Consider the following 57,347-nt stretch of genomic DNA (forward strand, 5'->3'; position numbering starts at 1 on the left):
CCTGAAGCGCCGGGAAAGTCAGACCCGCGGCAAAGTCGATCACCGTCTATTGGATCGCCACCTGGCCGCGAGTAGTGTTCCCCGCGGGGAACACAGTCGTGCACGACGTTTTGCGCGACGGCGAATGAAGCCTCGGCAAGACCGTGAGAGAACGCCAAGTGAACCGTCGAGTTCCACCGCGGCGGTCGAGCAGGGCGGTAGTGCCGCGGCGACCGGCTTAAAAGAAGTTCCTATCGCAAGACATCGTCAGCCGCTCGACACGATAGTCCGTCCAAAGGATACCGACACTCGTGCAACCAGCGTGTCCTTTAATGCGGCCGCACTTTCCCGCCTCAACAGGAAGTTTGCCTTTCACCGAAGCAACCGGGCCCGACATTTCGTCCTCTAGCGGCATCTCACACCCGCCGTAGATGATCGCATCAACGGAGCTACGGTTGGCACGCCGCCAAGTTCCCCGCGGGGAACGCTTGGCTTCACTCTTGTCTGAGGCAATCGTCTGGACGAAATCATATTACGGGAACAGGTCCTGCCGATTGCGAAATCTACGCAACCTTCACCGCTACTCTAGTCTCGAGGCGCGGCCTATGCATTGTGTATCTCCGGCAACCTGTTCGCGCCAGAACGCCGCCGGCTTTCCGGCGGAGAATCATCCGATGCAGTCGTTGCTCGGTCATGGCCCACGAGATTGAGGCAGGCCGGAGCGCAGGCGAGCACCGAGATGCCGAGCTGTTCCCAATACGGCACATATGTCTCGCCTTGGCGAGCAGTCGGTACTGCGCGCCAGCGTCCGTCGCTTCGAGAGTTCCCCGCGGGGAACTCTGCGAAGAGTTCGGCAGATCTCCATTCAAAGCAACGGCCAACCATTTCCGCAGTGAACCACTATTGCGTCTCGGCCCAGCGACGTCTGCGCACATCTTCGTCCAAAAAGACGCGGGGAGGGTCGAGGACCGGCATGCACTGGCGCCTTCCCACCGGCTCCGTGCGTCATCCACAGCGCGCATTGATGGCCATAGCCGAATCGGAGTACGTCTTAGTTGCGGAAATTTTTCGAATTTGCGTGTTTTCGAGTAGTTACGTGGCGATTAGCAAGCGGTTAACCACTTCACTGCTTAAGTGACGGAAACGATCACAGGGATTCTTTCGATGACGCGACACCTAAGCAGCCTCGCTTTCATGGAGAATTTTTCCAGTAAGCTCGAAATGGCACTGAACAACTTGAGCATGGCGCAGTTCCCCCCGAACGCGCGTCGCACAATGCGCAAGTTCACCTCTACCGAAGTTGCCACCCTGCTGGGCGTAACCGAGGCCTATATCCGCCAGGTTGCCGCCAAGGAACAGGGCCCTGAGCCCGAAATCGCCAACGGCCGGCGCTTCTACACGCTCGAGCAGGTTCTTGAACTACGTATGGCTCTTGCGGCAAACGGCCGGAAGAAATGGATGAATCCCCGCCGGACAGGCGATGAGCAATGCCAGATCGTTGCGGTCACCAACTTCAAGGGCGGCTCCAGCAAGACCTCTACCACAATCCATCTCGGTCACTATCTGGCACTCAAGGGCTATCGCGTGCTGGCGGTCGATCTCGACCCCCAAGCATCTCTCACCGCGCTCCATGGTAGCCTGCCGGAATTCGATTACCGTGGCGGTGATACACTTTTCTCAGCCATTCGTTTCGACGATCCCGTCCCGACGAAATCCATCATCCACAAGACCCACATCGTTGGTTTCGACGTCATCTGTGCCGGCCTCGAACTGACCGAGTTCGAGACGGCCGTCGCACTCGAGATGCGGCGGTCAGCAGGAACCGGTTTCTTGCTTCGCGTTTCTCAAGCTCTGGAGCAGGTCGCCGATGACTACGACTTCGTCCTTATGGACTCGGCTCCGTCGCTGAACTTCCTGACACTTTCGTCGCTGACCGCCGCGACTGGGGTCATCATCCCGGTTCCGGCACATATGCTGGATGTGGACTCGACCGCAAAGTTTTTGGAGCTTGCCGGGTCGTACATGCAGATCCTGAATGAGGTGGGGACCGCCGCTCAATGGGACTTCGCCAAGTTCCTGATCACAAAGTTCGAGCCGAACGATCATCCGCAAGCGAATATGTCCGCGCTGATGAGACAGGTGTTCGGCGAGGATCTGCTCCTCAACTCCGTCATCAAGTCGACCGCGGTGGCCGATGCTCTGACGTGGAAGCAGAGCCTTTACGAGGTTCAGAGGTCCCGATTTTCGGCGCCGAAAACCTACGACCGCGCCATCGAGTCGATCAATGCTGCCAATGCTGAACTCGAGGGCCTCTTCTGGAAGGCATGGGGGAGAGAATGAGCCGCAAGGATTCCAAGGGCCTTTTTGCCAATGTCCTGGGACAGCTGGAAAATTCTGCAGAGAAGGGCGGGATGCAGCGGTCGACATCGCCACATCTTCTCAAAGTTGCAGCCGGCGTCCGTCAGATGCAGGAACGCAGCGAACTTGCCGAACGCCTTCTCAAGGATGGTGGCCAGATCGTCGAGATCGATCCAGACGAGATCATGGAATCGGCCATCCGGGATCGCTTTGATTCCGGCTACAGCGAAGCCGGTATTGCGGATTTGCTCGAGTCGATGCGCGAGCATGGACAGAGTACTCCTGGCTTGGTCCGCCCGGTTCGAGGGGCCGCAAGGCCGTTTCAGATCGTATTTGGCCGGCGCCGGCTTGCCGCTGCCAAACTCCTCGGCATCAAGTTCAAGGCAATCGCCCGGGAACTTAGCGACGAAGATGCGATCGTTCTCCAAGGGGAAGAGAACAGCAACCGCAAGGACCTGTCCTTCATCGAACGATGCCTTTTTGCGCAATCGCAGGAGGCTGCCGGCTATCGCCGCGACGTGATCTGCAAGTCCCTGAGCACCGGCAGGTCGCATATCTCCGAAATGATCCGGATAGCGGCAGCATTGCCGCGCGAGATCCTGATGCAGATTGGTCCGGCTCCTGAAATCGGACGGCGCAGGTGGATCGAGTTCGAAGTGCGCTGGGCGGCTCACCGGGAGCCCGCGAAGGTGGCGCAGTTGGTTCTGGAGCAAGACCAGATTCAAGCCTCTTCCAGCGAGCTACGCTTCGCTGCGGTTTTTGAAGCGCTTACCAAGGCGGATGTAAAGGCTGCAGCGTCTTCCACAACCGATCTGATCTCTCATGGCCTCGTGCTTGGCCAGATCCAACACGGCAAGTCGGCTGCGAAGCTGACATTCAACAAGTCTGTGCCTTCAGGCTTTGTCGATTTCATTGCAGGTCAGATCGAAAGCCTGCACGACCAGTTCATGCAAAAGCAGAATTCGAAACAAGGAGACTAACCCGCAAAAGAAAAAGGCCCCCAACGAACAAGCCGTGGAAGCCTTCCTCAGATTTGTAGCAAGATCGAGAATCGCATTTCCACGAATCACAGTCAAGAGTCCTTGGCACCGTTTTTGGTGAGCTGCTTTCTTTTGCCTAATCGAAGGTGAAGGAAATGGAAAGTGGAAGTGTGACGACGCCCTTTGGGCGGCGGTCGATGACGCTTGCCTTGTTGGCAGGCCAGTTCATCTCCCGCGACATCGAACCTGGAAAGTCGGTCGACAAGTGGAAACTGTTTCGCTCGCTTTGTGCGGCCAAACGCCGGCTCGGCATCAGCGATCGGACGCTGGCCGTTCTGAACGCGCTGTTGAGCTTCTATCCGGAGAACACGCTAAGCGGAGAGACCAGTCTGGTCGTCTTTCCCTCGAACGTTCAGCTGTCACTGAGAGCTCATGGGATGGCCGAGGCTACGCTCAGAAGGCATCTGGCCGCCCTCGTCGATGCAGGCCTGGTCGCTCGCAAGGACAGTCCGAACGGCAAGCGCTATGCACGCAAGACTCGCGATGGAGCGATCGGCACAGCATTCGGCTTTTCGCTCGCACCGCTTTTGGCCCGCTCCGGCGAAATAGAGCGACTCGCGGCCGAAGCCGAGGCTGATCGGATCGAGCTGCAGCGGCTACGCGAGCGACTGACGCTCTGCCGCAGAGACATCGCCAAGTTGATAGACGTGGTGCTCGAAGAACTGCCCGGCGACTGGACGTCTCTGCAGGAAGATTTCCGAAGCCTCGTCCAGGCTATACCGAGGACGCCCGATATCGCTGATCTCACCGCTTTGGTAGAGGCGTTCGAAACGCTGCGCGAACAGGTGGCTAACCAATTGCAAACGCGCATAAAACTCCAAGAGATGAGCGGCAATCCCGATCAAACTGAGCGGCACAAACAGGAATCAAAACCCGAATCTATTATTGAACTTGAACGTTGCCCTCGGAATGAGCGGTCAGACGGCCAGGCCGGTGAACCGGCTCACGAGGCAAAAAGGGCCTTTCCGCTGGGAATGGTACTGAAAGCCTGCCCGGAAATCATGAACTACGGTCCTGACGGTGCGGTGAGAAGTTGGCGCGACCTTATGATCGCTGCGGTTACGGTACGATCTATGCTTGGCGTTTACCCCTCGGCCTATCAGGAGGCCTGCGAGGTCATGGGACCAGAAAACGCCGGGGTCGCCGTTGCCTGCATCCTGGAGAGGGCAGGGCATATCAACTCTGCTGGCGGGTATCTGCGCGATCTGACCGGCAAAGCGCGGCAAGGGAAATTCTCGCTCGGCCCGATGCTGATGGCGTTGCTCAGGGCGAATGGCTTCGACAGGCGGGGGGTGTTGTGATCCCGGCCTTCTAGGGGAGTAACGCTGGGGACGCAATGGCACGAGCATATTGCCGACCCGCGGGTGCCGAGCGACTCCACTCAGGCGAAATCGTCAGCGGCAACCCGTGAGCGTCTGAGCGTGCTCCAATTTCGTCGGTGGCCTTGCTTTGAGATCAGCGCGGCCTCCTTGGCTACCTTCCAGTGAGATGCCTACATCCGGGTACAATTTCGGCGGTTTCGCAAACATCCCGGATACGCCGCCCAGGCACAACACACGTCGTCAAATGTCGCGATCGTGCGACGCAACGAACGGAGTGTCTGATGACAACACAGAAAAAGGTTCTCTACACCGGCAAGACTCACACGACCGGTGGCCGTGAAGGGTTCGCCCGCAGCGACGATGCCCAACTGGAGGTCAGGCTTTCGCCGCCGGGCAGCGGCAAAGCCGGAACCAATCCCGAGCAGCTCTTCGCCGCCGGCTGGTCAGCCTGTTTTATCGGCGCACTAGGTCTAGCCGCGGCGAAGCACAAGTTGTCGCTCCCGGCCGAAACGGCAGTCGATGCTGAAGTCGATCTCGCCAAATCGGAAGGCGGCTTTTTTCTTCAAGCCCGGCTTGCCGTCAGCCTCCCCGGCATCGACGCGGACCTTGCGCGATCGCTCATCGCCGAAGCGCATCAGACCTGCCCCTATTCAAAGGCAACGCGGGGGAACATCGAGGTCGATCTGACTCTCGCCTGACCGCGTTCTTGATCCAAGGAGGTTTCTATGAAGCGCCTCATAGTCGGCATACTGACATTCGCCGTTGTTGCAGCGCCTTGCGTCTATGACATATTTTCCGCGGAACCATCGGCGCTGGCCGGCCTCCTCGCGGCGTCTGTGCTGCCACTTTAAGGCAGGGGAAGGCCGCCAATTCGATGAGGGATCGGCTGCGAGACCAGCGGATCCTTCACACGTCCAGCGGTCGATTGGATCCGGGCCTCATTGCAGTCTGGAAGATGGCCCAGCGGCTTTCGAACAGGCGAAGACTGTCGGCGGCGTCCGGACTTTCGGACAGGCCGAGACGGACACGGTTATTTGCGCCTTCCAGCAAATCGATGAGGACGTGGCAAATCTCTATGGCAGGTCCCGGCACGACCAGGCCGGCGGCCTGAGCCGATATGATCGCCTGCACAATGGGTTCCAGTGCAGCACTCGACCATACCGCCAACCTTTCCCGCAATGGCAGCGAAAACACGGCCTCGGCGGTAACCGACAGATAGAAAGCGGAATAATCACGGTCCGTGCCGAAGCGGAAATACCTGAAAGCCACATCGCGCAACGCTGCGAGAGGTGCATCACCTTGTCCCGCTGCTTCGGCAAGCGTCTTGCGGAAGCGCACGAGGTCACGTTCGACCACGGCTTCCAGAAGCGCCTGCCTGTTGGGATATCGCCGATAAAGCGTGTGTTTCGAGATTCCGAGCTCCGCGGCAATCTCTTCCATGGAGGCGTTCGCAATCCCCTTGCGGGCAAAGGTCGAGCGGGCGCTATCCAGAAGACGACTGGTCAGAGCCTCGGCCTCTTCCCGAGTGGGACGTCCGCCGCCACGTCTGCGAACTCTAATCATGGATGTCCGACGCCGGCCGATGGGCGGGATGGACAACGCCATTGCCCGCACCGCTGATTGCTGATAACAGCACGATACCGTGCTGTTATTAACATTGCAACAGGTTCGCCATGCCCTCCATCACTCTCTCCGCTCTCTCCTGGTCGAAACCCGACGGGGGGCATGTTTTTACCGATCTCGACCTGGCGTTTGGTCCGGAGCGGACGGGGCTGGTTGGAAGAAACGGCATAGGAAAAACGAGCGTGCTCAACATTCTTGCCGGTACATTAAGGCCTTCCTCCGGCACGGTTGCCATCCAGGGACGTGTCGCGCTGGCGAGGCAGATACTTCGGGCCGGCGCCGATGAAACCATCGCCGATGTGTTCGGTGTGACGCAGGCGGTTGCGGTGTTACGGCGCGCCGAAAAAGGCGAAGCGAGTCTTGAAGAACTCGAAACTGCGGATTGGACAGTGGAAGAGCGGATAGTTTCCGCCCTTGTCCGGCTTGGACTGGAGGCGCGGGCGGATACGCTCCTGAAGCAGCTCTCCGGGGGCCAGCGCACGCGGGCGGTGCTCGCGGCGGCAATATTCTCCGAGCCGGACTTCCTCCTTCTCGACGAGCCGACCAACAATCTGGATCGTGACGGCAGACGGGCGGTTATCGACCTTCTTTCCGGCTGGCGCAGCGGGGCAATTGTCGTTAGCCACGATCGTGAACTGCTCGAAGAAATGGACGCGATTATCGAACTGAGCTCGGTCGGGACAAAGCGCTACGGCGGGGGCTGGAGTTCCTATCAGGCGGCGAGGGCGGTTGAGCTGGAAGCGGCGCAACAAAGCCTCGCACATGCACAGAAGACCGCCGACGAAATCGACCGCAAGGCACGTGCCTTGGCAGAGCGGCTGGACAAGCGTGGCGCGTCTGGTACCCGAAAAGCGGCAAAGGGCGACATGCCGCGGATTCTAATGGGCCGGCGCAAGAGCAATGCGGAAGAAAGCCGGGGCAAGGGTGTGGAACTCGCCGAGCGACAGCGCGCAGCCGCGCTCGACGCCGTCACAGCGGCCAAAGCGCGGATCGAGGTGCTGCAGCCGTTCTCTATCCGTCTTCCGCGAACCGATCTTCCCGCCGGCCGGCAAGTCCTCGCGTTTGACCGCGTTACGGCGGGCTACGATCCCGCCCGTCCGGTCATTCGGGATCTATCCTTCTCGCTTGTCGGCCCGCGGCGCCTTTCGGTCACCGGCCCCAACGGGGCGGGCAAAACGAGTCTTCTGAAGGTAGTCACCGGAGAATTGCGACCCTTTAACGGAACCGTTTCCGTAAATGTTCCCTTCTCTCTGCTGGACCAGAGCGTCAGTATTCTGGAGCGCGGCGAGACGATCCTCGATAATTTCAAGCGGCTCAATCCCGGTGCCAGCGACAACGCCTGCCGGGCGGCCTTGGCCAGCTTTCGCTTCCGCGCGGATGCGGCCTTGCAAAGGGTGGAGACGTTGAGCGGCGGGCAGGTGCTGCGCGCCGGCCTTGCCTGCGCACTCGGCGGTTCCGATCCCCCATCGCTGCTCATTCTCGACGAGCCGACCAACCATCTGGATATCGACTCCATCGAGGCGGTCGAAGCTGGGCTGCTCGCCTATGACGGCGCACTCGTCGTCGTCAGCCACGACGAGACATTCCTTGCAAACATCGGGATAGGCACGCGTCTGGAGCTTTCGACCTCCTGGGGCTGATGCCGATCGAGATAATCGATGGGCACCCAATTCAGGGCACACTCAAAGCACAGCGCCTCGTCTGTGATGGGGCTGGCGCCGGCCATGAACCCCGCGGTCGAGTGCGGCAATTCCACCGGCTAACCGACCCTCTTCAGAGGCATTCCATCACGTTAAACGACCATGGCTGCGGTCATGCCCGTGTCGGTTGGCGCTCCGAGATATAGTTCATGCGTTGCTCCTTACGGGATCAAAAGCAGTTTTCCGGTGGTTGCACGGCTTGCCATCGCGGCATGGGCGCCGGCGGCGTCGGCAAGGCGATAGGTTTCGCCGATCGTCACCGTGATCGATCCGTCCTCGATCCAGTCGAAAAGCTGCTTGGTGCGATCGAGAAGGAGTTCGTGCGTGTGGATGTGGTCCATGAACGTTGCGTAGCCGATCTTGATGCTCTTCGGCGGTTCATGATCTCGAGCGGTCCAGGCCCGCCGAGCACTGGTCCGTACCAGCAGAAGGTACCGGACCGGCGAAGCGCTTCGATCGACCCCTTGAAGGTCTTGGGACCGGAGCCATCGTAAACGACGTTCACGCCCTCGCCGCCAGTCAAGCGCAGGACTTCGTCGGCAAACCTTCCGTCGGTATCGACGATGACGTGCTCGGCGCCAGCCTTTCTGGCGATCGCGACTTTGTCTTCGGACGATACGCGTCCGATTACTCGGCCACCCCTTAGCCTTATAATCTGTGTCAGCAGCAGGCCGACCCCGCCGGCCGCCGCATGAACAAGGGCGATGTCGCCCGGCTGCACTGGATAAAAATCCGTCGCGAAGTGACTGGCTGTGAGCCCCTGCATCATAATGGATGCGGCCGTTCGGTCGTCCAGGGTATCGGGAATTTTCACGAGGGAGGCTGCCGGTATCGACTGGCGCTGAGCATAACTTCCGGGAGCATAGACCCAGGCGACGCGATCGCCGATTGCAAACTCGCCCGCTCCGTCGCCGACGGCGAGCACTCGACCAGCGCCTTCGACACCCAGAACCTTCGGGTTAGGGATGTCGGTCCAGGCCATACCTTGGCGCACGCCGATATCCATGAAGTTCACGCCGGCCACGGCGACCTCGACCACGACATGTCCCGGCCTTGCGACGGGCTCAGGGCGATCGACGAACTCCATCACGCCGGTACCACCAACGTCTTTCATCACAACGGCTTTCATGCATATATCCTTTTTTGACTACTCATTCCAGAAAGGGGCACGGTTTTTTGCCTGCTAGGTGACTGCGCGAAGCGCCAACCGGCTGAGGGACTGCAGATGTTCCCGACCGGCTCCACCACGTGCGGCTATCCTGATACCGGCGATATTGGCAACGAGGAAATCGGCCACCGCCTCAGCGGGCAATGAAACGGCTAAGTCACCTGCAGCCTGAGCTTCTCTGATGCGTTCAACGACGACGGTCTTGAGCCGACGATCGGCGGCGTGATGCAGTGCCGCCAGGTCCGGCCGGCTTTGACCGAACTCGCAGATCGAGTTCACGCCGAGACAAGCTTGGCTTGCATTGTCCACAACGCGCTCCATCACCAAGCGGATACCCTCCAGTGCACGCGGTTTGCCGCGCAGCAAGGCGATATGAGCACTCGTCTCACTCGCCGAATAGCGTTCCACCGCGAGGCAGTAGAGCTTCCACTTGTCACCGAAGGTGTCGTACAGGCTCTGGCGGCCAATTTTCATCGCCCGTACCAGCATCTCCGTCGAGGTGCCCTCAAAACCATGTTCGCGAAACACACCGATCGCAGCGTCCAATGCCTCGTCCCTGTCAAATTCCTTGATCCGCGCCATAAAGCCTATTTAAGAATAATGGAACGATCTGTCAAGAATGAACTGCCGGTTATTCCTCAGGAGATTACCGCACGGGGCTCGAGGAAGGCTTCCAGGCCGAAGACGCCGAACTCGCGGCCGAAGCCGGATTGCTTGAAGCCCCCAAAGGGTGCAAGCGGCTCGTGCGGTGCGCCATTGATGATTACGCGACCTGCCTCGATGCGATCAGCAGCGCGCTTTGCCCGTTCGAGGTCGGAAGAGAAGACATTGGCCTGCAGGCCGTAGTCGGTATCGTTGGCGATCGCGATCGCTTCTTCCTCGTCGCGATAAGAAAGGACGCAGAGCACCGGGCCGAAGATCTCCTCGCGGGCGATGCGCATGTCGTTGCGGACGCCGGAGAAGATAGTTGGACGAACGAACCAACCTCGTTCGAGGCCTTCGGGACGCCCTTCGCCTCCGATCAGGAGAGTTGCACCCTCTTCCTGTCCGAGACGCAGGTAGCCTTGCACGCGGTCCCATTGCTTCTGGCTCACCATCGGCCCGATCCGCACCTCGCTATCACCGGGATCACCGAGCGTGAACACCTTTACCTCCTCTTTCAGGCGTGCCTCGATCTCGTCGCGACGATATTCAGGAACAAGGCTGCGGCTCCCGGCAATGCAGGCCTGTCCGCTATTGAGGAAGCCGGCAGCCAGAACCTGAGGAACCGCAACTTGGAGATCGGCATCGTCCAGGATGATGCTGGGACTCTTGCCGCCAAGCTCCATGGTGACCCGCTTCATTGTCGTCGCCGCCATCTGGGCGATGGCGCGGCCCGTGACGGTAGAGCCCGTGAATGTGATCTTTGAAACATCCCGGTTTGCGGTGAGCGCTGCACCCACGACATTGCCGTAGCCAGTGACGATGTTGAACACCCCCTTTGAGAGATCCGCTTCATGCAGGCATTCCGTGATGACCTGCGTTTGGATGGCGCTCATCTCGGAAGGTTTGATGACCATCGTGCTGCCCGACGCGATCGCTGCCGACAGCTTTCCGCAGATGAAGCTATAATTGCTATTCCATGGTGTGATCGCCACCGCCACCCCCGAAGGACGCATCTCCACGTCGGCACGGCCGATGCGTCGCCGGAAATCGTAGCTCTCCAATATTTCCGCCATATCGAGGAACACGTTTCCGGCTCGCCGCGCTGCAAAGTCGATGAAACTCGGCGGCGCTGCGTATTCCACCCGCATGGCCTCTACGAGATCGCCCGCGCGCTCAGAGACGGCCGCATGCAAGCGCTTCAGCATGGTGATCCGCTCTTCCTTCGACGTATTGGAGAATGCGGGAAATGCACGCCTGGCCGCTGCAACGGCGCGGTTTGCGTCTTCCTCATCCGCTAGGCGCACCTTTCCAATCTGTTCCTCGGTCGCCGGATTGAAGAGCGGAGCCCATTGCTCGCCGTGCGGTTCGACGAAGCTGCCGTCGATGTAGACTCTGTCGATTATACGCATCGACTCTCTCCTGTTATGGCTTCACCACAAAGATGGAATGCATTATCTGTTGCGGCTAGTCGGACAAAATCGGACACGCTGATGAGCTACATCGCGCAATGAGGGCAAGCTTGAGCGAATTGGAAGCGGTTGCCGCGGTTGCCCGGCATGGCGGCTTTCGCGCTGCCGCCCGCCAGCTCGGCATGTCATCATCGGCATTGAGCCATGCAATAGTAGCGCTAGAAGAGCGCTTGGCGGTCAGGCTCTTCAACCGCACCACGCGCAGCGTCGTGCTCTCTGCTGCGGGAGAACAATTCCTCTCTGAGATCGCACCGGACTTGCAACAATCGAGAATGCGATCGAGCATATCGGCGAGCATTCGAGTCGGCCTCGGGAAGGCTTCGGCTCAACATGGCGCCGGGAGTTGCACGCATGCTGCTGGAGCCGCTGCTACTCGAATACGTCCGCCGCTATCCGGAGGTCGAGCTTGAGGTCGTGTCGGAGAAGGGCCTCGATGCCGGGGTACGACTTCCTGAGCGATTTCGCCCGATATGGTGGCCATTCCGATCACCCGACCCCGTTCCCTGGTTGTCGGATCGCCTGAATATTTCAAGGGGCGTTCCAAGCCAATCGTCCCGCTCGATCTGGTGCAGCATCGCTGTATCGAGATGCGCATGGCGAACGGCAGAATGTATCGCTGGGAGTTCGAGCGCCGGGGTGAAGCGCACGTGTTCAAGTTGCCGGCAATCTGACGCTGACGCGACGGGCCTTATCCTGGCGGCCGCGCATTCGGGCGCCGCACTCGCTTATATCGGCGAGTATTCGCTCGCTGCGCATATGGCTGCCGGGCGCCTTAATCCGGTGGTGGAAGAGTGGTGCCCTGCTTATCCCGGGCTCAGCCTTTTTTTCGCAACGCCGCCACATGCCCGCCAAATTGCGCGCCTTCATCGGCCCGATCAGGGAACAAGCTGTTTGACCAATAGGGTAAAATTGCGCCAAATCATGGGGAGCATGCGCCGGCCCAATTGATGCAGCTCAATCGACTTAGCGGGCAGGCTGCTTTAGACGCGCCCAATCGAGGAAGAGGAGATTATCATGGATCAGAAGAGCGATAGTGCGGGCAAGTGTCCCGTCGCACATACGGCACCGAGAGGCAGATCGAACCGCGACTGGTGGCCGGATCAGTTGGACGTCCAGGTTCTGCACCGGCATTCCGGCCTTTCCGATCCGTTGGGCAATACGTTCAACTACGCCGAGGAGTTCAAGAAGCTCGACCTCGATGCGCTGAAGCGGGATCTGCATGCACTGATGACGGATTCGCAGGACTGGTGGCCGGCCGACTTCGGCCACTATGGCGGGCTCTTCATCCGCATGGCCTGGCACAGCGCTGGCACCTACCGCATTACGGACGGCCGTGGCGGCGCCGGCCAGGGTCAGCAGCGTTTCGCGCCGCTCAACAGCTGGCCGGACAACGCCAATCTCGACAAGGCCCGACGTTTGCTGTGGCCGATCAAACAGAAATACGGCAACCGGATTTCCTGGGCGGATCTATTGATTCTGACCGGCAATGTCGCGCTCGAATCCATGGGCTTCAAGACCTTCGGTTTTGCCGGGGGCCGGGTGGACGTATGGGAACCCGAGGAACTGTTCTGGGGACCGGAAGGCACCTGGCTGGGCGACGAGCGCTACAGCGGCGAACGGCAACTGAGCGAGCCGCTTGCCGCCGTGCAGATGGGCCTCATCTATGTTAACCCGGAAGGCCCGAACGGCAATCCCGACCCGGTTGCCGCTGCCCACGATATCCGCGAGACCTTCGCGCGCATGGCTATGAACGACGAAGAGACGGTGGCGCTGATCGCCGGCGGCCACACTTTCGGCAAGACGCATGGCGCCGGCGATCCCTCGTTCATCGGTGCAGACCCGGAAGGCGGCGCGATCGAAGATCAGGGTCTTGGCTGGAAGAGCACCTTCGGCACGGGCGTCGGCAAGGATGCAATCACGGGCGGGCCGGAAGTGACCTGGTCGCAGACGCCGACCCGTTGGAGCAACCACTTCTTCGAAAACCTGTTCAACCACGAGTGGGAACTGACCAAGAGCCCCGCCGGCGCGCATCAATGGAAGGCGAAGAACGCCGAGGCCACCATCCCGGATGCCTATGATGCCTCCAGGAAGCATGTTCCGACCATGCTGACCACGGATCTGTCGCTGCGCTTCGATCCCGCTTACGAGAAGATTTCGCGCCGCTTCCTCGAAAATCCGGATCAGTTCGCCGACGCCTTCGCCCGCGCCTGGTTCAAGCTGACCCACCGCGACATGGGGCCGAAGGTTCGCTATCTCGGCCCTGAAGTCCCGGCCGAGGACCTGATCTGGCAAGACGTGATCCCGGCTGTCGACCACAGGCTGGTCGACGAGACGGACATCGCCGGCCTCAAGGCGAAGATCCTCGCTTCCGGCCTGTCGGTGCAGGAACTTGTCTCGACCGCTTGGGCTTCCGCCTCGACCTTCCGCGGCTCCGACAAGCGCGGCGGCGCCAATGGTGCGCGCATCCGTCTGGCGCCGCAGAAAGACTGGGAGGTCAACCAGCCGACTCAGCTCGCCAGGGTTCTCTCTGTGCTTGAAGGCATCCAGAGGGACTTCAACGCCGCCCAGACCGGCGGCAAGAAGATCTCGCTTGCCGACCTTATCGTGCTTGCAGGTGGCGCCGCTGTCGAGAAGGCGGCCAAGGCCGGCGGCCACGACATTTCCGTGCCGTTCACACCGGGTCGCATGGATGCCACGGAGGCACAGACCGACGCCGCATCTTTCGCGGCGCTGGAACCTCGTGCCGACGGTTTCCGCAACTATGTGAGCACCACCCGTCAGCAATTCATGAAGCCGGAAGAGGCTTTGGTGGATAGGGCTCAGCTGCTGACGCTGACCGCACCGGAAATGACCGTTCTCGTCGGCGGCCTGCGCGTGCTGAAGGCGGGCGAGCCCAAGCATGGCGTGTTCACGTCCCGCCCTGAGGCGCTGACGAACGACTTCTTCGCCAACCTGCTCGATATGGGCACGCAATGGTCACCTATCGAAGGCGAAGAAGGCGTATACGAAGGCCGCGACCGCAAGACGGGCGCTGCCAGGTGGACCGGCACCCGAGTCGACCTGATCTTCGGCTCGCATTCGCAGCTGCGCGCCTTTGCGGAGGTGTACGCGCAGTCCGATGCCAGGGAGAAGTTCGTGAAGGACTTCGTTGCGGCCTGGACCAAGGTCATGAACGCCGACCGCTTCGATCTGGTGTGATTGGCGAGGCCAGGACGTGGCTTGAGCCATGTCCTGGCCTCCCCCGGATGGTCGTGAAGCGCTCTAACAGTCTTCAGCTTCCTCCGCCGTGCTGCCGATCAGCGTAAGACACAGCAAAGCCAGTAGCGCAGCGAGGCTACTCGCCAAGGCTAGCGGCCACCAGCCTATGTTGATGAAAGGCGCCGCGGCGGCCGTACCTCCGGCAGTGATCCCAAGTATAGCGGCAACGACCAATGCGGCGCCGCGTGAATGATCGCCTCTTGAGGCAAGGATTGCCTGGTGGAAACCGATTGGTCCCCGGATGCCGAACGCGCCGTTGGCGGTCATCCACAGGGGCACGAGCACGGACAAACTGCGTCCGCCAAGGGATGTGTAGAGAAGAATCAGGAAGAAGCCGAGAACCAGACCTCCTGTACCAATCATGATCATACGTTCGGTACCAAATCTTCGGGCAAGTCCATTGGACGCGTTCGACGCAAGAATAAAGAGGGCAATGCCGAAAACTTGAAGGAGAATGAAGTCTCCGATGGTCATGCCCAATGCCCCTGTCATCACTGCGGGGGCGCCGAATACAAAGATGAGAATACTGCCGAGGGAAAGCGCCTGGCTTAAGCCGTGCCGAAGAAAATCGCCATTGCGGATGATCGACATATAGCTTTGATGGACCTCAAGAGCCTCGAGCCGGTCTGGAAGTGATTGACGGTAAGCCCAGCTGCCGACGGCGCAGAGAATTGCAAGTCCGGCCAGCATGAGGAAAGAAGTCTGCCAGCCGCCCAACGTCATAAGATAGGCTCCGGCGATGGGGGCAAGAGCCGGCGTCAAGGACTCGATGGAGCCCAGCCTGCCGAACATGGAAGGCGCTTTGTCCCCAGGGTAAAGCCCGTGAATAAAGCCCGGCGCGAAAACCGCCGGGCCCGAGCCGAACGCGGCTTGCGCGAAACGCAAGATGACGAGCCATTCCAACGTCGGCGCGTAGGCAGACAGAAGAGACGTGACGGCAAACAGGCCCAGCGACCAGACCAACAGCTTGGGGCGAGAGTACCTCGCCCCAAGTTCGCCGAAGGTAAGCAATCCCACGAGCGTGCCTCCGGCATAGGCTGCGAGGACCATCTGCGCCAATGCCGCAGTCCCGCCGAGTGCGGTGGGCATCGCCGGAATTGCAGGCAGCACCAAGTCAGTCCCCGCGATTCCGAGGATGGTGCCGAATGAGATCAGCAGGAACATGACGGTCGGCGAAACATTCACGGTCATAGCTGCCCATAACATGCAGACTTCGCTCAACCAATTGCACTTTGCTTATCGGTTTCACCAAAAATCTTGATGGAACACTGCGGGTGCTCGACGAACAGCAACGGCGGCCCGCGCTCTACAGCGCCGCGCGTCTTATCAGACGCGCTAAGAGGGAAACCGTGCAGCGCTTTTCCGTCCGGCCCTGCCTAGCGTTCAGGGTAGCTGCAGTACGTCGGGATGCTGCAGCGGTGCATCCTTGATCCAGATCTCAGCGCCTTCGGGTCCGGTGATCGCTTCGAGCGCCTCTCCTGCGGGCAACCTGCCCCAACTCTGCGGCTCCAGTTGCTCGCCCCCGACTGCGAGGCCGCCGGAGAGGACGAAGAACTCGAGCCCACGGCGATTCTCGACGCTGACGGCTGAACCCGGCAGCCAGTTTTCTACCGACACGCGCTCTTTCCCGTCGTCAAACAGGGCCCGCGCTGCCTCGACCCCCTCGCGCAACGGCGCTGGTTCACCCTCTCCAGGGTGGCGAACGATTTGCGTGCCGTCGCCCTCACGATATTGCCAGAGCCGCACAAAAATCGTGCACCCATTCTTCGAGGCAGGTACATGCGAGGTGCCGGGCGGATTGCGAAAATAGCTGCCCGCAGGATAGTCGCCGTGCTCGTCCTCAAACGTCCCCTCGAGCACGAGGATCTCCTCGCCGCCGCTATGGACGTGGCGTGGGAAGGCGCTGCCCGGCGCATAGCGTACGATCGAAGTTGCGCGCGCAACTTCGCCGCCGACACGGTAGAGCATGCGGCGATCCACCCCTGCGGCGGGGCTCGGAACCCAGTCGAGTTTAGCCGAATGGACGATTACGGGTTTCGTCAGGTCTTCATTGATGCGCATCTGACTGGTCTCCCATTGTCACGACTATATGGAACTTCGCGTCACCGGACCCCTTTTTCTCAACAGTTCTGTGGTCCGCTCCAGCGGTTTGGGATCAGCGCTGCAACACCGGGGGAACGTAGTCGCGTCCCATGTCGATCGAGGCAGGACGCCCGGAGAGGAAAAGCTCGCCGACGCGCGGCGCGGTTCTGGCGATAACCTTGCCCGCCTTGATGACGAACAGCCGGTTCGGCTTCAGCCGCAATGCCTCGGTGACATCCGCCGCCTGCAGCACGACGAGATCTGCCTTGCAGCCAATGTCGAGGCCGTAGCCCTGAAGCCCCATGGTCTTTGCCGAATTGACGGTGATCGCGTCGAAGATCTTGCACTTGTCCTCGATGCCGGCCATTTGCGCGACGTGGATCGCCATATGGGCGACCTCCAGCATGTCGCCCGAGCCCATCGAGTACCAGGGGTCCATGACGCAGTCATGCCCGAAGGAGACGTTCAGGTCGGCCGCCATCAGCTCCCGCACCCGCGTCATGCCGCGCCGTTTGGGATAGGTGTCGTGGCGGCCCTGCAGCATGATGTTGATCAGTGGATTGGGGATCACGTTGATCTCCGCCTCGGCCATCAGCGGGATGAGCTTCGAGACGTAGTAGTTGTCCATCGAATGCATCGAGGTGAGATGCGAACCAGCCACGCGCCCCTTGAGGCCGAAGCGCACCGTCTCGGCCGCCAGCGTCTCGATGTGGCGCGACATCGGATCGTCGGTTTCATCACAATGCATGTCGACCGGGAGGCCGCGGTCGGCGGCGAGCCGGCACAGTGCCTCGACGGAGCGGGCGCCGTCTTCCATCGTCCGCTCGAAATGAGGAATGCCGCCAACGATGCCGATGCCCATGTCAAGCGCACGCTCGAGGGAGGCGACGCCGCCGGGCGCGCGGAAATATCCGTCCTGCGGGAAGGCGACGAGCTGCAATTCGATATAGGGTGCGACCTGTTCCTTGACCTCGAGCAGCGCTTCTGCCGTCACGAGGCGCGGATCGGACGTGTCCACATGGCTGCGAATGTAGAGAAGGCCCTGGGTGACGGCGAGGTCGCAATAACGAAGCGCTCGTTCGACGAGGGCTTCCTTCGTCAGCAGCGGCCGCAACTCGCCCCAGAGCGAGATGCCCTCGAGCAGCGTGCCGGAGATGTTCATGCGCGGCAAACCGAGCGACAGCGTCGCATCCATGTGGAAATGCGGATCGCAGAAGGGCGGGCTGACCAGGCGGCCGGCCGCGTCGATCTCCTCGCCGGGGGTCGCAGTTATCGACTTCTCGATGGCGGCGATCTTGCCGCCGGCAAGGCCGATATCAAAGCCCTGCCGGCCGTCCGGCAGGTTCGCATTGCGGATGATCAGGTCGAACATGGGTCAGTCCTCGGGTTTTCTTTAGCGCTCGCCGCGCCGGTATGGTTGCATCAGGGCCTGCGGAACGCGGGCGCGACGGGCCATGAGCGCCAGCGCTGCGATCGACAGCAGATAGGGGATCATCAGGAAGATCTGATAGGGGACGACGCCGCTCAGCCGCGTCTGCAGGCGCAGCTGGAAGCCGTCGAACAGTGCAAACAGGAGCGCTCCGACGAGGGCGCGGCCCGGCCGCCAGGAGGCGAAGACGACGAGCGCTATGCAGATCCAGCCCCGCCCCTGCACCATGGTAGGAAAGAAGCTGTTGAAGGCGGAGAGCGTCAGGAAGGCGCCGCCGATGCCCATCAGCGCGCTCCCGACGATGACGGAACCAAAGCGGATCGCCATCGGGTTGATGCCCTGCGCCTCGGCGGCGTGCGGATTTTCGCCAGTCATGCGGATCGCCAGGCCGAGCGGCGTTCGGAAAAGCACGTAGCCGAGTACCAGCGCCAGCAGGATCGCCACATAGGTCGGCGGCGTCTGTGTGAAGAGCGCCGGGCCTAGAAAGGGGAGGGATGAAAGCGCCGGGACGTCGATCGGCTGGAACGGCTCGATCGTCGGCGGTGTGCCCGCGACCGGTACCAGCAGACGGAAGACGTAGTAGCTGAAGCTCGAGGCGAAAAGCGTCACCCCGAGACCGGACACGTGCTGGGACAACCCGAGCGTCACCGTCAGGCCCGCATGCAAGAGGCCGAAGATCCCGCCAGAGAGGCCCGCGACGAGAATGCCCGTCCACAGGTCAGCGCCGTTATAGACCGTAAGCCAGCCGATCATCGCGCCGAAGGTCATGATGCCTTCGATGCCGAGATTCAGGACGCCCGAGCGCTCGCACAGGAGCGCGCCGAGCGTGCCGAGGATCAGCGGCGTGGCGATGCGCAGGACGGCCGCCCAGAGGCCTGCGGAAGCGAAAATGTCAGTGACGGCGTTCATCGGCGAATCCTGTACTGGGTGAAGAAGACACCGGTCAGCATGCTGATCAGCGACAGGGCGACTGTGACATCGGCTATGTAAGAGGGAATACCCATGCTGCGGCTCATCCCGTCGGCCCCGACGAACATGACGGCCGTGAACAGGGCGGCAAGCACCACGCCCAGCGGATGAAGATTGGCGAGCATGGCGACGACGATGCCGGAATAGCCGTAACCCGGCGACAGGTCCGTCGTCACATAGCCCTGCACGCCCATGACTTCGATAGCCCCCGCAAGGCCGGCGAGCCCGCCTGAAATGCAGGCCACCGTCACCAGGGTGCGGCCGAGCGGCACGCCTGCGAACACCGCCCCGGCCGGATTGAGGCCGGCTGCGCGCGACTGCATGCCGAACACCGTGCGCGACTGAACGAGATGGACTGCAACGGCCAGGACGAGTGCGATCATCAGTCCGATATGGAGGCGGGATCGGGCGAAAAGCTTTGGCAGGACCGCTGCGTCGGCAACCGGTTGGGACTGCGGCCATCCGAAGCCCATCGGGTCCTTGAGTGGTCCGTCGATCAGCATGGAGACGAAGAGCACGGCGACGAAATTGAGGAGAAGCGTGGTGACGACCTCGTCGACCGAAAAGCGCAGCCTCAGCCAAAGCGGCACGAGCAGCAGGACGATGCCGGCTGCCGCGCCGACGACGAGAAGCAGCGGAATCTGGAGGGGCGAGGGGAGGCCGCCGAAAAGGTGCGAACTGGCGGCGGCGACGGCAATCGCTCCGAGATAGAACTGACCCTCGGCGCCGATGTTCCAGAGCCTCGCGCGAAACGCGACCGCCGCGGCAAGGCCCGTCAGGATGAGCGGGCTGGCGCGGGTCAAGGTTTCGGTCGCCGAAAGCCGCGAGCCGAAGGCGCCGACGAGAATGCGCCAATAGGCTTCCATGACCGGGGCACCGGCGATAGCGATGAGCAGGCCGGCGAGCGCCAGCGCGCAGAGGATCGCAAGCACGGGTGTCGCGATCACCAGGGCGAGCGAACGATGTTCGCGTCGTTCAAAACGCATGCGGAACCTCGTGCTCTTCATTCCATTCGCCGGCCATCATCAGGCCGAGTTTCGTGGCACTGGCGCTGTCGGCGGCGATCGGAGGCGAAAGCCGCCCGTTGACGATGGCCTGAATGCGGTCGGCGAGCGCCATGACTTCTTCCAGATCCTCGGAGATGAGGAGCACCGCGGTTCCCGCACGCCGCGCTTCGAGCAGCCGCTCGTGCACCGCGGCGACAGCCCCTTCGTCGAGCCCCCGCGCCGGCTGCGCCGCGAGCAGGATGCGCGGTCGGTCGATCAGATTGCGCCCGAGGATGAGTTTCTGCATGTTGCCGCCCGAGAGCAGCCGCGTGCGCGTCGTCGGCCGTCCGCCGCGCACGTCGAAGGCATCGATGATCTGGCCGGCGAATGCCTGGCCGGACGGCCGATCGACGAGGCCGTAGCGCGAAAATCGCGGCAGGCGCTCGAGAACGGCGTTTTCCCAAATGGCCATTTCGCCGATAGCGCCTTCCTTGTTGCGATCTTCCGGAATGCGGCCGATCCCCGCTCGGACGGCGCCATCAACCGTGAGGTCGCCGATCGGCTCCCCGAACAGCAGGAGTTCGCCCTTGTCGCGCCGCGCCGTACCCGACAGGAGATGCGCCAGCGTCGTCTGGCCGTTGCCGGAAACTCCGATAATGCCGAGAATCTCGCCCGCGCGGAGGCTGAAATCGATGGACTTCAGCCGTTCGACGCCGTCGATGCTGACGCTCACATCCGCGACATCAAGCACCACCTCGCCGGGCGTCGAGGGATCGCGCACCGGCCGGGCAACCTTGCGGCCGACCATCAGTTCGGCAAGCTCGGCCTTGTTCGTCTCTTTCGCAAGACGCTCGGCCACCTTGCGGCCGCCGCGCAGCACGACGATCCTGTCGGCCGCGGCCATGACCTCGTCCAGCTTGTGTGAAATGAAGATCAGCGAAAGCCCCTCGCGCGCCATGTCCTTCAGTGTCGAGAACAGCCGCTCGGCCTCCAGATTCGTCAGCACCGCCGTCGGCTCGTCGAGCACCAGGATATGTGCGTCGTTGTAGAGCGCCTTCAGGATCTCGACGCGCTGCTGCTCGCCGACCGAGAGGTCGCCGACGCGCGCGTCCGGCTCCACCGTCAGGCCGAACCGCTGGCAAATGTGGTGCAGCTTCCGCCGTGCCGCGCTGGTGCCGGATCGGAGGTGCCAGAGGCGTTCGGTGCCGGCCATAACGTTTTCCAGCACCGTAAGGTTGGGGGCGAGCGAGAAATGCTGATGCACCATGCCGATGCCGGCGCGGATCGCCGCGCGTGGCTTGCCCGGAGGCAGTTCCCGTCCCTCGACCAGTACCTTGCCGCTGTCCGGCACATAATGGCCGAACAGGATGCTCATCAGCGTGGTCTTGCCGGCGCCGTTTTCGCCGAGGAGGGCGACGACCTCGCCCTTTCCGAGGCTCAGCGAGATGTCGTCATTGGCGAGATTGTCACCGAAGCGCTTGCTGACGCTGCAAATGTCGAGAATGGCTTCGCTCATTCCGGAATTCCCGCGACCGCGAAACGGTGCTGCCAGCGGCCCTCTCTTTCCAGGCGTGCCGCAAGCTCGATGAGGAGGCGGTCGCCGCCCATGGGCGCCAGAATCTGCACCGGCAGCGGCAATCCGGCGTCATCCGCGCCGAAGGGGAGCGTGAGGGCCGGAAAACCGGTCGCATTGGCGAGTGTGGCGAGTGGCGCAAACGCGGTCATGCGGCGAATCTGAAGGTCGATATCGTCGTGGTCGAAAGGAAAGGATCCGATCGGAAGGGGTGCCGACGCAAGCATGGGCGTCAGGATACAGTCTACCCGGTCGAAAAGCGACCAGACCGCGTGGCTCGCATGGACGGCGTCGTCAAGTGTCGCCCAGAGCGCGGTCGCCTCGAGTTGCGATCCATGGTTGATGAAAGCCTGCGTCAGCCGTTCGGCGCGCCCGGCATCGAGACCGGCGGAAACGACGAAATTGGCAAGGTTGACGGCAATGATGTCGCGCAGAGCCCGGCCGCTCGTCGCAACGCATGCGGCAAACGCATCCCAATACATCTTAACGACGCTGTGGCCATCCGCCTCCAGTGCGCGCGCGGCCTCTTCGACAGCCTCGCTGCGCGCCGGTTCGGTCGGGTATTGGTCGCCGGTCTCGAGAAGAAGGCCGACACGTAAGGGGCCGGACGGGGAGGGGGCGAACCACGGATCGGCAAACGGCCCTCTGGCGCGTCCGGCTGCCGCGTTGAAGATCGCCGCCAGGTCGCGGACGGAGCGGCACAGCGCCAGTTCACTGGCGATGCCGCCGAGATGATTGCCGAAGGATGGTCCAGCCGCCATCGCACCCCGGCTCGCCTTGAGGCCGAGGAGACCGCAACATGCCGCGGGGACGCGAATCGACCCGCCGGCGTCGGTTGCATGGGCGATCGCCACGATGCCCGCGGCAACGGCAGCCGCCGCCCCGCCGGAGGAGCCGCCGGGCGTCCGGCTCTTATCGAGGGGGTTGCGGCAGATGGGGCCGGCCGCCGGTTCGCTTGCGAGCGAAAGGCCCATTTCCGGCACGGTAGTCAGTCCGAAGAAGCAAAGGCCTGCTCCGCGCAGCCGCTCTGCCAGATCGCTGTCTTCCGCGACGGCGGCACGGCGCCCGAGCATGTTCGATCCGGCCGCAACCGGCAGGCCGGCGAAGGGGCCGCCCAGGTCCTTGGCAAGGCTCGGGACGCCGAGAAATGGTGGAATCCCCCCGCCGCCCGGCTGGTGGCGCAAGCGGGCGTCCGCATTCCCGGCCGCCGTTCGTCCGAGCGTAGGGTCGAGATGGACGATCGCACCGATTTCTGCCCATCGGCCAGTCGCCGCAAGGGATGCTTCCATCGCTTCGGAAGCGGTGAGGCGGCCCATTCGGATCGCCTCACCGAGAGAAGTTGCATCACCTGCCATAGACAAGCCGGTTACTTAGGCTCGTCAGTGATGCGTGGAACCTCGAAGGCGCCGGACTTGATCTCGGCACGCTTGGCTTCCATGGCCGCTTCGGCATCCGCCGGGGCGACGCCCTTGACATAGGCAACGTCGCTGCCGCCCTCCTTGAGCAGGCCGAAGGCGGTGTAGTCCTTGCCGACCGGCTTGCCGGCGGACACGTCGGCAATCGCGGCATTGAGGATCGGGCGGAAGCCCCAGAGCGCGTTGGCAAAGACCGTGTCGGGATAGCGCGGCGTGTAGTCGATCAGCGAACCCACGGATTTGAGCCCGCGTTCCTTCGCTGCGTCCGCGGTGCCGATGCGCTCGCCGAAGAGGATGTCGGCACCGGCGTCGATCTGAGCGAGGCCGGCTTCGCGCGCCTTCGGCGGGTCGAAGAAGGTACCGATGAAGGTGACGAGGTGCTTGGCATCGGGATTGACGGCCTTCACGCCCGCAGCGAAGGCATTGATCAGCATGTTGACTTCCGGGATCGGCATGGCGCCGACGGAGCCGACGACGTTCGACTTCGTCATCTTGCCGGCGAGCATGCCGGCGAGATAGGCGCCGTCGTGGTTCCAGGTGCCGAAAACGCCGAAGTTGTCGCCCGATTCCTTGCCGCTCGAGCCGAGAACGAAGGCGGTCTCCGGATAGTCGGCGGCGACTTCGCGGGCCTGTTTTTCAACGGCATAGGCTTCGCCGATGATGAGCTTTGCACCCTGCTCGGCATATTCGCGCATCGCGCGGGGATAGTCCGTGCCCGAAATGCCTTCGGAGAAGACATACTCGATCACGCCTTCGGCGGCCGCATCCTGCAGCGCCTTGTGCAGGACCGAGTTCCAGGCGTTCTCGACCGGGGAGGCGTGGACACCAGCAACCTTGATCGGCGCGCTGGCGCGGACGGCCGGCGCCAGGGCGCTCACGCCAAGCACCAGGCCCGACGCAAGCACATTGCGCCGGCTCATCATCAAATCTCTTGTCATGGATGGTGTTCCCCTTTTTACCGATTGGTAGAATCTTTATTTTGTACAAAGTTTTGTCAAGCAGCGCGAATGAGTAGAAAAGCGGCAACGGAACACATGCTGGGTTATCTCGCAGAAGTTTCATATCTGCCGGGTGAGCGCGACAGGTGTCGTATTGCCTTCGCGGAACAAGCCCGACGTGCGTTCGTTTCCAACTTGCGAAGGAGCATCAAGACAGAAGTGCCCAAGGAAGCCTCCGTGTGCCAAGGCACATGTGAGGCTTCCTTGTGCGGGGTGGTCGAGCCGTCAACCCGGAGCTGTTCATGGAAGAATTTATCCTGTTCGCGTTGGTCGGCTTTCTCGCTCAGGTGATCGATGGTGCTCTAGGCATGGCCTACGGCGTCATCTGCTCGACGGTGCTTCTTGCCTTCGGCGTGCCGCCTGCCCAGGCGTCGGCGTCAGCCCATGCGGCGGAATTGTTCACCACTGCCGCTTCCGGATCGGCCCATCTCTATCACCGCAACATCGATTGGAAGCTGTTCTGGCGGCTCATTCCCTTTGGCATCGCCGGTGGCATGCTGGGTGCCTTCGTGGTGACCTCGTTTGACGGAGATCAGGTCAAGCCTTTCGTCACGGCCTATCTTGCAGTGATTGGAGCCTGGCTGCTTTACCGCTCCTTTCATCGCATTCCCACAAACCCGGTCAAGCTGAGGATCGTGGCACCGCTCGGCGCAACCGCGGGGTTCCTGGATGCCGCTGGTGGCGGCGGATGGGGACCCGTTGCGACCACCGGTCTGCTCGGCGCCGGTGGACAGCCGCGCTTCGTCATCGGGACCGTCAATGCGAGCGAGTTTCTGATCGCACTTTCAGTGTCTCTGAGCTTCCTGGCCACGGTTCTAACCGGTCACTGGGAACAGGCTGGCGATTTCCGCGATCATCTTACATCCATAGGCGGGCTGATTACGGGCGGCGTGCTGGCGGCGCCTTTTGCAGGATGGGTGGTCAAGGCACTGCAAGAGAAAACGCTTCTGCGGCTCGTCGGATCTTTGATCACGCTTTTGGCAGGCTATCAGACGCTCGAACTTACCGGGTTTCTCTGAACACCGGTTTCTCAGATGGCATAAAGCTCAATCGGCTTCTCAAAGCCCTTGAGGCGGTATTCTCGGCCCTCGCTTGCCGCCGTTTGGCTCTGCGCGCGCTCGCAAACGGCCCTGGTCACGAGGATTCGCCCCGCCTCGGCGGCGGATTGGGCCCGAGCGGCAGTATTCACAACCGTACCGATAGCAGTCAGGTCGCGGTGCGATCGGCCGAACTCTCCGAAGCTGGCCTCACCGGTGTCGATGCCGATGCCAACCCCGAGCTCACTTCCGTCCAGGCCGGCACCTTCCGCCAAGCGAAACTCACGGCGCAATTGGCATCGGCGCTGGATCTCCCGCGCCGCGAGCACAGCGCGCTCAGCGTGATCCTGGTGGGGGATCGGAAAGTTGAAGATTGCCATGATCGCGTCCCCGACCGTCTTGTTAAGAAGGCCGTCGAACTCCCAAATCGCCGCGGCACATTCATCGTAGAAATCATCCAGCAGCGACGAAACAATATCGGCCGAGAGCGATTGCGAAAGCGCCGTGTAGCCTCGCAGATCTGCAAAAAGGACGGAGACGTCAACAGTGATCTTGCGGGCTTTCATCACGCGCGTGAACATTAGTTCACAGATCGTGCAGGTATTCGGGTTCATCCGGCTCGGGCGGATGCCAAAGGCGCGGAAGGGAATGGAAGCCGGCCCGCGCAGGGGCACGGGAATACGCATCTGCTCCCAGCATCCCTTGCAAATCCTGGATTGAGACATGTTGCCGCCGCCCTGCTTGCGTGACGCAATGCGACTTTCGCATATATCGGCAACAAAATCTCCCGAAAACCCTCGGGTGTCTGTATTTGAGACCGCGACAGTCCGTTAGCCTTCAGACAGTTGTTCGGCTGTGGCCGCTATGGGTGCATTCCCCAAGGAATTATTGACGTACTTGAAAGCAAGTATGCTGATAATCGAGGCGACTATAACTAAGATGACGAGACGCATGAAAATTTACCATGTTCGTTGCACCGAGAAACTCTCTCGGAGACCTCGTTGTTCCAGCACCTCCGATTCGGTGGGAACGCCAACTGACTACATGAGCAGTAATTCATGGATAAGCCTGACGAAACCGGTGCCTGCCTTTTCGGCGGCAACCGATGGCTCTCACCTGTCCGGGCGACCTCTCGAAAAGTCTTTCCTCAACGATCCTGTGTTTGCGCGACAGGCAGATAGACTTTCGAGCCGACGTGCTCGCCACCAGTCAACGAGTTCCCGACCAGCAGGTAGGCTGATATTCCGAGGACCGACAGCAGCAGAATGCTTACGGGCAGTCCCGTTGAGACGTGATGTTCCGGTTCCTGATAATTCCATCTAGTCATTCGAACGTACTCCACTCTACACAAAGTGAGAACGAGCCACCGATGCAGCAGTTCCTGCACCGATGGTTGAACCTGGGTAACGATGTTCGAGGCGTTGTAACGAGCCGGCATTATACCATGCCGTCGCTGCCGCGGAGGGGTTATTGGCGGGGTATCATTCCGCCATGTTCACCGACCGTTCCTACCTATTTCAGGCGCGGCTGAGGCTGCAGCGGGGATGAGGGAAAGTGCGTGCGGTTTCAGGTCGCTGGAGATGCGGACTCACTCCGCCACGGTCCGCTTACCAGAACACGTCGTAAAGGGTAATAAAGACAATCATTCCAATGCAGACTGCTGGCGTCGACCTGATCGCGAAGTCGACTGGATTGAATTGGTATCCGAAGCTTTCAACATAAGATTTCATGACTTTTGTTTCCTCCCTGTGAGTTGTCTGGGACCCAGAACGGTCAGAGCACTTCCAGGAAAAGTGTCGTAACGGTATTCCGTCCGGACCGCTCGCTTCCTTCTGAAGCGACCTTCGCAACATTCGATCACGACCCGCGGAGCTTGTTTGACTCCACGGCAGCACGAATAAGTGCCGCCATACCTTAGTACTTCAGCAGCAGAGAAGGTTTGCGCCTTTGAGGAGTAGATCGATTATCGGAGAGTTGATGGTAGGACGTTAGAGCCACGCCCGTCAATGAGTACGGTTAATCGTTGGGGCATAAATATGGCGAAACCAAGATTTATCAAGGTATTCCTGATGAGAAGCCAGAAAATCAACGCGAATTTTTTCAACGTCTCCGGATTTTACTAGAGTGACGACTTCCCATATTCTTGGTATTTTTCTCACGGATGCCGATAAAGTTTCCTGCTTGGTCATTCAGGATTTTATTTTTACTTTGCAGCGGCAGACCGCCGAAAACGCTCTCGGCCACGAGCTTCGCCTCGCGCATGCTGCATGGCTGGGTTGCGAATTCCGCTCTACGATCGGAGCGAGACTGTTGTATAGTCAATTCATCGAAGCGATGCACCTCCTCCCGCAGAGCTTCGATATGCGAGCGACCTTTCCTCCTCCCGAGTTCGCTTGCGGGATCAGCGCTACTCCTCCTCCCGGAATGCTGATCGGTTCTTTTGGAAAAGCCTGCCGCACCTCCTCCCGCGGTAGGCTTTTTCGTTTCTGGTCAGCCCGAAGACTGCGTCACAGCGCCAGGGCGAGCTGCGGCTCGCTCCGATCGTCCACCGTATCGAGAGACGAGAGCGTGACCCCGAGCAACCGAATGCCTTTTGGGACTGGAAAGATTGGTGACAGGAGCAGCTCCGCGATTTCGCGCATTTCTGCGACGCTCGCTATCGGCGCGACGATGGTCTTGCTTCTGGTGATCTGCGTGAAATCTGCCCACTTCACCTTCAGTGTCATGGTCTTGCCGCGAATGCCGCTGGCTTCACAATAGTGCCAGACCTTGTCGATCAGAGGCTTGAGGCCCGCGCGGGCCGTTTCAAGATCATGAACATCCTCCCGAAACGTATCCTCGGCGCCGATCGATTTTCGGATGCGGTCGGGCTTGACCTCACGCTCGTCAATGCCGCGGGCGATCCAGTAGAAATACGGCCCCGACTTGCCGAAATGCTGCTGAAGGAAGGCGAGATCACGGGATTTGAGATCGGCGCCGGTTTCGATCCCAAGCCTTTTCATCTTCTCGGCCGTTGCCGGTCCGACGCCGTGAAACTTTTTGACAGGAAGCGCCTGCACGAATTCTGGACCGCGCTTCGGCGTGATGACGAACAACCCATCGGGCTTGCGCTGATCCGACGCCATCTTCGCAAGGAACTTGTTGTAGGAGACGCCGGCGGATGCCGTGAGGTGCGTCTCGGCCTTGATCCTGGTGCGAATCTCTTCGGCGATCTCGGTTGCGAGCCTCAGTCCCTTCAAGTTCTCGGTGACGTCGAGGTAGGCCTCGTCCAGCGACAATGGTTCGATCAACGGCGTGTATTCGGCGAAGATCGCCTGGATTTGCCGCGAGACGGCCCGGTAGACGTCGAAGCGGTGCGGAACGAAGATCAGGTCCGGACATTTGCGCTTGGCCGTCACCGAGGGCATAGCCGAGTGAACGCCGAACTTGCGCGCCTCGTAGCTTGCGGCCGCCACCACCCCGCGCGCCTCCGGATAACCGACTGCGACCGGTTTGCCTCGAAGCTCCGGATTGTCGCGCTGCTCAACCGAAGCATAAAATGCGTCCATGTCGATATGGATGATTTTGCGAACGCGGCCGCCGGGGGTGGGGGCAAGTGCCCCACCGCTCCTGTCACCTTCCTCTGGCTCTCCGCCCACCGGCATTCATTTCCTCTCGCTATAGCGCTGTCTATTCTACCCGAACCTCCATCGCCTTCTTAGCCGTAAAGTTGCTCGAAATAGATGTGGACGACCGCCACTCCAAAGGAGTTGCCGAGGGCGTGTGGAGACGAGCACCACGCGTCCTCGGCCTATCGCTGTTTTAGCTGATTTCCGGAAGCTCGTTGATCAGCTTGTCGAGCGTGATGGGATACTGCCGTACCCTTATGGCGGTCGCATTGTAGATAGCGTTCGCGACAGCTGCCGCGACACCGCAGATCCCGAGCTCGGCGATACCCTTGGCCTTCATCGGCGAGGACATCGGGTCGGTCTCGTTGAGGAAGACGACCTCCTGATGCGGAATGTCGGCGTGCACTGGCACCTCGTAAGCGGCGAGATCGTGATTGACGAAGAAGCCGCGCTCCTTGTCGACGACGAGCTCCTCCGACAGGGCGCCGCCGACGCCCATTGTCATCGCACCGATCACCTGGCTGCGTGCGGTGATCGGATTGAGGATCCGGCCGGCGGCGCAGACCGCCAGCATTCGCCGGATCCGTGTCTCTCCTGTTGCGACATCGACCGCGACCTCGACGAAATGAGCGCCGAAGGTGGATTGCTGATGGGTCTTGGTGAGGTCACCAAATTCTATCTGGTCCTCCGCCACGAGCCCCTCATCGCCGGCAGCTTGCGCGAGCGGCATGCGCCGGTCTCCCGACCGGACTTCACCTTCTGCGAAGATCAGGTCGTCGGCGCTGTTGAAACCGAGCTTCTGCGCCACGGCTTCCCGCAGCTTGGCGCAGGCCGCGTATACGCCGGCGGTGGAGCAGTTTCCTCCGAACTGCCCGCCCGAACCCGAGGAAACAGGGAAGCGCGAATCTCCCAGGCTTACGGCGACCTTCTCGATCGGGACACCAAGCATTTCGGCCGCCGTCTGGGCGATGATCGTGTAACTGCCCGTGCCGATATCGGTCATATCGGTCTCGACGGTGACGATGCCCTCGCGGTCGAGCCGGACGCGGGCGCCGGAGTTCAGCACAAGATTGTTGCGGAAGGCCGCGGCCACTCCCATGCCGATCAGCCAGTTTCCTTCGCGCCGAGCGCCAGGTTGCTTGCTCCGGTCTCGCCAGCCGAAGCGCTCCGCGCCGGTGCGCAGGCAGCCGACGAGATTGCGGTGCGAGAAGGGCCGTTCGGGCTTCTCCGGGTCGACCTGGGTGTCGTTGATGATCCGGAATTCGACGGGATCGAGACCCAACCTTTCGGCCATTTCGTCGATGGCGATCTCCAGCGCCATCATGCCGGGCGCCTCGCCGGGAGCGCGCATCGCGTTTCCTTCTGGAAGATCGAGTGTCGCAAGCCGCATGGCTGTCATCCGGTTCTCGCCGGCATAAAGCAGGCGAGTCTGCTGGACGGCCACTTCGGGACCACCGCCCGGAAGGTCCCCGGACCAGCTTTCATGCGCGATCGCCGTGATCTTGCCGTCGCGCCCTGCACCGATTCTGATCCTCTGGATCGTCGCCGGGCGATGTGTGGTGTTGTTCATCAGGAAGGGGCGGGGGAGGGCGACCTTTACGGGGCGCTTTGCTTCACGCGCGGCAAGCGCCGCCAACACCGCATCCGCGCGCAGGAACAGCTTCACCCCGAAGCCTCCACCAATGAACGGCGACATGAGATGCACCTTGTCCTTGTCGATCCCAAGCGTCGTCGCGAGGTCAGTCCGCCACCAGTCGATCATCTGGCTCGATGTCCAGACCGTCAGGTCGTCGCCGTTCCACGCGGCGATGGAAGCGTGCGGCTCCATCATGGCATGCGACTGGTCCGGGGTGGTATAGATCTGGTCTAACTTGACGGGGGCTGCTTCGAAGGCGGCATCAAAGTCGCCCGCCCCGGAGTCTCCGCCGCCTTCCGGCTCGACAGCGCTGTCCTTCGCCGCGGCCAGATCGAAGGCGCCTTTTTCCTCGGCATAATCGACCTTGACGAGCGCGGCGGCGGCGCGGGCCTCCTCGAATGTTTCGGCGACCACGACGGCGATCGCCTGGTGGTAGTGCTGAATTTCGGTGCCGCCGAAGAGCTTGGCGGTGTTATATTTGCCCTTCTTCAGTTCCCCCACGCCATCGGAGGTGACGACCGCTATCACGCCGGGAGCATTCCTCGCGGCCGCGACATCCATCGACCTGATCCGGCCCTTGGCGATTGCCGAACCGACGATATAGCCATAGGCATAGCGGGTATTCGGATCATGCCACTCATAGGCATAAATTGCTTTGCCGGTGGTCTTGAGCGGACCGTCGATGCGGGTGATGGGCTTGCCGATTACCTTGCCCTGATCAATCGGGTTCGTCGTTGCTGGTGTGTCGAATCTCATCATCTCATCCCTTCGCTTCGACAAGAACCGCGCGCAGCGCGCGTTCGACAAGCGTGAGCTTGAAGGCGTTCTGTTCCGTCGGGCGGGCACCGGCAAGAAGCATTGCGGCCACCGCCTTTGCTCCGTTCGCCAGCTCCTTTTCGGCCGCCTCGTCACGCCATGGTTTCGGCGCGATACCGCCAACGGCGACGCGGCCAGTCCCATCCGGCTGCACGACGGCGCCGACGGAGACGAGCGCAAAGGCGTAGGAGGCCCGGTCACGAACTTTGCGATAGATCTGCTTGCCGCCAGCCGGCTTCGGCAGGACGACCGCGGTGATCAACTCGCCTCGCTCAAGGACATGTTCGATATGCGGCGTGTCACCGGGCAGGCGATGAAGATCTCCCATCGGGATGCTGCGCGTCGTGCCGTCGGCTCGCACGGTCTCCACGACGGCGTCGAGGGCGCGCATGGCGACCGCCATGTCGCTCGGGTGGCTGGCAATGCAGGCATCGCTGACGCCAACCACCGCAAGCTGGCGGCTGAAGCCGGCGAGAGCCGAACAGCCGCTGCCCGGTTGCCTCTTATTGCACGGCTGGTTGGTATCGTAGAAATACGGACAGCGGGTGCGTTGAAGCAGATTGCCCGCGGTCGTCGCCCTGTTGCGCAACTGTCCCGATGCCCCCGCGAGCAGGGCGCGCGACAGAAGAGCGTAATCACGGCGGACCCGTTCGTCGGCGGCAAGATCCGTATTGCGGACCAGGGCGCCGATACGCAGACCCCCTTCCCGCGTAGCTTCGATCCTGTCCAGACCCAGTCCGTTGACATCTACGAGATGTGTCGGCGTCTCGATCTCCAGCTTCATCAGATCCAGGAGATTGGTGCCGCCGGCGATGAATTTCGCGCCATCTGTGGCGGCCGCGGCCCGCGCCGCCGCTTCGATCGACGAGACGCGCTCGTAACTGAAAGCTTTCATGCCTTCCTCCCAGCGACTTCTGTGATGGCTTCGACGATGTTCGAATAGGCGCCGCAACGACAGATATTGCCGCTCATGCGCTCGCGGATCTCGGCGGGCGTGATTTCGGCCGGCGCCGTGAGATCCACGGTCACATGGCTTGGAATATTGGCCTTGATTTCATTGAGCATTGCAACGGAGGAACAGATCTGGCCGGGCGTGCAGTAGCCACACTGGAACCCGTCGTGTTTGACAAAGGCGGCCTGCATCGGATGGAGGTTCTCCGGCTGCCCCAAGCCTTCGAGCGTGGTGATGCTGTCGCCCTCGTGCATGATGGCGAGCGTCAGGCACGCGTTGACGCGGCGGCCTTCAATGAGAACCGTGCACGCTCCGCACTGACCGTGGTCGCACCCCTTCTTGGTACCCGTCAAATGCAGATGCTCGCGCAGCGCGTCGAGAAGCGTCGTTCGGTTATCGAGCTGAAGCTCCCGGCGTTCGTCGTTCACCGTGAATGTGACCTTCGTGCTCTGGGGTGCGGTGGAGGCATTGGTCTGCGCGTGACCGAGCGAGTGTGCGCTCACCACTGTCACGGTAGCGGCCGAGGCGGCGAGCAGGTCGCGCCGCGAGATTTCAAGTGCGCCAGGACTTTGCATATCCAACTCCATGTCTTGATGACGAAAGGTCTAAAGCGCGTCGCATCCCTAGGATTTATACGCCGCGCTTTAGGTCTTGTTGTGCATGCCGTAGTCGCAAAAACCGCTGCACACCTCTGGCGACATGCATTGGGACCAAGCGGCCGTGAGCCGCGAACGCGCAACAACCAAGCCCGAGAAATGATCCGGCAGGCGCGTTCACAAGTGAGTTAGGGCGGGTAGCGCGTGTGACTACCGTCCCGATCCCGATAAGGCCTATGAACGGAGTTCATGAATGGCGGCATTGAAGCAGGCGCCTTCCTAGAAGACGCGACTTGACGAAATGGGCATCATGTAACATAGGTTGTTACATGAGTGAGAGTGACCGCAGAATGAGATTTCCCAGCGTCAATGGTCCAGCTTTTACCGCGGCGCATGCCAGTTCGTACGTCGAAGGGACGTCGAGGAAAGTACCTGGGTTGGCCGCTCTCCATCGCATGACGTCGATGTTGGTCGCGGAACGTGCGCCGGTGCAAGCGCGAGTTTTGGTGCTCGGCGCCGGCGGCGGTATGGAGCTCAAAGCTCTCGCCGACGAGAATTCAGATTGGAGTTTTTGCGGCATTGACCCGTCGGCGGACATGCTTCGTGTCGCAGAACAGACGGTGGGACCCCATTTGCCGCGTGTCCATCTGCAGCAGGGCTACATAGGCGCCGCACCGGAGGGGCCGTTCGACGCGGCTGTCTGCCTGCTCACGCTCCACTTTGTTGGTCGCGCTCAACGTCTCGACACACTCGAACAGATTCGTCGCCGTTTGGTGCCGGGCGCTCCGTTCGTCGTCGCGCACATTAGTTTCCCGCAATCGGAACCCGAGCGCTCGACCTGGATCGCCCGTCACGTCGCGTTCGGCGGAACAGCCTCCGGCGAAGCTGAAAGTGCAAGACAGGCGATCGCCACGAAGTTATCGGTTCTCTCGCCAGAGGAGGACGAGGCGGTGCTTCGCAAGGCGGGCTTCTCGGATGTTCGCTTGTTCTATGCGGCTATGACCTTCAGGGGCTGGGTGGGATACGCCTGAATTCTCAACATCCTGCAGTGCTCATGGTTTCCCCGTCCGGCGCCCGCGAGAGAAGATCATACCGGCGTGATGCAGAACGCCGTCGATAAAATCTCCATCCGCGGTAAAGCCGGTATCGTCCCAATAATCGATATGCGTGCCCATCACTTGGTAGCGTCCCTCATAGGCGCGCTCACGCGTACCGCGGGCCTCGATATAGCGACCATTCGGCAGGAGCTCATGGCGGATGTAACTGTCTTCTGTGACCCAAAGGCCGACATAGGGGTGATTGGCCTGCATTTCGGCTTCCTCGGCTTTTACGGATTGGCATAGGAGTGCGGCGGTCATCAAGGTCGCAAAGGTACGCTGCACGGCGATCTCCTCGTGATCGGTGATTGCGGGATTATGCTGCGGCTGCGCAGGGCCGAAACAGACATTTCGGTTCCGGCCCCGACCAGCGGTCATTGGGAACGCGGCTCGTTGTTGTCGACAACCGCGTGATAGGCGGCGAGATCGAGAAAAGCTTCGGCCTCGACCACCGCTCCGTTCTTCATCAGGAATATCCAGACGAACTTATTTCTGTAAGGCGCTCCCGAAGTCGTGGTTGCCGATCCGTCGAACCGGACGATGACCGTGTCTCCATCGGCCCAGATATGATGCACCCTTGGCACCAGAGGGGTTGCGAGACGGCTGATCAGGGGAGCCGAGGCCCGCTCGACGAAATCCTCGACGCCACGGTAAGTGCCGGCCACGGGAGCGGAACCGTGGATTGTCCAGACGACATCTGGCGCGAGAAGCTCTGCAAAGATGTTGCCGTCTGCTCGCCACTTATCGAATGCCGCGCGCACGGTGGTTATATTCTGCGCCTCGATATCGGCCGTTGGCGCGATGGTATCGGCATGCGCCGGTCCCATGCTGGCCCCAACCGCCGAGGCGATCAGCAGCTTGCGGCCGCCGCCGGCGAGGCGATCTGTCATTAAGGAAAAGATCATGGAATATTCCTTTCGTCGGGACGCGGGAAAAAGCCCCGAGATCGGTTCGCGCCGGGTCAATTGCCCGATGCGGTCGGTCTGATCGTGATCTCGGTGGTGTCCACGCTCTGCGGGGCCTCGATCACCTGCCGGACCGCACGGGCGATGTCGGCAGGCTGAAGCGCGATGGCGCGATAGGTGTCCATCGCCGCCATGGTCTCCTCGTGGGTGATGGTTCCAGCAAGTTCGCTTTCGACGACGCCGGGATTGACGCAGGTGACGCGGATATTGGTACTCTCCTGGCGCAGTCCGTCAGAGATCGCGCGGACTGCGAACTTCGTTGCGCAATATACCGCGGCTGTGGGTACGACCGACAGCGCTCCGATCGAGCCGATATTGATGATCTGCCCGCTACGCTGTGCCTCCATGATTGGCAATACGGCCCCGATGCCCCAAAGCACGCCCTTGATGTTCACGTCGATCATGCGCTCCCACTCGTCCACCTTAACTGCGGCAAGCGGCGAGAGCGGCATGACGCCGGCATTGTTCACCAGGACGTCGATGCGTCCCCAAGTGTCGACCGCGGCCTGCGCAAAGGCTGCCATGGAGTGACGGTCGGTCACGTCCAGCACCTGCGCCAGGGCGGTACCTCCTGCGTCTCGAATCTCCGTGGCAATGGCCTCGATACGGGCCTGGCGGCGTGCACCCAACAATATTTTCCCACCGGCGGCGCCAAGCTCTCGAGCGATGCCCTCGCCGATGCCGCTGGAGGCGCCAGTGATCAGAATGACCTTGTCCATGGTGTACTCCGTCCTTTGAGTTGCACGGAGAAGATGGACTTTGATGACTGTCGCGGGTACCCATCGCTCACTGAACTCAATGGTTAGCAGCACTCTACAATGTTAGACATGAACCTTCTGCCGCTCTTCCTGGCTGTCGCCGAGGAGGACAACTTCCGTGCTGCCGCCGATCGCCTCGGTGTGACCCGCTCGGCTGTCAGCCAAGGAATGCGGCGGCTCGAAGATGCCTTTGGTACGACGCTCGTCACCCGCACGACGCGTTCAGTTCGCCTGACCGAAGCGGGGGAGCGTCTGCGCGAGGCTCTGTCGCAGCCCTTGTCGGATATTGCGACGGCGCTTCGATCGGGTAGCGGGTGATGAACCCCGCGGTCTCTTGCGGATCGGCGTCACCTCGATCGCCGAGCAATTCCTTTCCGGTCCGCTCATCGCTTCCTTTGCTCAGGCCCATCCCAAGGTGACGATAGACGTCACCGTCACGGACGAGGAGTTCGATATCGTGGCCGCTGGTTTCGACGCGGGCGTCAGGCTTGGCGAGGTGATCGAGCAGGACATGATCGCGGTGCCGCTGACGGGCGATCAGCGCGAGCTGGCCGTTGCTGCCCCCGCCTATATCGCAGTCCACGGCACGCCGGCGCACCCGCGTGAGCTGGTCCATCATCGCTGCATAGGCTGGCGGCGAGCGCCGAATGTCGCGCCCTACAGGTGGGAATTCGAGGAGAATGGTGTTCCCTTCGACGTGGCGGTCGAGCCCCAGATTACCACCAATGACCTGCGCTTCATGCTCCGCTCAGCCCTCTGCGGGGCCGGGATCACCTTTGCAACGGAAGAAACGTTCCGCCCGTTCGTAGAAACCGGTGAACTCGTCCCGCTGCTGCAGGATTTCCTGCCCCCATTCCCCGGTTTCTTTCTTTATTTCCCTCACCGCCGCAACATGGCGCCAAAGATGCGAGCTTTGATCGAGCATATACGGCGGTGGCGATAACCGGCGCTTCCGGCGCAGCGTCGAGAAGGTCCCACGCTCGCCCGAATTCCTTATCTTTTCTTTATGTGGTCGCCAAACCATCCCAATCGATAATTGACGCGGCGCGGGCGCATCATCCGGATCTTGGATCAATCTGGAGAGTGCCCATGTCCGATTTTCTTTTCCTTGCCGCCGGTATTGGCGGCCTTGCCGCGCTCGCGCTTTATGCGCGCGCCCTGAGCCGGCTTTAGGAGGGTCCGATGGCCGAGGCTTTGATCGGGCTCGTCGTCGCCGTCGCGCTCGCGGTCTATCTGATCGTGACGCTTGTCCGGCCGGAACGCTTCTAGAGCATTTCCGCTTTTCTCAGAACCGCGGAAACGCTCCAACCTTTCATTTTGCCGCAACTCCGCACGGAAAACCGCTGCGCGTTTTTCCTGGAATTGCTCGAGCGCTCCTTCACCCCACGGAGACTTCTCATGTCTGTCATCGGATGGCTGCAGATCAGCCTCCTTTTTCTCGCCGTTCTCGTCGTCGTTAAGCCGCTGGGGCTTTACATGGCTGCGGTTCTTTCCGGCGAACGCAATGTCCTTTCGCCGATTCTCCGACCGGTGGAGCGTGGTCTTTATGGTGCCGCCGGCATCGATCCGGCACGGGAGCAGGGCTGGCTCGCCTACACGCTCTCCATGCTCGCTTTCAGCATTGCGGGCTTTGCGCTGCTTTACGCGTTCCTGAGACTTCAGACATGGTTGCCCTTGAACCCGCTGGGCTTCGGCAACGTGCCACCGGACCTCGCCTTCAACACCGCCGTCAGTTTCGTCACCAACACCAATTGGCAGAATTACGGCGGGGAGACGACGCTCAGTCACTTCAGCCAAATGATGGGGCTGACCGTGCAGAACTTCGTTTCGGCCGCCACCGGCATTTCGATCGCGCTTGCCGTTACCCGCTCCTTCGCCCGCTCAGCCGTGCCGACGATCGGCAACTTCTGGGTCGATCTCACCCGTTCGACACTCTACGTCCTCCTGCCGCTTGCCGTGCTGGTGGCGGTCGCCTTCGTGGCGATGGGCCTGCCGCAGACGTTCCGCGCCTCGGTGGAGGCCACGACCCTCGAGGGGGTGAAGCAGACCATCGCTCTGGGCCCGGTTGCCAGCCAGGAAGCGATAAAGCAGCTCGGTACCAACGGGGGCGGCTTCTTCAACGTGAATGCCGCACATCCGTTCGAAAATCCGACTGCGCTTTCCAATTATCTCAATATCTTCGCGATGCTGTCGGTTTCGGCGGCGCTGCTCTACACATTCGGGCAACTCGTCGGCAACCGGCGGCAGGGCTGGGCCTTCATCGCCGTCACCTATGCATTTCTGATCATCGGTGTCGGGGTCGTCTATTGGGCCGAAGCGGGGGGAAATCCGGTCCTGTCGCAGCTCGGTCTCGACCCGGCTCTCGGCAACATGGAAGGCAAGGAAGTCCGCTTCGGCCAGGCGATGACTGCGCTTTACACGACGGTTACGACCGGGCTTTCGGATGGCGGCGTCAACGGCATGCACGGCTCGTTCACCGGCCTCGGCGGTCTCGTTCCGATGTTCCTCATGCAGCTCGGCGAGGTCCTGCCCGGCGGCGTCGGCTCGGGCCTCTACGGCATGATTGTCTTCGCGATCCTCGCGGTTTTCGTCGCTGGTCTTATGGTCGGCCGCACTCCTGAGCTGCTCGGCAAGAAGATCGAAGCGCGCGAGATGAAATACGCGATGCTCGCCGTGCTCATTCTGCCGGCTGCAATCCTCGGCTTCACGGCCATTTCAGCCGTCACGCCCTCGGCCGTCGCCAGCATCGGTACGCCCGGGCCGCACGGGCTCTCGGAAATCCTCTACGCCTATACGTCGGCCGCCGGCAACAACGGCTCTGCCTTCGGCGGGCTTTCGGGCAACACGCTCTGGTACAATACGACACTTGGCTTTGCGATGCTGCTCGGCCGCTTCGCTTATGCCGTGCCGGTGCTTGCCATCGCCGGCTCGATCGCCGCCAAGACGCGCGCCTCGGCATCCAAGGGTACGTTCCCGACCGATACGCCCCTCTTCGTCGGTCTCCTGATCGGTATCATCCTCATTCTCGGCGGGCTGCAGTTCTTGCCGGCGCTCGCGCTCGGTCCGATCGTCGAGCATTTCGCCATGCTCTCCGGCCAGACCTTCTGAAGGAACCAGGCATGTCAAACAAACCCAAGACCCCGAACCTCTTCGACCCGAAGATACTCTTCCCGGCAGCGAGAGCCGCTTTCGTCAAGCTTGATCCGCGCCAGCTCGTGCGCAATCCGGTGATCTTCGTCACCGAAGCCGTGGCGGCGTTGGTGACCCTCTTCTTCGTTCTCGATGTGGCAACCGACGGCGGCAGCCTGCTCTTCTCGGGCCAGATCGCCGCCTGGCTATGGTTTACCGTTCTCTTCGCCACCTTCGCCGAAGCCGTTGCCGAGGGGCGCGGCAAGGCGCAGGCCGACTTCCTCCGCCGTACCAAATCGGAGCTCAGCGCCCGCAAGCTTGTCGCCCCCGAGGGTCGGGAGACCAAGGAAACCCCCGCCACCATGCTGAAGGTCGGGGATCTCGTCCTCTTAGAGGCCGGCGAATTGATCCCGGGCGACGGCGAGGTCGTCGAAGGGATCGCCTCGGTCAACGAGAGCGCGATAACAGGCGAATCGGCCCCGGTGATCCGCGAGGCGGGCGGCGATCGCTCCGCCGTCACCGGCGGTACCGAGGTGCTTTCGGATTGGATCAAAGTCCGCATCACAACCGCCCCGGGTTCGACCTTCGTCGATCGCATGATCGCGCTCATCGAGGGGGCGCAGCGGCAGAAGACGCCGAACGAGATCGCGCTGTCGATCCTGCTTTCCGGATTGACGCTGATCTTCCTGATTGCCGTGGTGACGCTCTGGGGGCTTGCCGCCTATTCGGCGACCGTGCTTTCCGTGACCGTGCTTTCCGCCCTGCTTGTCACGCTGATCCCGACGACCATCGGCGGATTGCTTTCGGCGATCGGCATCGCCGGCATGGACCGGCTGGTTCGCTTCAACGTGATCGCCACCTCCGGCCGCGCCGTCGAGGCTGCGGGGGACGTTGACACGCTGCTCCTCGACAAGACCGGGACGATCACCTTCGGCAACCGCATGGCAAGCGATTTCCTGCCCGTGCCGGGCGTAACCGTGGAGGAGCTCGCCGATGCGGCGCTCCTCGCAAGCCTTGCCGACGAGACGCCGGAGGGCCGCTCCATCGTGGCGCTCGCCACCGGCGAGTTCGGGCGCCGGGCGTCCGAGGCCGGGATAGATGCGATCGTGCCCTTTGCCGCTGAAACCCGGTTGTCCGGCGTCGATCACGGCGGCCGTCGGCTGCGCAAGGGCGCGGTCGACTCGGTTCTGAGATTTGCCGGCCTGTCCGACAGCAATACCCCCCAGGAATTCCGGCAGGCGGTCGACCGGGTCGCCCGAACCGGCGGCACGCCGCTCGCCGTCGCCGACGGCAACCGGCTGCTCGGCGTGATCCACCTGAAGGACATCGTGAAACCCGGAATCAAGGAGCGCTTCTCCGAATTGCGCGCCATGGGGATCCGCACGGTAATGGTGACCGGTGACAACCCGATCACTGCCGCGGCAATCGCCTCGGAGGCCGGCGTCGACGATTTCCTCGCCGAAGCGACGCCGGAAGACAAGCTCGCCTATATCCGCAAGGAACAGAAGGGCGGCCGGCTGATCGCCATGTGCGGCGACGGCACCAACGATGCGCCGGCGCTCGCCCAGGCGGATGTGGGCGTCGCCATGCAGACCGGGACGCAAGCCGCCCGCGAAGCGGCCAACATGGTGGACCTCGACTCGAGCCCGACCAAGCTGATCGAGATCGTCGAGATCGGCAAGCAATTGCTGATGACGCGCGGGTCTCTCACGACCTTCTCGATCGCCAACGACGTGGCGAAATACTTCGCCATCATCCCGGCGCTCTTCGTCACCACCTATCCGGCGCTCGGCGTGCTCAACGTAATGGGGCTGGCGTCACCGCAGTCGGCTATCCTGTCGGCCGTCATCTTCAACGCGCTGATCATCGTGGCGCTCATTCCGCTGGCATTGAAGGGCGTCAGGTACCGTCCCGTCGGCGCGGCAGCCCTGCTTCGCGGCAATCTCCTCGTCTACGGCCTCGGCGGCCTGGTCCTGCCCTTCGCAGGGATCAAGCTGATCGACCTTGCCGTCTCGAACCTCAACCTGGTGTGATCATGCTCAACCAACTCCGTCCCGCACTCGTCCTGACCTTCGCACTCACCCTCATTACCGGGCTCGGCTACCCGCTTCTGATTACCGGCGTGGCGCAGGCGTTGATGCCGGCAGAGGCGAATGGCAGCCTCGTCCGCAAAGGCAGCGTCCTCGTCGGATCGCACCTCATCGGCCAGAATTTCGCCTCGGAGAAATATTTCTGGCCGCGTCCTTCGGCGACCGGCCCCGAGCCCTACAATGCCGGCGCTTCGAGCGGTTCCAATCTCGGGACGACGTCCGGCAAGCTGAAGGAGCGTGTCAGGGCCGACATTGAGAGGCTTCGCGCCGCGGGCATGGGGGATGAGATCCCCGCCGACGCCGGCATGGCTTCCGGATCGGGTCTCGACCCGCATATCTCGCCCGAATTCGCCCGGGCTCAGATCGCTCGGGTGGCGAAAGCGCGCGGCCTTCCGGAAGCGGGTGTATACGCGCTCGTTGACAGGGCAACGCAGGGCCGTCTGTTCGGGCTCATAGGCGAGCCGCGCGTCAATGTGCTAGAACTGAACCTTGCCTTGGACGCGCCGAGGACCTGATCAAGCTCGAGACGTTGCATGCCCCACAATGACCGCGACCTGAAGAGCCGCCCCGATCCGGACGCCCTGCTGGCGCTCGCCGAACAGGGCAAGAGAGGCAAACTCACCGTCTTTCTTGGTGCCGCACCCGGTGTCGGCAAGACCTTTGCGATGCTGACGCGTGCGCGGCGCCTCAAGGAAGAAGGCGGCGATATCGTCATCGGGCTCGTCGAAACGCATGGACGCGGCGAGACCGCTGCCCTGCTCGAGGGGCTCGAAGTCCTGCCGCGTCGCCAGGTGCTGCACAACGGACGGACGCTCCACGAATTCGACCTCGACGCGGCGTTGGCTCGGCGCCCGCGCGTCATCCTGGTCGACGAGCTAGCCCATACCAATTTCGGCGAAAGCCGCCACCCCAAACGCTACCAGGATATAGAGGAGCTGGTCGATGCCGGCATAGACGTGTGGACGGCACTCAACATCCAGCACCTGGAAAGCCTCTCGGACGTGGTTGCGCATATTGCCGGCGTGCCGGTGCGCGAGCGCGTCCCCGATACGGTTCTCAATCGCGCTGACGATGTCCTGCTGGTGGACCTGCCGCCGGCCGAACTGATCGAGCGGTTGAAGGAGGGCAAGGTCTATCTGCCCGACAACGCCAAGCGCGCCGCCGATCGCTTCTTCCGCCTGGGCAATCTGACAGCGCTGCGCGAACTCGCGCTTCGCCGGACGGCCGACCGGGTCGACGACCAGATGGTCGACTATCTCAGGCAGAACGCGATCGAGGGTCCCTGGGGCGCCGCCGAACGGCTTCTCGTCTGCATCGGTCCCGACCCTCTATCCGAGAAGGTGGTGAGGACGGCAAGCCGGCTCGCTTCGGGCCTGAATGCCGACTGGCTCGTGGTTTCCGTCGAGCGTGCGGAGGCGGAGAGCAGCGGTGCGATGCGACAGCTCGACGAGACTTTCCGGCTCGCCGAGCAATTGGGCGCCGAGACGCGCCGTATCATCGGCAACGACTTCGTGGAAGAAATTCTGAAGCTCGCAAGGCGGGAACATGCAACGCAAATCGTCATCGGCACGCGCCGCCACTATTTCCCGCTACGCCTCTTCCGCCGCTCCTTGCCGGACGCACTTGCCGCGCGGGCGGCCGGTATCGCCATCCACCTCGTCACTGACGGGAGTGCACCCGCCGTAAAACCGGCGGCCAGACGCAGCAGCGCGCTTCCGGATGGGTGGGGGCGGGGGGTTGCCATCGCGGCCGGTACGGCTGTAGCCGCGACAGCACTTGGCCTGCTGATCGAACAATTCGTCGTCCTGCAGAATATCTCGCTTCTCTTTCTTCTGGCTGTGCTCGTCTCGGCGACTTACGCGGGCTATGTCGCTGCGATCGCTGCCGCACTCATTTCGGTTCTCGCCTATAATTTCTGCTTCATCGAACCGGTCGGCACTTTTACGGTTGCCGAACCGCACGAAGTCTTTGCCCTCTTCGTGTTCCTCGCGGCGGCGATGCTTGCCGGGGGGCTCGCCTCCCGCATTCGCGAGCAGGCGAAGACAGCGAGGCGGCGGGCCGCCGCGACGCAGGCGCTTTACGATTTTTCCCGCAAGCTGTCCGGTACGGCAAATGCCGAGGACGTGCTATGGGCGGCCGTCACGCAAATCCACGCGACCCTTCGGCGCAACGCGGCGCTGCTGTTGCCGGAAGACGGAGATGTCCGCTTGATGGCGGCCTGGCCGCCGGATACGGAGCTCGGCCTTACCGACACGATGGCGGGGCGCTGGGCTTTCGAGAAGAAGGAGGCTGCCGGCAACGGTACCGGCACGCTGCCGAACAGTCCCTTCCAGTTCAGGCCGCTGATGAGCCCGCATGGAGTCGTCGGCGTCTTTGGTTTCCTCCAGGAAGACAAGCCGCTGGAAATAAACGAGGAGCGAGCGCTTGCCGCGATCCTGGACCAGACCGCGATCGCCGTCGACAGAGCACGTCTCTCGCGCGAGATCCTCGACCAGGCTGCGCAGCTCGAGGGCGAGAAGTTCCTCGCGGCGCTGCTTTCGTCCATATCCCACGACCTCAGAACACCGCTCGCGACGATCACCGGAGCTGTGACAAGTTTGCGGCAACTCGGCGAGCGGATGTCGGAGGAGAGCCGGGACGATCTGCTCAAGTCGATCGAGGAGGAGAGCGGCAGACTCACCCGCTTCGTTGCCAACCTGCTCGACATGACCCGCATCGAAGCCGGAACGGTAAACGCCAAGCGCGATTGGGTCGATGTCGCCGATGTGGTCCATTCGGCTGTGGAGCGTGCGCGGAAGTACTTCCCCGGCCGCGTCTTCGAAACGAGCATCGCTCCGGACTTGCCGTTGATCCGCGGCGATAGCGTGTTGCTTGGTCAAGTGATCTTCAACCTGCTCGACAACGCCGATAGGTTTGGGGGTGACGAGCCGGTCAGCGTCTATGGGCGGCGGGAAGAAGATGAGATCGTGCTCTCGGTGACCGACCTCGGTAAAGGCATCGCCCCGGCCGACCTCGACCATGTGTTCGACAAATTCTTCCGCAAGGGAAAGCCGGACGGCCGTTCGCTCGGCACCGGGCTTGGCCTTTCCATCAGCAAGGGCTTCGTCGAGGCGATGGACGGGCGGATAAAGGCGGAGAGCCCGGCGATGAAGCGCCGCGGCACGCGCATTTCCATGCGGTTCCCGGTGGCTGAAACCGGTATCACGGAGAAGGAGCGCGGATGACCGCCGAGCGTATCCTCGTCGTGGACGACGAGCCGCAGATCCAGCGCTTCTTGCGCCCGGCGCTCGCAGCCGCCGGCTACGAGGTGACAGAGGCGGCAAACGGCGCGCAAGCACTCAAGGCGGCTGTGACGGCGGCGCCGGACGTCGTGATCCTGGATCTCGGCCTTCCCGACATGGACGGCAAGGATGTGGTGGCCAATATCCGCGCCTGGTCCCAAGTCCCGATCATCATCCTTTCGGCGCGTGACCGTGAAAGCGAGAAGATCGCTGCCCTCGACCTCGGCGCCGACGACTACATCGAGAAACCCTTCGGGATCGGCGAACTGACGGCGCGTATCCGCGCGGCGCTGCGCCATCGCATCCAGATGGCAGGAGGCCAGGCGCAGCTGTCAGCGGACGGCCTTTCGATCGACATGGTCAAACGCGTCGTGACGCGCGACGGCGCGGCGCTCCGGCTGACGCCAAAGGAATACGACCTTCTCGTTATGCTCGCACATCACGCGGGTCGCGTGGTTACCCACAGGACGCTGCTTACCTCCGTCTGGGGCCTCGCCCACGGGGAGGACCTGCATTACCTGAGAGTTTTCATCGGTCAGCTGCGTGGCAAGATCGAACGCGATCCCGGCAATCCGAAGATCGTCCGCACCGAACCCGGCGTCGGTTACCGCTTCGTCGGCGACGAGGATTGAGGAGCTCGTGCAGCCGACCACATCGCCAATTCCCGGAAACGCGTAAATTCTCTGCAGCCCAGAGCAATTCCAAAAAATGAGCAGCGGTTTCCCAATTGCGGCAAAACAGGGCGGGGCACTGCCGCGCGGAGAACCGTGGATTTGGCTCTCGTCGCACTCCAACAAATCTACGGGACGTCTGAGGCGTTCATGTGCAGCCTCTCATTCGTTGGGCTCTGGTCTGTTACTTCGGGTCGTCGCGCCAGATGCGCTCGACGGCGATGAAGGTAAAAGACGCCGACCAGGCAATCAGAACGAGCCCATTCAGCCCCTCCAGGCCGGCGAGAATTCGCATGTCACCTGTCGCGTAGACATCGCCAAATCCCATCGTGCTGTAACAGGTCAGCGAGAAATAGAAGAAGTCTGTGGCGTTTGAGCCTGCCAGCCCCGCAAGAGAACCGAACTCAGGATGATAATGCATCCAGGCAAAAGCCAGAGCGTAAAGGCCTACGCCGAAGAGGTGAGCCACAAAGGCTGACCCGAGGAAAACGACCATTTCAGCTCGTTTTGAAAGCACTTTGCGTCGACGCAGGATCGCTACGCCGGTCATGATTTCAAAATGAGTGGCGCTCGTTACGATGATGAGTGCGGCGGAAAGCAGACAGACCAACACAATCCCTGGCACTTATCAACCTCGCCCTGTGCTTGCCGCAGTATGATCGGCGCCTACCTTCAAACGCACCAACTCGACTCGACGACGCTGGTACAGCCACCATAGCAGGACATATTGCGGATTGGGAGTTTCGGTCTATCGGGCCCATCCCTGTGTGTTGCCGTTGCCGAGGCTGACGGTGTAGGCAATAGCGGGTGTAAAGGATAATGCTTCCCGGGAAGTCAGCGCGGTCCGCTGAGCATTTCCCCTTAGCTCTAACGGGCACCCCCTTCGAAGCGCCGTCAGAGGACAGCCACTGCGGTGACCAACCACGCATTGCTGAACTCTACCGCCACATGGTGCGCATCCGGGCTGCGACATCGATGCGGATCTGCTTTGCGCTACGCTCGGAAACATTGGGGCTGGCGACTGACCAGTTTGCACTCTCGAAGAACTGAAGCAATGTCGCGGGGATGAAGCGTGTGCGGCTTGCGTAGACATGGCGGTCACCCTGCGCGTGCTGACCGCCGGTGAAGAAGCGTTGCGGCACCATCAGCGTCAGTTGGTCCTTGGCGCGTGTCATACCGACATAGAGAAGTCGCCGCTCCTCCTCCAGTTCGTGGCTGGTGCCTGTCGCCAGGTCTGACGGAATGCAACCGTCGACCACGTTGAGCATGAAGACGGAGCGCCATTCCTGCCCCTTGGCCGAATGGATGGTCGACAGGATAAGATAGTCTTCGTCGAGTAAAGGCACGCCAGCCTGGTCGCTCGTCGCGTCCGGCGGATCGAGCGTCAACTCCGTGAGGAAGCGCTCGCGGCTCGGATAGCCTGCGGCGATCTGCTCGAGTTGCACGAGGTCGGCCCGGCGCGTTTCGGCATCCTCGTGTATTCGCTCGAGATGCGGCTCGTACCACATCCGTGCCATCTCTATTTCCGTCGGCCATGCGGAACCGGGTTTGCGCAGGGCCTGCAGCAACTCGACCAAGGACATCCAGTCCGTGCCGCTCCTCGGCGGAGCTGGGACTTCGCCAAGCGCCATCAACGGCTCGGGATCGGCCGCAATCGTGTCCAGGATCTTGCCCGCGGTCTGCGGGCCGACTCCCGGCAGCATCTGCAGGAGCCGGAAGCCCGCGACGCGGTCACGTGGGTTCTGTGCAAAGCGCAGCACGGCCAGCATGTCCTTCACGTGGGCGCTGTCGAGGAACTTCAGGCCTCCGAACTTTACGAAGGGGATGTTGCGGCGGGTCAGTTCCACCTCAAGGGGGCCGCTGTGGCTCGAGGTGCGGAACAGGACGGCCTGCTGTTTCAGGAGCATCCCGGATTCACGATTGGCAAGCACCTGCTCGACGATGCAGTTCGCCTGATCGGCCTCGTCCTTCACCGTCAGCAGCTTGGGACGTTCAGCCGACTCGCGGTCCGTCCAGAGGTTCTTGGTGAAGCGTTCCCGCGCCAGGTCGATAACCCCGTTGGCGGCTGCGAGGATCGGCTGGGTCGAACGGTAGTTGCGGTCGAGCGTGACGATCTCGGCCGCCGGCGCGAATTGCTTCGGAAAGTCGAGAATGTTGCGGACCGTCGCCGCGCGGAACGAGTAGATCGACTGCGCGTCGTCGCCAACGACCGTCAAGCCGCGCCCGTCGGGCTTCAGGGCCAGCAGCACCGAAGATTGGAGCTTGTTGGTATCCTGATATTCATCGACGAGGACATAGTCGAACCGGTTGCCGATATCGTCGGCGAGGGAGGCATCGCTGACCATCTGCGCCCAATAGAGAAGCAGGTCATCGTAGTCGAGGACGTTCTGCGCCTGCTTGGCCTCGACGTAGCCGGCAAACAGCTCCTGCAACTGTTGTTCCCAGCCAGCTACCCACGGGTACCAAGTGCGGAGCACTTCATTCAGTCGCATTTCCGCGTTCACTGTCCGCGAATAGATCGCCAGACAGGTGCCCTTGGTCGGAAACCGACTTTCCGTCTTCGAGAAGCCGAGTTCGTGGCGTATCAGGTTGATCAAGTCGGCGCTATCCTCGCGGTCGTGAATGGTGAACTCCGCATTCAGTCCGATCTGTTCGGCATAGATTCTCAGCAACCGTGCGCCGATACCGTGAAAGGTCCCCGCCCATGAAAGGGCGTCCGTCATCATTCCGGAACTGCGGCCGAGCACCTGTGCGCAGATACGCTCGACGCGGCGCGACATCTCAGCCGCGGCCCTCCGCGAGAAGGTCATCAGGAGAATGCGGCGGGGGTCGGCCCCGTTGACGATCAGGTGAGCAACGCGATGGGCCAAGGTGTTGGTCTTCCCGGAGCCCGCTCCTGCGATGATCAACAGCGGGCCTGCTTGGGCGCCTTCTTCTGCTCCGATGCCATATTCGACTGCGCAGCGCTGTCTCTCGTTCAGTTTCTCCAGATGGGTCGCCGTCGCCATTCACGTACCTCGATAAGCTCTTTGATGTCCGGCCGCGGCCTTAAGAACGGAGGGGGAACATACAAGCCCGAGCGGCCGTTGGAAAGTGGGGCGTTCGCATGCGCATTTGCCGCGTTGTGCTCGCGAGTTCTTGCCAATTCCTGCCAAACCCTATGGTCTTGTCGCATGGGCACGATAAACATTTCCCTGCCGGACCAGCTAAAGAGCCTCGCAGATGAGCAAGTCGCCGGACGAGACTGTGGGACTAGCAGTGAGTATATCCGGGAATTGATACATCGAGACCAGGAACGCCTCGTACTGCGCAGGCGCCGGAGCCTCGTCGGCACGGACCGTCCCTGCCCACGCGGATTACTTCACCAGTCTGCGCGACCGGACCCGTGGTCTGCAGGGCAAGTGAAGAAAGTTTCCCCGGGGACTAGCCCGCAGTACCGCTTGTAAGTAATCGGCCGACGCCGCTTGGCCAACCGTCAAGCTCCAGGCGCACGGCTGCAAGCACGCCGCGTAAGGCACTGGGCGAGCGCGGACTTTCGTCAGGCGGTCGGTGCGGCGGTGAAAACCGCCAGTTGAGCGACGAAAGCGCGCTTGTATGCGGGCCGCGCTTTGCCGCGGGCCACATAGGCCGAGAGGTTCGGATATTCCTCAAGTATGCCCGAGCCCTCCAATCTGCGCAGCACCGTCACCATTAGGAGGTCACCGGCGCTGAACGCCCCGTCGAGCCAGTCGGCGTTGCCAAGTCGGCCGGAAAGTTCGCCCAGCCGCTCGCGGATGCGTTCGTCGATGAAGGGCAGGCGCTGCTCATACCAGGTCTCGTCTTCCAGGTACTCGGCGACCTCGCGATCAACGATCGGCGGCTCCACGGTGTTGAGCGCGGCGAACATCCACGTGATCGCGCGCGCCCGGGCATTCGGATCGTCCGGCAGCAGGCCCGCATGGCGCTCCGCGATATGGAACACGATGGCCCCTGACTCGAACAAAGCGAGATCGCCTTCTTGATAGGTAGGAATCTGCCCGAAAGGATGGAGCGCGAGATGCGCGGGTTCCTTCATCGCCTTGAACGAAAGAAGGCGAACGCCGTAGGGCTGGCCCACTTCTTCGAGCGCCCAGCGAACGCGCATGTCACGCGCCATGCCCTGGCCGCCATCGGGCGACCGCTCAAAGGCGGTAATGGTAATAGTCATGCTGCTCTCCATAGCTTGTCCGTCTTGAAGACGGCCGGCTAAACGAGATTCCGACACCCTGATACCATAAAGCGGAAGAAGCTTCTTGGCAGCTTCCGACCCAAGCTTCATAGGAGTTCTAATACCCGCTGGCGCAGAAATGTTGCCGTCCGCTCGGAAGCAGCCTGCCGATTTTCCCAGTCGTCCCTGACCTTGCCCAGATAGGCCTCACGCGCATGGATCAGCGTGCCAGCCTCCTGATCAGGCATCTGGTCTGCCGCCCATGTCGCTGCAGCATCCTTGGTGACGAAGTCGCCGGTGGTTGATGTACGCCACATGCGCGCAAGCGTCAGCAAGACGTTCCGCTCGTCCCCCTGTAGACTGTCGATCAATAAGGGGAGTGCATCGCGCATGGCGCGGCGAACTTGTTCCGGCGGAATCGAGGGCAGAAGCTCCTTTGCATCGGGGCCGAACAGTGGAACGGCCTCTTGTCGGGCCTGGGCCAGCACCAGCGTATTTTCCGGATCGGATATGGGAACCGGGAGTTCTTCGGATTCAAAGGCCTCCCGCAACCATTCGCCATAGATGAATTCAGCCCGAACAGGAAAATTCGGTGTGGCAATATCTGCCCGCAGAAACACCATCAGTTCGATGCATCGGGGAGTTCCGACCGCACGCGGATGACGACCGGAAATCCGCAGCAAAGCCGCCAGAAGATCGCGACGCTGTTCGTCGGCCAGGGGGCAGTCGACGATGGCGAGGAGGTCGACGTCACTCTGCGGTCGCAAGCCACCCGAAACTGCCGATCCATGCAGATAAACCGCAAGAACCGCCTCCCGAAGAATGCTGCGGATGGTTTCTGTCGCTGCCAGTGCCTGGTCAATCTGCTGTCTGTCCGCTCTCATGCTGGGCTCGATATTCTTGGAATATGGCAAGGAAGCGTACCAAGCTGTTCAACTGATATGAAGACTCCTGTGGTGCAAAGCAGACCTCCCACGCGCAGCCGGCGCCGGAATTGGGCGCAGATTCGTTTGGATCAAGCCGCGCTCGACTCGCCCGGGTCACCATCGCGCAGCCACTGCACGTCACCCGGGGAGAGCGTAACCGAGAAAGCATCCAGGCTGTGGTTGAGCTCGGCGAGCAAGCACGGGCCGATCAGCGGGATGACACGGCCTTTCTGCGCCAGAACATAGGCGAGCGCTATTTGAATGGGGTCTTTGCCGAGCTTGCGCCCGAGTGCGATCGCCCGGTCTCGCCGAGCGAAGTTGCCTTCGGAATACCAGGAGCGGGCGAGTTCCATATCGTCCAGCTTGCCGCGGCCTGCACGGTCGGTGAAGAAGCCGCGCGCCTGGCTCGACCAAGCGAAATTGGTGACGTCATTTTCCTCCAGCCAGCGCATCCAGGCGTCGTCCGAGGACGAGATGCAGCCAGCCCAGACCGGCTGGACCATCTCGGCCAGCGAGAAATTGTTGGAAAGCACGCTCGGTTTCGTCTTGCCCGCACGCTCGGCGTAGGCGATTGCCTCTTCGAAGCGTTCGCGTGTCCAGTTCGAACCGCCAATCGGGCCGCGGATGCGGCCGGCCGCCACCTCCGCGTCCATGGCGTCGACGAATTCGCCGACGGGGATGTCCGGATTGTCGCGGTGCATGAAATAGATGTCGACATAATCCGTGCCCATTCGCTCGAGACTGGTCGTCAGTTGCTTGCCGATCACGTCCGGATAGCACAGCGGACTGTGCGCGCCCTTGGCGATGACGACCGTTTCCTGGCGAACGCCGCGGCTGCGCATCCACTCGCCGACGAGCCGGTCCTGCACGCCATTGCCGTAGAGAAACGCCGTATCGACCAGATTGCCGCCCGCCTCGAAAAAGGCATCGAGTACGATGGCGGCGGATGAGAAGGTCGAAAACTCCATGAGGCCGAGCGCAGCAAGCGAGATCTCCTTCTGCAGGCCGTCGATGCGGCCGCTCCGCACGAGACTCGTCTTGCGGCCAAGCTTGTCGCCGCGCACCGTCCGGGTCCGCATGGTGTGTTTCTCGCCTTCGTATTCCAGACCGATCGCCGCACGCCACTTGTCCATCACACGCAGATTTCCGAGTGTATCGGCCCGGCTCATGCCCGGATATGCGAACTCCGTGCGACCCGCCCGGATCGCGTCGCCGGCGGCCTCGACCTCGAAGCTGTAGAGATGGCGCGGCTCGACGAGCGGGACTTCCTCCTGGCGGCCGTCGGCGTGGACAATGCGGATGATGCTGGTGCCTCCCTGCTTACCGCCCGCGAACCAGAATTGATCGACCTCGATGCGGCCTTTTGTGCCGAGGATCCGCAGCACGTTTTCCTGCTCGAGAGACACCGAGCAGGAAAGCTCGGCGATGATGCCATTCGGGAAGGAGAGGAGAGCAGAGGTCCACTCGTCGACGCCCGTCCGGCCAAGATGGCCGAGAGCCGTCACCTCGGTCGGCTCCATCACGCCCGATGACGTGCCGATGCCCGCAATAAGGCGTGCCATGGAGGTGGTGTAGCCGCCCACGTCCAGTATGCCGCCGCCCGCCATTTCATTGGAGAAGAGGCGCTGCCCCTCATCGAAGGGCAGCTTGGCAAAACCGAAGCTCGACTGGATCTTGCGCACGTCGCCGACCATGCCGTTCTTCACGAGCTCGACGATCCTGGCGGTCAGCGGGTGAAGCCGATACATGTAGGCTTCGGCCATGAAGGTGCCCGCCTTGCGGGCGGCCTCGAACATGGCGTCCGCCTGCGCTGTCGACAGACCCATCGGCTTCTCGCAGAGCACGTGCTTGCCCTTTTCGGCGGCCTTGATCGCCCATTCCGCGTGAAGCGGATGGACCGTTGCGATGTAGACCGCATCGATTTCCGGGTCGTCGATCAGTGCATCGTAGCCATCGACGATGCGCGCGCCCGGGAAATCCTCCGCAAGGCCGGACTTTGCCGGATTGCGGGCGCCGATCGCGACGACCTTTCCGTTGGCGCATTGCAGCGCGCCGGCGAAGAAGTCCTTCGCGATGGTGCCGGGGCCGAGAATGCCCCAGCGGATCCTGGTCGGTTCGTTCATATCGTACCTACTTTGGTTTGGTTTGAATGGATGGCCTTACATTGGAAACCCGCTCAAGGCGGTGGAAACACCGGCGGTGCCTTGAGGAACGTACGTCGGGACAGGCCGCGCTCAATCCAATTGAAAGTCACTCGATAATCCTCCCTGGAATGGCTCGATCAAGGCGCTCGCCCCGTCTCCTCCCAGGGCTGGCCGCCGGCAAAAAGGATCCCCGCGCCGGCGACGCAATGCGTCGCCTGCATTCACTGTAGGGATTTCTGCATTTCGGCCGATCGCGGGTGATGCCCGGTTGATCGGCGCGCTCAGTTATGCATAGTCGGGAGTACGAGGCAATATTTAATTTACAAAATAAAATAATATGGGCGACGTGAGAACCAAGGGTGACCAGAGCACCACGCGTGCGATGAACCGCCGGCTTATCCTGAACCTGCTCCGGCGCGAGGGCGCAAAGAGTCGTGCCGAAATAGCCGCCGCCACGGGCCTGAGTCCCGCGGCCGTGACCTTCGTGGTGAGCGACCTCATCGAGGAAGGATTGCTCATCGAAGGTCAATCCGTAGCCGGCGCACAGGGCCGGCGTCCGATTCCGGTCGCAATCGATTATGCGGGCGGCGTAGCGCTGGGCTTCAAGTTGATGGCAGGCAGCGTCGAATGCGTAGTAACTGATTTAGAGACGACACCGCTCGCTTCACTGCGGCTGCCGCTGCCGGCGCATGATCCCGATACGATTGCCGAGGCCCTCGCCGCAGCGGCGCCGAAGCTGGTTGCACTCGCCAACCGGCCGGCCGCCCGGCTCGCCGGGATTGGCATCGCTATGCCCGGGGTCATCGACAACCAGCGGGCGGTTTGTATCCGGAGCAATCGGTACGGTTGGGACAATGTACCACTGGGCGATCTCGTGGCGAGCCGGATCGGGGTTCCCGTTTGGCTGGAAGACGACACCAATGCCTATGCGATCGCCCAGCAGCTTTTCGGCCTCGGACGGCATTACCAGACCATGGGTGTGCTTGCGATCGGGGTAGGGGTAGCCTGTTCTTTGGTGCTGGATGGTAAGCTTTATCGCGGTGCGCACGGCGCGGCCGGCAAGTTCGGCCATTTCCCGCATTTGGAGGGCGGCAGACCCTGCGAATGCGGCAAGCGCGGCTGCCTTATGTCCTACTTCTCAGAGCCGGCGATGCTTAAAACCTGGCACGAACGCAGCGGCCGACCGGAGACGGACGGACGAGCCGAAATGGTCGCCGCCATCGCCGCCGGCGACAAGGCCGCTCATTCGGTCATGCGTGAAGCGGGTGAAACTTTGGGCCGGCACCTCGCCGGTCTGATGAACGTCATCGATCCGGAGGTAATCGTGGTCGGCGGCGAAGCAGTCGCCTACGGCGACGCGCTCTTCGGACCCTTGCGAGCGACCCTTGAACGCTTTGCATTCCGTCAAGCACCGCCTGTTCTACTCGATTGGGAGGACGATTCCTGGGCCCGGGGTGCCGCGGCGCTCGTCACTCAAAAGCTATTCGACTTCGAGACAACGGCGGGCAATGCCTGAGCGCGCCTTAATCGCGGCCTCGCACCGTAGCCGCCACGTCTTCCAATGCTCGCGGCGACCACTGCCACGATTTGCCATATGAAATGCAACTCGCGAGTTCATCCGCCGGTGATCTTGCCAGCAGGAGGTGCTCCCCTAGATGGGCAAGGATGGAACTTCAGGAAAGTGCAGTTGCTGCCAGTCGCATGAGCGCCTCCCCGCAGGTGCGGTATCAGCCGCGCAGCCCGGCTGTCACGGCCGAAGTGGAGCGCCTTCTCGCGGGCCGCACGCGTGACATCCGTCTCAGGGGTGAGCTCGGTCGCCTGTTCCAGGAGCGTTCGTGGTCGCGGACGGCCAAGATCATTCGCGCGTGGATGATATGGGTGACCTTGCTGGACGTACTGACGTTGGGTCTCAACGCGATCTTGCTGCCGAAGGCGGTCGCGCTGTCCATGCTTCCGCCGGCCTGCCTTCTCCCGCCCGCGGCTCTGGCCACCGCCTTCATCTGGCGAAAGCCGCGCGGCGTCTGGCTGCAAAGAGTGTCTTTGCTTGCAGGCTTGTTCCTCATCCTCCTGTCGGTTGCGCTGGTTGGCGTGAGCGCGGGCGGCGAGTTCTATGAACGGCACTTGAACATCATGCTGTTCGTCGCCATCACGGCCATCATCATTTTCGCAATTCCTCTGGCCTGGACGATGACCGTCGCCTCTTTCGCGCTCGGCCTTTACCTGATCTTTCAGTTGCAGAATCCGGGCCTGGAGAGGGGCAGTGCGGTGGCTGGGACGCTGTTTTTCGCCAGCGGGATTATCGCGACCGTCGTTGCCCGACGTACGATAACGATCCTCGCCCAGAAGACCTTCCTTCTCGAGCTTCGCGACATGCGGCGGGTGGCGGAGCTTGCCGACGCCAATGCCCGCCTCGAGCGCCTCGCCAAAACTGATCCCCTGACCGGGATCGCCAACAGGCGCTGGATGATGGAGACGCTCAATCGTCTCTGGAGCTCAGGCGCGGAGCGGCGGCCGGGTACCGCCATGCTGATGTGCGATATCGATGACTTCAAGAGCCTGAACGATCGTCTTGGTCACGCCGAGGGTGACCGATGCCTGGTGAAAGTTGCCGGGATAATTCAGAGCAGCGTCAGGCGAAACCGCGACCATGTAGCCCGCTACGGCGGTGAGGAATTTCTCGTAGTGCTTCCGGGCGCCAATGAAGAAGCTGCGGTGGCGACGGCTGAACGTATCAGGGCAAGCGTCGAAGCCGCCTCCCTCCCGAACCCCGCATCCCGTGTAGCGCCTTACGTCACCCTCAGCATTGGCGTAGCGGCGCAGGCGCCGGGTGAAGAGATCGTTGCGCCGGAGAAGCTTCAGAACCAGGCCGACGCGGCACTCTACCTGGCCAAACAAGCGGGCCGCAATCGCGTGGTGCTCTACCAGCCCGATCTGCCGACCGTATAGCGGCGCGACGAGAGCGGGATTAGGAAAGGTCCGCTTTGACGCCGGTATGCAGGTGCCGGGACGAGGCGCGCGGCGCGCAACGCACAGGGCGCTGGGCCTTTGTTGTCGCCGGGCCGGTCCAGAGATCGGACAAAGTGGCGCTGAGAGCAGAATCTCATTCGTGCGGATCCCGCTGAACAGAAAGAATTTTCCAAAAGTTACGCGATCGCGGGCCGGCCATTCATTCGTCGGCATCTGGATGCGTCCGCTTTTCGGTCTCGACGGGTTCAAGAAGAAATGACGACAAGGAACACGCTTCTTTTCGGTGCAGCGCTGGCGGCGACCGCCGCTGTGGCAGTCGATCACCACAATCATCCCGTTCCGCGCGCCCAGCCGGGGGTAATCTCCGACTCGGCAGGAGGGGCAGCGCCCTGTGCCGCAGGTGCCCCGTGCTCCGCTGCCGCGCCGTGCGCCGCCGGCGCTCCGCTCGCAGCACCACCTCCACCACCCGCGCCAATGCCGTCCGCGCCTTGTGCCGCGGGAGCGCCCTGCGCCGCGGCGGCACCGAAGCTCGCGCCTCCGCCGCCGCCGGCTCCCCTGCCGACCGAGGGGAAGAAGCTTCCGCCGCCTCCGCCGCCCGCTCCCTTGCCGGTACAGGGAAATGGCTGAGGAAGCCGTAGAACTCGCGCGCCGCGAGATCGCCTACTGCGAAACCTTGCTCGCCAAGGGCGGCCTCAACGTGCTCAGCGAGACCTTTCGCGACACGGCTGAAATCAAGGCCTGGGACCACTACCCGACCGGCGATGTGTTCGACCCGACGAGCGGCGCGCAGTGGTTCTATCACTGCCACCCGGCTGAAGAGGGGGCGGAAGAACACGGCCATTTCCACTGCTTCTTGCGACCGCAAGGACCGCAAGGGCCGATCCACCATCTCGCGGCCGTCGGGGTTGACGCTCACGGGCGCCTTCTGCGGCTTTTCACGGTGAACCAGTGGTGGTCGGCGATGACTGGCTCGGCGCGGAAGGCACGATCGCTCTTTTGCCGCGCTTCGACGTGCAGATGCCGCGGCCGTCTTATCTCGTGAACCGTTGGCTGACGGCAATTTTCACCGCCTACGAGCAGCAAATAACCGAACTGATCCGCGAGCGTGACCGCGCCTTGCTCGCACACCGCCCGCCTGAAGGCGTCGAGGCGCGCCAGGACCGTGCGCTGGAGGTCACTTCGGAACTCAAGCTCTCAGATCGATAGGTATACCCGACCCCTTGCGGCCGACGCGCGGTGGCGGCATTTCAACCGCTCCCGGGCCGCATTAGTTCGGGCAGCCCGGTTCGCCCGGTTGGCAGACTGGTCGCTGCGGTCTGCGACGGTCACTGTCACCACCGCGGTTACGATTGTCGTCGCCGCGGCGGATGACGCGATCGCCATTATCACCCCGACGTTCGAAGTTCTGGCGGTTGCGATCTCCGCGGTTGCGCAGTTCACGGTCGGAGTCCGGCTGCGTGTCGACATTCGGCCTGCGGCTGGGCGCGCGATCGAGACCGGGTAGGCGGTCCGGACGATCGTCAAAGTCCCGGCGTCTTTCAGGGGTGCGGCTAAAATCGGGACTCCGCTCCAATCTCCGGTCGAATTCCGGGCGCGGAGCCGGCCGCGGCTCGAAACCAGGTCTGCGGCCGGGCGGCCGGTAAGGTTCCGCGCGGCGATCCGGGCTGCGATAGAAGTCTGGTCCGCGGCGCCAGCGGTCGCGGTCGCGATAAAAATCGCGGTCACGGTAGTGGCGATCCCAATAGCTGCCGAAGCTGAAGACAACGACGGGAATACCGAGCGGGCGATAGTATCGAGGCCCGACCGAAATGCGGCGCTGTTGATAAAGTGCTTGGATATACCGTCCATGCACCCAGCCACGACCGTCGTAGAACTCCACGTCGCACCATGGCACGTCGGCAAGACAGCCGTAGATTTCAATGGATTCGCCGGCCGGAATCACGGTGACCGCCGGATATGCTGTGCTTGGGCCCGCGCGCATATTGACGTTCGCCGTCGCGAAGCCTTCTGCCGCCTGAGCGATGGCCGGAGCAAGCACGAGCAGCCCGGTCGTGACAATTTTCAAAAGCGTGGATTTCATGTTTTCAACTCCCTGGAGGCATGCATGGTGCCACCACATCCGGAATTTGATTTGCTTCGGGTTTTTTCCGGTTCCCGGGCATCGTCGGAGCGCCTGCCGGCTTGTGTCAGGCGGCCACAATCCTCTTGTCTTTTAATGGTTTATAGCGCCTTTTGCATGAACGCAGCTTGAACGCTGGGGCCGCGACCCCCCGCATGAAGCCGATGAGCTTGACGACGGACGCTTCGAGTCTCTTCAGCGCCTGTGCCTGGCAGAAATGGGCTCTGAGCGCGCCGAGCCTGCCAGGGAGCATCCACGGGACGTCGGTAAAATGCGCGTCACACGAAACAGTAAGGGCGGGCACGAAACCCAGCCGCAATTGAATGAGGATCATCCAAGCGACGACCGTCCCGCG

General features: G+C 61.9%; 46 protein-coding genes and 4 pseudogenes. 20 read left to right on the forward strand and 30 right to left on the reverse strand.

Annotated features, from left to right (window positions below; genetic code table 11):
* The first annotated feature begins 1,143 nt into the window (after positions 1-1,143).
* The 4 genes from repA (at position 1,144) to JOH52_RS32295 (ending at position 5,397) form a co-directional block, all read left to right on the forward strand.
* The gene (gene repA, locus JOH52_RS32280; protein WP_013845165.1) at positions 1,144-2,319 is read left to right on the forward strand and encodes a plasmid partitioning protein RepA; all 1,176 of its coding nucleotides are present in this window, start codon (positions 1,144-1,146) and stop codon (positions 2,317-2,319) included.
* The gene (gene repB / locus JOH52_RS32285; RefSeq protein ID WP_013845166.1) at positions 2,316-3,317 is read left to right on the forward strand and encodes a plasmid partitioning protein RepB; all 1,002 of its coding nucleotides are present in this window, start codon (positions 2,316-2,318) and stop codon (positions 3,315-3,317) included. The genes repA and repB overlap by 4 nt, the downstream gene beginning before the upstream one ends.
* A gap of 155 nt (positions 3,318-3,472) precedes the next feature.
* Positions 3,473-4,678, forward strand: a complete 1,206-nt coding sequence (repC, locus tag JOH52_RS32290; RefSeq protein ID WP_013845167.1) for a plasmid replication protein RepC — start codon at positions 3,473-3,475, stop codon at positions 4,676-4,678.
* Between the two features lie 302 nt (positions 4,679-4,980).
* Complete coding sequence (locus JOH52_RS32295; RefSeq protein WP_013845168.1) at positions 4,981-5,397, forward strand: organic hydroperoxide resistance protein; 417 nt, start codon at positions 4,981-4,983, stop codon at positions 5,395-5,397.
* Between the two features lie 208 nt (positions 5,398-5,605).
* On the opposite strand, the gene JOH52_RS32300 is transcribed toward JOH52_RS32295, so the two are convergent.
* Positions 5,606-6,262: a TetR/AcrR family transcriptional regulator gene (locus JOH52_RS32300; protein ID WP_017265763.1), complete on the reverse strand. Its 657-nt coding sequence runs from the start codon at positions 6,260-6,262 to the stop codon at positions 5,606-5,608.
* A 110-nt stretch (positions 6,263-6,372) separates the two neighbouring features.
* Between JOH52_RS32300 and JOH52_RS32305 the strand changes: the two genes are divergently transcribed.
* Positions 6,373-7,962 carry an ABC-F family ATP-binding cassette domain-containing protein gene (locus JOH52_RS32305; protein WP_014530878.1) on the forward strand — a complete coding sequence of 530 codons (1,590 nt, stop codon included), beginning with the start codon at positions 6,373-6,375 and terminating at the stop codon, positions 7,960-7,962.
* A 221-nt stretch (positions 7,963-8,183) separates the two neighbouring features.
* Here JOH52_RS32305 and JOH52_RS32310 read toward each other — a convergent pair.
* From JOH52_RS32310 to JOH52_RS32320, 3 genes and pseudogenes are all read right to left on the reverse strand, one after another.
* Positions 8,184-9,151 (reverse strand): annotated as a pseudogene (locus tag JOH52_RS32310) (quinone oxidoreductase family protein).
* A 54-nt stretch (positions 9,152-9,205) separates the two neighbouring features.
* Positions 9,206-9,772, reverse strand: coding sequence for a TetR/AcrR family transcriptional regulator (locus JOH52_RS32315; RefSeq protein ID WP_014530880.1), 567 nt, complete (start codon positions 9,770-9,772; stop codon positions 9,206-9,208).
* A 56-nt stretch (positions 9,773-9,828) separates the two neighbouring features.
* Positions 9,829-11,244 (reverse strand): aldehyde dehydrogenase family protein, encoded by a 1,416-nt coding sequence (locus tag JOH52_RS32320; RefSeq protein WP_013845174.1) that lies wholly within the window; start codon positions 11,242-11,244, stop codon positions 9,829-9,831.
* A gap of 98 nt (positions 11,245-11,342) precedes the next feature.
* Here JOH52_RS32320 and JOH52_RS36690 point away from each other — a divergent pair, with 98 nt between their 5' ends.
* The 3 genes from JOH52_RS36690 (at position 11,343) to katG (ending at position 14,502) form a co-directional block, all read left to right on the forward strand.
* Positions 11,343-11,714: a helix-turn-helix domain-containing protein gene (locus JOH52_RS36690; protein WP_014530881.1), complete on the forward strand. Its 372-nt coding sequence runs from the start codon at positions 11,343-11,345 to the stop codon at positions 11,712-11,714.
* A gap of 60 nt (positions 11,715-11,774) precedes the next feature.
* The gene (locus JOH52_RS36695; protein ID WP_014530882.1) at positions 11,775-11,975 is read left to right on the forward strand and encodes a type 2 periplasmic-binding domain-containing protein; all 201 of its coding nucleotides are present in this window, start codon (positions 11,775-11,777) and stop codon (positions 11,973-11,975) included.
* Positions 11,976-12,318: 343 nt separating this feature from the next.
* Positions 12,319-14,502, forward strand: coding sequence for a catalase/peroxidase HPI (katG, locus tag JOH52_RS32330; RefSeq protein ID WP_013845176.1), 2,184 nt, complete (start codon positions 12,319-12,321; stop codon positions 14,500-14,502).
* A gap of 63 nt (positions 14,503-14,565) precedes the next feature.
* Here the strand turns inward: katG and JOH52_RS32335 are convergent, their stop codons facing one another.
* From JOH52_RS32335 to JOH52_RS32370, 8 genes are all read right to left on the reverse strand, one after another.
* Positions 14,566-15,768, reverse strand: coding sequence for an MFS transporter (locus JOH52_RS32335; RefSeq protein WP_014530883.1), 1,203 nt, complete (start codon positions 15,766-15,768; stop codon positions 14,566-14,568).
* A gap of 177 nt (positions 15,769-15,945) precedes the next feature.
* Complete coding sequence (locus JOH52_RS32340) at positions 15,946-16,623, reverse strand: cupin domain-containing protein (protein ID WP_013845178.1); 678 nt, start codon at positions 16,621-16,623, stop codon at positions 15,946-15,948.
* Between the two features lie 94 nt (positions 16,624-16,717).
* A complete protein-coding gene (locus tag JOH52_RS32345; protein WP_013845179.1) occupies positions 16,718-18,016 on the reverse strand; it encodes an amidohydrolase family protein in 1,299 nt (432 codons plus the stop codon).
* 21 nt (positions 18,017-18,037) lie between these two features.
* Positions 18,038-18,982, reverse strand: a complete 945-nt coding sequence (locus tag JOH52_RS32350) for an ABC transporter permease (RefSeq protein WP_013845180.1) — start codon at positions 18,980-18,982, stop codon at positions 18,038-18,040.
* Positions 18,979-20,028 carry an ABC transporter permease gene (locus tag JOH52_RS32355; RefSeq protein WP_014530885.1) on the reverse strand — a complete coding sequence of 350 codons (1,050 nt, stop codon included), beginning with the start codon at positions 20,026-20,028 and terminating at the stop codon, positions 18,979-18,981. The genes JOH52_RS32350 and JOH52_RS32355 overlap by 4 nt, the downstream gene beginning before the upstream one ends.
* Positions 20,018-21,544, reverse strand: coding sequence for an ABC transporter ATP-binding protein (locus JOH52_RS32360; RefSeq protein ID WP_014530886.1), 1,527 nt, complete (start codon positions 21,542-21,544; stop codon positions 20,018-20,020). Before JOH52_RS32360 ends, JOH52_RS32355 begins: the two co-directional genes overlap by 11 nt.
* Complete coding sequence (locus JOH52_RS32365) at positions 21,541-22,956, reverse strand: amidase (RefSeq protein WP_026029922.1); 1,416 nt, start codon at positions 22,954-22,956, stop codon at positions 21,541-21,543. The genes JOH52_RS32360 and JOH52_RS32365 overlap by 4 nt, the downstream gene beginning before the upstream one ends.
* A gap of 11 nt (positions 22,957-22,967) precedes the next feature.
* The gene (locus JOH52_RS32370; protein ID WP_010968221.1) at positions 22,968-23,954 is read right to left on the reverse strand and encodes a BMP family protein; all 987 of its coding nucleotides are present in this window, start codon (positions 23,952-23,954) and stop codon (positions 22,968-22,970) included.
* 302 nt (positions 23,955-24,256) lie between these two features.
* Here JOH52_RS32370 and JOH52_RS32375 point away from each other — a divergent pair, with 302 nt between their 5' ends.
* Positions 24,257-25,033: a sulfite exporter TauE/SafE family protein gene (locus JOH52_RS32375; RefSeq protein ID WP_014530888.1), complete on the forward strand. Its 777-nt coding sequence runs from the start codon at positions 24,257-24,259 to the stop codon at positions 25,031-25,033.
* 11 nt (positions 25,034-25,044) lie between these two features.
* Here JOH52_RS32375 and JOH52_RS32380 read toward each other — a convergent pair whose 3' ends face one another.
* From JOH52_RS32380 to paoA, 7 genes are all read right to left on the reverse strand, one after another.
* Positions 25,045-25,776: an adenylate/guanylate cyclase domain-containing protein gene (locus JOH52_RS32380; protein ID WP_013845184.1), complete on the reverse strand. Its 732-nt coding sequence runs from the start codon at positions 25,774-25,776 to the stop codon at positions 25,045-25,047.
* 422 nt (positions 25,777-26,198) lie between these two features.
* Positions 26,199-26,378, reverse strand: a complete 180-nt coding sequence (locus tag JOH52_RS32385) for a hypothetical protein (protein ID WP_013845185.1) — start codon at positions 26,376-26,378, stop codon at positions 26,199-26,201.
* A 676-nt stretch (positions 26,379-27,054) separates the two neighbouring features.
* On the reverse strand, positions 27,055-27,240 hold the full coding sequence (locus JOH52_RS32390; RefSeq protein ID WP_153530101.1) for a hypothetical protein: 186 nt from the start codon (positions 27,238-27,240) through the stop codon (positions 27,055-27,057).
* Positions 27,241-27,558: 318 nt separating this feature from the next.
* Complete coding sequence (dinB, locus tag JOH52_RS32395) at positions 27,559-28,695, reverse strand: DNA polymerase IV (protein ID WP_017265761.1); 1,137 nt, start codon at positions 28,693-28,695, stop codon at positions 27,559-27,561.
* 157 nt (positions 28,696-28,852) lie between these two features.
* The gene (paoC, locus tag JOH52_RS32400) at positions 28,853-31,051 is read right to left on the reverse strand and encodes an aldehyde oxidoreductase molybdenum-binding subunit PaoC (RefSeq protein WP_033043709.1); all 2,199 of its coding nucleotides are present in this window, start codon (positions 31,049-31,051) and stop codon (positions 28,853-28,855) included.
* Between the two features lie 4 nt (positions 31,052-31,055).
* The gene (locus JOH52_RS32405; RefSeq protein ID WP_013845189.1) at positions 31,056-32,006 is read right to left on the reverse strand and encodes an FAD binding domain-containing protein; all 951 of its coding nucleotides are present in this window, start codon (positions 32,004-32,006) and stop codon (positions 31,056-31,058) included.
* Positions 32,003-32,638: an aldehyde dehydrogenase iron-sulfur subunit PaoA gene (gene paoA, locus JOH52_RS32410; RefSeq protein WP_014530894.1), complete on the reverse strand. Its 636-nt coding sequence runs from the start codon at positions 32,636-32,638 to the stop codon at positions 32,003-32,005. Before paoA ends, JOH52_RS32405 begins: the two co-directional genes overlap by 4 nt.
* Before the next feature lie 371 nt (positions 32,639-33,009).
* On the opposite strand from paoA, the gene JOH52_RS32415 reads away from it, so the two are divergent.
* Entirely contained in the window at positions 33,010-33,690 is a 681-nt protein-coding gene (locus JOH52_RS32415; protein WP_014528125.1) for a class I SAM-dependent methyltransferase, read from the forward strand.
* Between the two features lie 21 nt (positions 33,691-33,711).
* Here the strand turns inward: JOH52_RS32415 and JOH52_RS32420 are convergent, their stop codons facing one another.
* From JOH52_RS32420 to JOH52_RS32430, 3 genes are read right to left on the reverse strand one after another with little or no spacing between them, the layout of a single operon-like run.
* Entirely contained in the window at positions 33,712-34,134 is a 423-nt protein-coding gene (locus JOH52_RS32420; RefSeq protein WP_014530896.1) for an Atu4866 domain-containing protein, read from the reverse strand.
* Positions 34,131-34,661, reverse strand: a complete 531-nt coding sequence (locus tag JOH52_RS32425; protein WP_014530897.1) for a nuclear transport factor 2 family protein — start codon at positions 34,659-34,661, stop codon at positions 34,131-34,133. Before JOH52_RS32425 ends, JOH52_RS32420 begins: the two co-directional genes overlap by 4 nt.
* Before the next feature lie 56 nt (positions 34,662-34,717).
* Positions 34,718-35,440, reverse strand: coding sequence for an SDR family oxidoreductase (locus tag JOH52_RS32430; RefSeq protein ID WP_013845194.1), 723 nt, complete (start codon positions 35,438-35,440; stop codon positions 34,718-34,720).
* Positions 35,441-35,539: 99 nt separating this feature from the next.
* On the opposite strand from JOH52_RS32430, the pseudogene JOH52_RS32435 reads away from it, so the two are divergent.
* A pseudogene (locus JOH52_RS32435) lies at positions 35,540-36,422 on the forward strand (LysR family transcriptional regulator).
* A gap of 128 nt (positions 36,423-36,550) precedes the next feature.
* Here the strand turns inward: JOH52_RS32435 and JOH52_RS36835 are convergent.
* On the reverse strand, positions 36,551-36,787 hold the full coding sequence (locus JOH52_RS36835; protein WP_234704615.1) for a hypothetical protein: 237 nt from the start codon (positions 36,785-36,787) through the stop codon (positions 36,551-36,553).
* 90 nt (positions 36,788-36,877) lie between these two features.
* Here JOH52_RS36835 and kdpA point away from each other — a divergent pair, with 90 nt between their 5' ends.
* From kdpA to JOH52_RS32465, 5 genes are read left to right on the forward strand one after another with little or no spacing between them, the layout of a single operon-like run.
* Positions 36,878-38,587 (forward strand): potassium-transporting ATPase subunit KdpA, encoded by a 1,710-nt coding sequence (gene kdpA, locus JOH52_RS32445; protein ID WP_014530902.1) that lies wholly within the window; start codon positions 36,878-36,880, stop codon positions 38,585-38,587.
* 11 nt (positions 38,588-38,598) lie between these two features.
* Positions 38,599-40,641: a potassium-transporting ATPase subunit KdpB gene (gene kdpB / locus JOH52_RS32450; protein WP_013845197.1), complete on the forward strand. Its 2,043-nt coding sequence runs from the start codon at positions 38,599-38,601 to the stop codon at positions 40,639-40,641.
* A 2-nt stretch (positions 40,642-40,643) separates the two neighbouring features.
* Entirely contained in the window at positions 40,644-41,213 is a 570-nt protein-coding gene (gene kdpC / locus JOH52_RS32455; RefSeq protein WP_014530903.1) for a potassium-transporting ATPase subunit KdpC, read from the forward strand.
* A gap of 18 nt (positions 41,214-41,231) precedes the next feature.
* Positions 41,232-43,922, forward strand: a complete 2,691-nt coding sequence (locus tag JOH52_RS32460; RefSeq protein ID WP_014530904.1) for a sensor histidine kinase — start codon at positions 41,232-41,234, stop codon at positions 43,920-43,922.
* Positions 43,919-44,611 (forward strand): response regulator, encoded by a 693-nt coding sequence (locus JOH52_RS32465; RefSeq protein ID WP_014530905.1) that lies wholly within the window; start codon positions 43,919-43,921, stop codon positions 44,609-44,611. Before JOH52_RS32460 ends, JOH52_RS32465 begins: the two co-directional genes overlap by 4 nt.
* Before the next feature lie 223 nt (positions 44,612-44,834).
* On the opposite strand, the gene JOH52_RS32470 is transcribed toward JOH52_RS32465, so the two are convergent.
* Together JOH52_RS32470 and JOH52_RS32475 are read right to left on the reverse strand one after the other, a co-directional pair.
* Positions 44,835-45,275 (reverse strand): potassium channel family protein, encoded by a 441-nt coding sequence (locus JOH52_RS32470; RefSeq protein WP_013845201.1) that lies wholly within the window; start codon positions 45,273-45,275, stop codon positions 44,835-44,837.
* 313 nt (positions 45,276-45,588) lie between these two features.
* Entirely contained in the window at positions 45,589-47,658 is a 2,070-nt protein-coding gene (locus JOH52_RS32475; protein ID WP_014530906.1) for an ATP-dependent helicase, read from the reverse strand.
* Positions 47,659-47,823: 165 nt separating this feature from the next.
* Here JOH52_RS32475 and JOH52_RS35625 point away from each other — a divergent pair.
* Positions 47,824-48,055 (forward strand): annotated as a pseudogene (locus JOH52_RS35625) (ribbon-helix-helix domain-containing protein).
* Positions 48,056-48,188: 133 nt separating this feature from the next.
* Here JOH52_RS35625 and JOH52_RS32480 read toward each other — a convergent pair.
* From JOH52_RS32480 to JOH52_RS32490, 3 genes are all read right to left on the reverse strand, one after another.
* Positions 48,189-48,836, reverse strand: coding sequence for a glutathione S-transferase family protein (locus tag JOH52_RS32480; protein WP_017265759.1), 648 nt, complete (start codon positions 48,834-48,836; stop codon positions 48,189-48,191).
* A 107-nt stretch (positions 48,837-48,943) separates the two neighbouring features.
* On the reverse strand, positions 48,944-49,720 hold the full coding sequence (locus JOH52_RS32485; protein ID WP_014530908.1) for an aminoglycoside nucleotidyltransferase ANT9: 777 nt from the start codon (positions 49,718-49,720) through the stop codon (positions 48,944-48,946).
* Positions 49,721-49,851: 131 nt separating this feature from the next.
* Positions 49,852-51,885, reverse strand: a complete 2,034-nt coding sequence (locus JOH52_RS32490) for an aldo/keto reductase (protein ID WP_014530909.1) — start codon at positions 51,883-51,885, stop codon at positions 49,852-49,854.
* A gap of 358 nt (positions 51,886-52,243) precedes the next feature.
* On the opposite strand from JOH52_RS32490, the gene JOH52_RS32495 reads away from it, so the two are divergent.
* The 3 genes and pseudogenes from JOH52_RS32495 to JOH52_RS32505 all read left to right on the forward strand — a co-directional run bounded on the left by JOH52_RS32495 (position 52,244) and on the right by JOH52_RS32505 (position 56,079).
* Positions 52,244-53,422, forward strand: coding sequence for an ROK family transcriptional regulator (locus JOH52_RS32495; protein WP_014530910.1), 1,179 nt, complete (start codon positions 52,244-52,246; stop codon positions 53,420-53,422).
* A gap of 185 nt (positions 53,423-53,607) precedes the next feature.
* Positions 53,608-54,852 carry a GGDEF domain-containing protein gene (locus JOH52_RS32500; protein ID WP_017265757.1) on the forward strand — a complete coding sequence of 415 codons (1,245 nt, stop codon included), beginning with the start codon at positions 53,608-53,610 and terminating at the stop codon, positions 54,850-54,852.
* Positions 54,853-55,492: 640 nt separating this feature from the next.
* Positions 55,493-56,079: pseudogene (locus JOH52_RS32505) on the forward strand (DUF6969 family protein).
* A gap of 61 nt (positions 56,080-56,140) precedes the next feature.
* On the opposite strand, the gene JOH52_RS32510 reads toward JOH52_RS32505, so the two are convergent.
* Together JOH52_RS32510 and JOH52_RS32515 are read right to left on the reverse strand one after the other, a co-directional pair.
* Entirely contained in the window at positions 56,141-56,953 is an 813-nt protein-coding gene (locus JOH52_RS32510) for an SH3 domain-containing protein (RefSeq protein ID WP_013845212.1), read from the reverse strand.
* 106 nt (positions 56,954-57,059) lie between these two features.
* Positions 57,060-57,326 carry a hypothetical protein gene (locus tag JOH52_RS32515; RefSeq protein ID WP_020479365.1) on the reverse strand — a complete coding sequence of 89 codons (267 nt, stop codon included), beginning with the start codon at positions 57,324-57,326 and terminating at the stop codon, positions 57,060-57,062.
* Between the last annotated feature and the right edge of the window lie 21 nt (positions 57,327-57,347).

The sequence above is a fragment of the Sinorhizobium meliloti genome, from assembly GCF_017876815.1.
Lineage (GTDB): Bacteria > Pseudomonadota > Alphaproteobacteria > Rhizobiales > Rhizobiaceae > Sinorhizobium > Sinorhizobium meliloti.

Excerpts from the sequence above, each read along its gene's own strand:
- repA (WP_013845165.1), top strand. The coding sequence starts at position 1,144 with ATGACGCGACACCTAAGCAGCCTCGCTTTCATGGAGAATTTTTCCAGT.
- repB (WP_013845166.1), top strand. The coding sequence starts at position 2,316 with ATGAGCCGCAAGGATTCCAAGGGCCTTTTTGCCAATGTCCTGGGACAG.
- repC (WP_013845167.1), top strand. The coding sequence starts at position 3,473 with ATGGAAAGTGGAAGTGTGACGACGCCCTTTGGGCGGCGGTCGATGACG.
- JOH52_RS32295 (WP_013845168.1), top strand. The coding sequence starts at position 4,981 with ATGACAACACAGAAAAAGGTTCTCTACACCGGCAAGACTCACACGACC.
- JOH52_RS32300 (WP_017265763.1), bottom strand. The coding sequence starts at position 6,262 with ATGATTAGAGTTCGCAGACGTGGCGGCGGACGTCCCACTCGGGAAGAG.
- JOH52_RS32305 (WP_014530878.1), top strand. The coding sequence starts at position 6,373 with ATGCCCTCCATCACTCTCTCCGCTCTCTCCTGGTCGAAACCCGACGGG.
- JOH52_RS32315 (WP_014530880.1), bottom strand. The coding sequence starts at position 9,772 with ATGGCGCGGATCAAGGAATTTGACAGGGACGAGGCATTGGACGCTGCG.
- JOH52_RS32320 (WP_013845174.1), bottom strand. The coding sequence starts at position 11,244 with ATGCGTATAATCGACAGAGTCTACATCGACGGCAGCTTCGTCGAACCG.
- JOH52_RS36690 (WP_014530881.1), top strand. The coding sequence starts at position 11,343 with ATGAGGGCAAGCTTGAGCGAATTGGAAGCGGTTGCCGCGGTTGCCCGG.
- JOH52_RS36695 (WP_014530882.1), top strand. The coding sequence starts at position 11,775 with ATGGTGGCCATTCCGATCACCCGACCCCGTTCCCTGGTTGTCGGATCG.
- katG (WP_013845176.1), top strand. The coding sequence starts at position 12,319 with ATGGATCAGAAGAGCGATAGTGCGGGCAAGTGTCCCGTCGCACATACG.
- JOH52_RS32335 (WP_014530883.1), bottom strand. The coding sequence starts at position 15,768 with ATGTTATGGGCAGCTATGACCGTGAATGTTTCGCCGACCGTCATGTTC.
- JOH52_RS32340 (WP_013845178.1), bottom strand. The coding sequence starts at position 16,623 with ATGCGCATCAATGAAGACCTGACGAAACCCGTAATCGTCCATTCGGCT.
- JOH52_RS32345 (WP_013845179.1), bottom strand. The coding sequence starts at position 18,016 with ATGTTCGACCTGATCATCCGCAATGCGAACCTGCCGGACGGCCGGCAG.
- JOH52_RS32350 (WP_013845180.1), bottom strand. The coding sequence starts at position 18,982 with ATGAACGCCGTCACTGACATTTTCGCTTCCGCAGGCCTCTGGGCGGCC.
- JOH52_RS32355 (WP_014530885.1), bottom strand. The coding sequence starts at position 20,028 with ATGCGTTTTGAACGACGCGAACATCGTTCGCTCGCCCTGGTGATCGCG.
- JOH52_RS32360 (WP_014530886.1), bottom strand. The coding sequence starts at position 21,544 with ATGAGCGAAGCCATTCTCGACATTTGCAGCGTCAGCAAGCGCTTCGGT.
- JOH52_RS32365 (WP_026029922.1), bottom strand. The coding sequence starts at position 22,956 with ATGGCAGGTGATGCAACTTCTCTCGGTGAGGCGATCCGAATGGGCCGC.
- JOH52_RS32370 (WP_010968221.1), bottom strand. The coding sequence starts at position 23,954 with ATGACAAGAGATTTGATGATGAGCCGGCGCAATGTGCTTGCGTCGGGC.
- JOH52_RS32375 (WP_014530888.1), top strand. The coding sequence starts at position 24,257 with ATGGAAGAATTTATCCTGTTCGCGTTGGTCGGCTTTCTCGCTCAGGTG.
- JOH52_RS32380 (WP_013845184.1), bottom strand. The coding sequence starts at position 25,776 with ATGTCTCAATCCAGGATTTGCAAGGGATGCTGGGAGCAGATGCGTATT.
- JOH52_RS32385 (WP_013845185.1), bottom strand. The coding sequence starts at position 26,378 with ATGACTAGATGGAATTATCAGGAACCGGAACATCACGTCTCAACGGGA.
- JOH52_RS32390 (WP_153530101.1), bottom strand. The coding sequence starts at position 27,240 with ATGACCAAGCAGGAAACTTTATCGGCATCCGTGAGAAAAATACCAAGA.
- dinB (WP_017265761.1), bottom strand. The coding sequence starts at position 28,695 with ATGCCGGTGGGCGGAGAGCCAGAGGAAGGTGACAGGAGCGGTGGGGCA.
- paoC (WP_033043709.1), bottom strand. The coding sequence starts at position 31,051 with ATGAGATTCGACACACCAGCAACGACGAACCCGATTGATCAGGGCAAG.
- JOH52_RS32405 (WP_013845189.1), bottom strand. The coding sequence starts at position 32,006 with ATGAAAGCTTTCAGTTACGAGCGCGTCTCGTCGATCGAAGCGGCGGCG.
- paoA (WP_014530894.1), bottom strand. The coding sequence starts at position 32,638 with ATGCAAAGTCCTGGCGCACTTGAAATCTCGCGGCGCGACCTGCTCGCC.
- JOH52_RS32415 (WP_014528125.1), top strand. The coding sequence starts at position 33,010 with ATGAGATTTCCCAGCGTCAATGGTCCAGCTTTTACCGCGGCGCATGCC.
- JOH52_RS32420 (WP_014530896.1), bottom strand. The coding sequence starts at position 34,134 with ATGACCGCTGGTCGGGGCCGGAACCGAAATGTCTGTTTCGGCCCTGCG.
- JOH52_RS32425 (WP_014530897.1), bottom strand. The coding sequence starts at position 34,661 with ATGATCTTTTCCTTAATGACAGATCGCCTCGCCGGCGGCGGCCGCAAG.
- JOH52_RS32430 (WP_013845194.1), bottom strand. The coding sequence starts at position 35,440 with ATGGACAAGGTCATTCTGATCACTGGCGCCTCCAGCGGCATCGGCGAG.
- kdpA (WP_014530902.1), top strand. The coding sequence starts at position 36,878 with ATGTCTGTCATCGGATGGCTGCAGATCAGCCTCCTTTTTCTCGCCGTT.
- kdpB (WP_013845197.1), top strand. The coding sequence starts at position 38,599 with ATGTCAAACAAACCCAAGACCCCGAACCTCTTCGACCCGAAGATACTC.
- kdpC (WP_014530903.1), top strand. The coding sequence starts at position 40,644 with ATGCTCAACCAACTCCGTCCCGCACTCGTCCTGACCTTCGCACTCACC.
- JOH52_RS32460 (WP_014530904.1), top strand. The coding sequence starts at position 41,232 with ATGCCCCACAATGACCGCGACCTGAAGAGCCGCCCCGATCCGGACGCC.
- JOH52_RS32465 (WP_014530905.1), top strand. The coding sequence starts at position 43,919 with ATGACCGCCGAGCGTATCCTCGTCGTGGACGACGAGCCGCAGATCCAG.
- JOH52_RS32475 (WP_014530906.1), bottom strand. The coding sequence starts at position 47,658 with ATGGCGACGGCGACCCATCTGGAGAAACTGAACGAGAGACAGCGCTGC.
- JOH52_RS32480 (WP_017265759.1), bottom strand. The coding sequence starts at position 48,836 with ATGACTATTACCATTACCGCCTTTGAGCGGTCGCCCGATGGCGGCCAG.
- JOH52_RS32485 (WP_014530908.1), bottom strand. The coding sequence starts at position 49,720 with ATGAGAGCGGACAGACAGCAGATTGACCAGGCACTGGCAGCGACAGAA.
- JOH52_RS32490 (WP_014530909.1), bottom strand. The coding sequence starts at position 51,885 with ATGAACGAACCGACCAGGATCCGCTGGGGCATTCTCGGCCCCGGCACC.
- JOH52_RS32495 (WP_014530910.1), top strand. The coding sequence starts at position 52,244 with ATGGGCGACGTGAGAACCAAGGGTGACCAGAGCACCACGCGTGCGATG.
- JOH52_RS32500 (WP_017265757.1), top strand. The coding sequence starts at position 53,608 with ATGAGCGCCTCCCCGCAGGTGCGGTATCAGCCGCGCAGCCCGGCTGTC.
- JOH52_RS32510 (WP_013845212.1), bottom strand. The coding sequence starts at position 56,953 with ATGAAATCCACGCTTTTGAAAATTGTCACGACCGGGCTGCTCGTGCTT.
- JOH52_RS32515 (WP_020479365.1), bottom strand. The coding sequence starts at position 57,326 with ATGATCCTCATTCAATTGCGGCTGGGTTTCGTGCCCGCCCTTACTGTT.